41 protein-coding genes are annotated in these 43,172 nt (G+C 43.0%); 32 read left to right on the top strand and 9 right to left on the bottom strand.

Annotation, left to right across the window (positions count from 1 at the left end):
• On the bottom strand, window positions 1-1,427 hold a 1,427-nt coding region (locus B4K11_RS12785), incomplete at its 3' end, for a protein adenylyltransferase SelO family protein (protein WP_292952136.1).
• A 325-nt stretch (window positions 1,428-1,752) separates the two neighbouring features.
• Between B4K11_RS12785 and B4K11_RS12790 the strand changes: the two genes are divergently transcribed.
• The 12 genes from B4K11_RS12790 (at window position 1,753) to B4K11_RS12845 (ending at window position 14,635) form a co-directional block, all read left to right on the top strand.
• Window positions 1,753-4,281, top strand: coding sequence for a sensor domain-containing protein (locus tag B4K11_RS12790; protein ID WP_292952133.1), 2,529 nt, complete (start codon window positions 1,753-1,755; stop codon window positions 4,279-4,281).
• A 216-nt stretch (window positions 4,282-4,497) separates the two neighbouring features.
• A complete protein-coding gene (locus tag B4K11_RS12795; RefSeq protein WP_292952130.1) occupies window positions 4,498-5,505 on the top strand; it encodes an AAA family ATPase in 1,008 nt (335 codons plus the stop codon).
• A 63-nt stretch (window positions 5,506-5,568) separates the two neighbouring features.
• Window positions 5,569-6,549, top strand: coding sequence for a DUF58 domain-containing protein (locus B4K11_RS12800; RefSeq protein ID WP_292952127.1), 981 nt, complete (start codon window positions 5,569-5,571; stop codon window positions 6,547-6,549).
• The gene (locus B4K11_RS12805; RefSeq protein ID WP_292952124.1) at window positions 6,549-7,019 is read left to right on the top strand and encodes a DUF4381 domain-containing protein; all 471 of its coding nucleotides are present in this window, start codon (window positions 6,549-6,551) and stop codon (window positions 7,017-7,019) included. Before B4K11_RS12800 ends, B4K11_RS12805 begins: the two co-directional genes overlap by 1 nt.
• Window positions 7,012-7,995 carry a vWA domain-containing protein gene (locus tag B4K11_RS12810; protein ID WP_292952121.1) on the top strand — a complete coding sequence of 328 codons (984 nt, stop codon included), beginning with the start codon at window positions 7,012-7,014 and terminating at the stop codon, window positions 7,993-7,995. The genes B4K11_RS12805 and B4K11_RS12810 overlap by 8 nt, the downstream gene beginning before the upstream one ends.
• Entirely contained in the window at window positions 7,996-9,996 is a 2,001-nt protein-coding gene (locus B4K11_RS12815; protein WP_292952118.1) for a VWA domain-containing protein, read from the top strand.
• Window positions 9,993-11,777: a BatD family protein gene (locus B4K11_RS12820; protein WP_292959423.1), complete on the top strand. Its 1,785-nt coding sequence runs from the start codon at window positions 9,993-9,995 to the stop codon at window positions 11,775-11,777. Before B4K11_RS12815 ends, B4K11_RS12820 begins: the two co-directional genes overlap by 4 nt.
• 173 nt (window positions 11,778-11,950) lie before the next feature.
• Window positions 11,951-13,492, top strand: a complete 1,542-nt coding sequence (locus B4K11_RS12825) for a methyl-accepting chemotaxis protein (protein WP_292952112.1) — start codon at window positions 11,951-11,953, stop codon at window positions 13,490-13,492.
• A gap of 55 nt (window positions 13,493-13,547) precedes the next feature.
• On the top strand, window positions 13,548-13,937 hold the full coding sequence (locus B4K11_RS12830; RefSeq protein ID WP_292952109.1) for a DUF3391 domain-containing protein: 390 nt from the start codon (window positions 13,548-13,550) through the stop codon (window positions 13,935-13,937).
• Window positions 13,938-13,974: 37 nt separating this feature from the next.
• Entirely contained in the window at window positions 13,975-14,157 is a 183-nt protein-coding gene (locus B4K11_RS12835) for a hypothetical protein (RefSeq protein ID WP_292952106.1), read from the top strand.
• 53 nt (window positions 14,158-14,210) lie between these two features.
• Complete coding sequence (locus tag B4K11_RS12840; protein ID WP_292952103.1) at window positions 14,211-14,432, top strand: HD-GYP domain-containing protein; 222 nt, start codon at window positions 14,211-14,213, stop codon at window positions 14,430-14,432.
• 29 nt (window positions 14,433-14,461) lie between these two features.
• Window positions 14,462-14,635: a hypothetical protein gene (locus B4K11_RS12845; protein WP_292952100.1), complete on the top strand. Its 174-nt coding sequence runs from the start codon at window positions 14,462-14,464 to the stop codon at window positions 14,633-14,635.
• Window positions 14,636-14,648: 13 nt separating this feature from the next.
• Here the strand turns inward: B4K11_RS12845 and B4K11_RS12850 are convergent, their stop codons facing one another.
• Together B4K11_RS12850 and B4K11_RS12855 are read right to left on the bottom strand one after the other, a co-directional pair.
• The gene (locus tag B4K11_RS12850; protein ID WP_292952097.1) at window positions 14,649-15,419 is read right to left on the bottom strand and encodes a sulfite exporter TauE/SafE family protein; all 771 of its coding nucleotides are present in this window, start codon (window positions 15,417-15,419) and stop codon (window positions 14,649-14,651) included.
• Window positions 15,420-15,657: 238 nt separating this feature from the next.
• The gene (locus B4K11_RS12855; RefSeq protein WP_292952094.1) at window positions 15,658-16,299 is read right to left on the bottom strand and encodes a class I SAM-dependent methyltransferase; all 642 of its coding nucleotides are present in this window, start codon (window positions 16,297-16,299) and stop codon (window positions 15,658-15,660) included.
• A 131-nt stretch (window positions 16,300-16,430) separates the two neighbouring features.
• Here B4K11_RS12855 and B4K11_RS12860 point away from each other — a divergent pair, with 131 nt between their 5' ends.
• A complete protein-coding gene (locus B4K11_RS12860) occupies window positions 16,431-17,318 on the top strand; it encodes a LysR family transcriptional regulator (RefSeq protein ID WP_292959424.1) in 888 nt (295 codons plus the stop codon).
• A 41-nt stretch (window positions 17,319-17,359) separates the two neighbouring features.
• On the opposite strand, the gene B4K11_RS12865 is transcribed toward B4K11_RS12860, so the two are convergent.
• The 4 genes from B4K11_RS12865 to B4K11_RS12880 form a co-directional block, all read right to left on the bottom strand.
• A complete protein-coding gene (locus B4K11_RS12865) occupies window positions 17,360-17,761 on the bottom strand; it encodes a hypothetical protein (RefSeq protein WP_292952085.1) in 402 nt (133 codons plus the stop codon).
• Window positions 17,762-17,809: 48 nt separating this feature from the next.
• Window positions 17,810-18,151: a PBPRA1643 family SWIM/SEC-C metal-binding motif protein gene (locus tag B4K11_RS12870; protein WP_292952082.1), complete on the bottom strand. Its 342-nt coding sequence runs from the start codon at window positions 18,149-18,151 to the stop codon at window positions 17,810-17,812.
• Window positions 18,152-18,304: 153 nt separating this feature from the next.
• A complete protein-coding gene (phnN, locus tag B4K11_RS12875) occupies window positions 18,305-18,865 on the bottom strand; it encodes a phosphonate metabolism protein/1,5-bisphosphokinase (PRPP-forming) PhnN (RefSeq protein ID WP_292952079.1) in 561 nt (186 codons plus the stop codon).
• 224 nt (window positions 18,866-19,089) lie between these two features.
• Window positions 19,090-19,311: a DUF1127 domain-containing protein gene (locus B4K11_RS12880; protein ID WP_292952076.1), complete on the bottom strand. Its 222-nt coding sequence runs from the start codon at window positions 19,309-19,311 to the stop codon at window positions 19,090-19,092.
• 137 nt (window positions 19,312-19,448) lie between these two features.
• Between B4K11_RS12880 and B4K11_RS12885 the strand changes: the two genes are divergently transcribed.
• The 4 genes from B4K11_RS12885 (at window position 19,449) to B4K11_RS12900 (ending at window position 25,487) form a co-directional block, all read left to right on the top strand.
• Window positions 19,449-20,390, top strand: coding sequence for a LysR substrate-binding domain-containing protein (locus B4K11_RS12885; RefSeq protein WP_292952073.1), 942 nt, complete (start codon window positions 19,449-19,451; stop codon window positions 20,388-20,390).
• A gap of 295 nt (window positions 20,391-20,685) precedes the next feature.
• Window positions 20,686-24,150 carry an ATP-binding protein gene (locus B4K11_RS12890; RefSeq protein WP_292952070.1) on the top strand — a complete coding sequence of 1,155 codons (3,465 nt, stop codon included), beginning with the start codon at window positions 20,686-20,688 and terminating at the stop codon, window positions 24,148-24,150.
• Window positions 24,147-25,058 (top strand): response regulator transcription factor, encoded by a 912-nt coding sequence (locus B4K11_RS12895; protein WP_292952067.1) that lies wholly within the window; start codon window positions 24,147-24,149, stop codon window positions 25,056-25,058. The genes B4K11_RS12890 and B4K11_RS12895 overlap by 4 nt, the downstream gene beginning before the upstream one ends.
• Before the next feature lie 57 nt (window positions 25,059-25,115).
• Window positions 25,116-25,487, top strand: a complete 372-nt coding sequence (locus B4K11_RS12900) for a Fis family transcriptional regulator (RefSeq protein WP_292952064.1) — start codon at window positions 25,116-25,118, stop codon at window positions 25,485-25,487.
• A 24-nt stretch (window positions 25,488-25,511) separates the two neighbouring features.
• Here B4K11_RS12900 and B4K11_RS12905 read toward each other — a convergent pair whose 3' ends face one another.
• The gene (locus B4K11_RS12905) at window positions 25,512-26,936 is read right to left on the bottom strand and encodes a DEAD/DEAH box helicase (RefSeq protein ID WP_292959425.1); all 1,425 of its coding nucleotides are present in this window, start codon (window positions 26,934-26,936) and stop codon (window positions 25,512-25,514) included.
• A gap of 504 nt (window positions 26,937-27,440) precedes the next feature.
• Between B4K11_RS12905 and urtA the strand changes: the two genes are divergently transcribed.
• The 15 genes from urtA to B4K11_RS12980 all read left to right on the top strand — a co-directional run bounded on the left by urtA (window position 27,441) and on the right by B4K11_RS12980 (window position 41,299).
• Complete coding sequence (urtA, locus tag B4K11_RS12910) at window positions 27,441-28,721, top strand: urea ABC transporter substrate-binding protein (RefSeq protein ID WP_292952058.1); 1,281 nt, start codon at window positions 27,441-27,443, stop codon at window positions 28,719-28,721.
• Window positions 28,722-28,944: 223 nt separating this feature from the next.
• Window positions 28,945-30,621, top strand: a complete 1,677-nt coding sequence (urtB, locus tag B4K11_RS12915; RefSeq protein ID WP_414689237.1) for an urea ABC transporter permease subunit UrtB — start codon at window positions 28,945-28,947, stop codon at window positions 30,619-30,621.
• Window positions 30,618-31,778, top strand: a complete 1,161-nt coding sequence (gene urtC / locus B4K11_RS12920; RefSeq protein ID WP_292952055.1) for an urea ABC transporter permease subunit UrtC — start codon at window positions 30,618-30,620, stop codon at window positions 31,776-31,778. Before urtB ends, urtC begins: the two co-directional genes overlap by 4 nt.
• A complete protein-coding gene (urtD, locus tag B4K11_RS12925; protein ID WP_292952052.1) occupies window positions 31,775-32,608 on the top strand; it encodes an urea ABC transporter ATP-binding protein UrtD in 834 nt (277 codons plus the stop codon). The genes urtC and urtD overlap by 4 nt, the downstream gene beginning before the upstream one ends.
• The gene (gene urtE, locus B4K11_RS12930; protein WP_292952049.1) at window positions 32,605-33,300 is read left to right on the top strand and encodes an urea ABC transporter ATP-binding subunit UrtE; all 696 of its coding nucleotides are present in this window, start codon (window positions 32,605-32,607) and stop codon (window positions 33,298-33,300) included. The genes urtD and urtE overlap by 4 nt, the downstream gene beginning before the upstream one ends.
• Before the next feature lie 119 nt (window positions 33,301-33,419).
• Window positions 33,420-34,346, top strand: a complete 927-nt coding sequence (locus B4K11_RS12935) for an urease accessory protein UreD (protein WP_292952047.1) — start codon at window positions 33,420-33,422, stop codon at window positions 34,344-34,346.
• Window positions 34,347-34,478: 132 nt separating this feature from the next.
• Window positions 34,479-34,781, top strand: coding sequence for an urease subunit gamma (locus B4K11_RS12940; RefSeq protein WP_292952044.1), 303 nt, complete (start codon window positions 34,479-34,481; stop codon window positions 34,779-34,781).
• A 28-nt stretch (window positions 34,782-34,809) separates the two neighbouring features.
• A complete protein-coding gene (locus B4K11_RS12945; RefSeq protein WP_292952041.1) occupies window positions 34,810-35,133 on the top strand; it encodes an urease subunit beta in 324 nt (107 codons plus the stop codon).
• Entirely contained in the window at window positions 35,133-36,854 is a 1,722-nt protein-coding gene (gene ureC, locus B4K11_RS12950) for an urease subunit alpha (RefSeq protein ID WP_292952038.1), read from the top strand. Before B4K11_RS12945 ends, ureC begins: the two co-directional genes overlap by 1 nt.
• A 44-nt stretch (window positions 36,855-36,898) precedes the next feature.
• Window positions 36,899-37,342, top strand: coding sequence for an urease accessory protein UreE (locus tag B4K11_RS12955; protein ID WP_292952035.1), 444 nt, complete (start codon window positions 36,899-36,901; stop codon window positions 37,340-37,342).
• The gene (locus tag B4K11_RS12960; protein ID WP_414689236.1) at window positions 37,323-38,081 is read left to right on the top strand and encodes an urease accessory protein UreF; all 759 of its coding nucleotides are present in this window, start codon (window positions 37,323-37,325) and stop codon (window positions 38,079-38,081) included. The genes B4K11_RS12955 and B4K11_RS12960 overlap by 20 nt, the downstream gene beginning before the upstream one ends.
• A gap of 49 nt (window positions 38,082-38,130) precedes the next feature.
• A complete protein-coding gene (ureG, locus tag B4K11_RS12965) occupies window positions 38,131-38,778 on the top strand; it encodes an urease accessory protein UreG (protein ID WP_292952032.1) in 648 nt (215 codons plus the stop codon).
• A gap of 91 nt (window positions 38,779-38,869) precedes the next feature.
• A complete protein-coding gene (locus tag B4K11_RS12970; RefSeq protein WP_292952029.1) occupies window positions 38,870-39,067 on the top strand; it encodes a hypothetical protein in 198 nt (65 codons plus the stop codon).
• Between the two features lie 550 nt (window positions 39,068-39,617).
• Window positions 39,618-40,445 carry a fatty acid desaturase gene (locus B4K11_RS12975; protein WP_292950659.1) on the top strand — a complete coding sequence of 276 codons (828 nt, stop codon included), beginning with the start codon at window positions 39,618-39,620 and terminating at the stop codon, window positions 40,443-40,445.
• Between the two features lie 212 nt (window positions 40,446-40,657).
• Window positions 40,658-41,299 carry an FMN-binding negative transcriptional regulator gene (locus B4K11_RS12980; protein ID WP_292950661.1) on the top strand — a complete coding sequence of 214 codons (642 nt, stop codon included), beginning with the start codon at window positions 40,658-40,660 and terminating at the stop codon, window positions 41,297-41,299.
• Window positions 41,300-41,349: 50 nt separating this feature from the next.
• On the opposite strand, the gene B4K11_RS12985 is transcribed toward B4K11_RS12980, so the two are convergent.
• Window positions 41,350-42,651 carry a DEAD/DEAH box helicase gene (locus B4K11_RS12985; protein ID WP_292950663.1) on the bottom strand — a complete coding sequence of 434 codons (1,302 nt, stop codon included), beginning with the start codon at window positions 42,649-42,651 and terminating at the stop codon, window positions 41,350-41,352.
• Between the last annotated feature and the right edge of the window lie 521 nt (window positions 42,652-43,172).

Consider the following 43,172-nt stretch of genomic DNA (forward strand, 5'->3'; position numbering starts at 1 on the left):
TTTTGTTCTGTGTTTTGTTCTGCGTTTTGTGCTGTATTGTCTGACTCATAGAAGCTCTTTTCTAGTGAGTCCATGCTTTTAGGTAGGTTGGATAGTTCACGGAAGAAGAGGGTGTAATCAACCGATGTTTGCATCATAAGGGTTATCAGTTCTTTAAACAGCGTTGGTTCAAAGGTGCTGAGTCCAAGTTTGGATGTCCACATCTTCTCCATTTCTGTCTGCATTAAGTCGGCAAAGCCATTACGAATAGCATCTAGTTGTTCCAGCGCTTTAGGGTGCTGTTCTAATAACGGACGCAGTGCTACCCAAAACATATGAAAGTTACGTTCTGCCGCTGCGGGTTGGTTAAGAAATGAGAAGTGCTGCCCGCCACCGGTCCAAGGTTGAAACTGTGGATCAAAACGGTCACAGAATCCGAATGGGCCGTAGTCGATGGTGAACCCACCGGCTGCGCAGTTATCGCTGTTGAAGTTACCTTGGCAATAACCCACACGAATCCAACTAGCGACAAGTGATGTCAGTCGGTTACGAAATTCGCTCGCGAGTAGCAGGACTTTCTCTTCAAGAGGAAGGCTGTTGTCGATAACCTGGTTATACTCACGATCGATCAAGTGTAAAACGATCATCTCAAGCTCTTCCATCGCTTTTGGGTGTTCTTGCTTACGCGCGCGACGGCCAAAGAGTTCTAACTGACCCACGCGAAGGAAAGACGGTGCGACTCTTGTTGATATAGCGACAGGGTCATAAACCATAATGTCTGGATCATGTGAGCGTGATCCTTCAGAGTACCAAGGTCTTCTAACTTTCTCTGTTTTTGAAACGTACAAGCTTAAAGAGCGGGAAGTAGGTACGCCAAGGGCATGCATATGTTCCTGTGCCAGAAATTCACGAACACTGGAGCGTAAAACTGCCCGCCCATCAGCACCACGGCAATAAGGTGTTCTACCGCCGCCTTTTAACTGCATCTCCCAGCGTTTATCGTTGATAACGGCTTCAAGTACGGAGACTGCGCGTCCGTCACCGTATCCGTTACCTGTACCAAAAGGGCACTGCTGGTAGTACTCATTACCATAGATCGAGAGAGCATACCCAGTGGCCCAGCCTACGTTACGCATAGGCGAGGGTACTTGTGAGATATCACCAGAAAACATCCGTATAAAGTCGTTTGACTGTGCCATGCTGTCGGCGAAACCCAGTTCATTAAAGAAATTTTTGCTGTGTGTGATGTATTCTGGATCACTGATTTGGGTCGGCTTAACCGGAACATAGTGCCCTGAATAGACTTGCCGTGGCGAGTGGTCTTCGCCGTTATCTGTAGCATCAGGATCTGGATTGAGTGTATCCATGAGAGAGTAATCTGCCAACGTGGCGAGATCGTCCAGTGTTGTGACGGTTGTCTCTGTTTCTTTTGTTGGTCGATCGATCATTGTAGTTCCTCATGAATCGGGTTTAGCGCTGGGTCATATACTAGCGGCTTATCATGGCAGGTTTCGTAACGTTAGACAGTAAGATGTGGGCCTTTATTAGAGTATATTATTTATGGTGATGGTTTGGTTCTGAGTTTACTGAAAGTTAGTAATTATCTACATACCTACATACATACAGGGATAAACCTTTGGTTAAATTTTAAGTGTGCCGCTAATCTGGAATGATACTGTGTTTTCACAGTGTTACTTACTTAAATAATGATTTCGCTCATGATTATTGATACGAGCAATTGCTAATATAAACAAAATTTTTGTAGTGGTTTTTATGAAACAGACCGATATCCCGCTTTACGTTAAAGACCTGTCAGAAGCGACATCTTCTAAGATCGGACAAGATTATTTTGATGCCCTTGTTACTTTTCTTGGATCTGTGCTGAAGAAGAAATATGTGCTGATTGGGGAATTAACCAATGACTCTACAGCTATACGTACAAGGTCCGTTTTTAGCTCAGGAAATATCATTGAAAATGTTACTTATGAGCTTGAAGATACCCCCTGCGAGAGTGTGGTAACTAAAAATGCCTGTGTTTTCCGTGAAGGGATTCAAAATCTCTACCCTAGAGATAGTATGTTACAAGAGATGGAAGTTGACAGTTATGTTGGTGCACCTCTGTTTAATTCTGAGGGTGACGCATTTGGCTTGATTGTCATTCTTGATACAAAACCAATTTCTGATGAGTCTTTTATACAAGTTTATTTTGATCTTGTTGTTGGACGTATCTCCGCGGAATTAGAACGTGCAACAGCTATGGAGCGTTTACAAGAGCAGGAAGAGAGGTTTAGGGATCTAGTTTACTGTTCTTCGGATCTTATTTGGGAAATAAATGAAGAGTTTAAATACACCTATTCAACCAGCACGGTCGACGGCATATTAGGTTACGCTCCGCAGGAACTTATCGGTAAAACCCCTTTTGATATTATGCCCGAGAAAGAAGCCGAGAGAGTGATGGAGGCGTTTGCTCCTATTGCAGAGGCGAAAGAAGCTTTCTCCGGTTTAGAAAATATAAATATTCATAAGAACGACTCGGTGATCTATATCGAGTCGAGTGGAGTTCCTATTTTTGATGCTAATAACCAATTTAGGGGTTACCGAGGGGTTGATCGAGATATAACGGAGAGAAAGAAGAAAGAGATCGATCTTAAATTAGCGGCTACGGTTTTAAATACTGCCTCTGAAGCTGTGATGGTGACTGATGTCAGCAATAAAATCATCAAAGTGAATGAAGCATTTACCCATATTACCGGATACAGCCCTGAAGATGCTTTAGGTCAGACTCCTTCGATACTTAAGTCTGGCCATCATGGTTCCGATTTCTATATTGAAATGCGTCGGGGTTTAAGAGAGTGCGATAGATGGGAAGGTGAGATTTGGAATCGGAAAAAGTCGGGTGAAGTTTACCCTGAGTGGTTAACTATCTCACCGATGACGGGCCCTCAAGGAGAGCCGCAAGGTTATGTTTGTCTTTTTAGTGATATTACAAAAAGAAAACAAGCTGAAGAGCAGATTCAATATCAAGCCAACTACGATGCTTTAACCGGATTAGCCAATAGGCATCTATTATTGGAACGCTTTTCTACCGCGTTAGATTACGCCAGTCGTGCGGGTGATAAAGTTTCTTTATTTTTTATCGATCTAGATCGCTTCAAGCAAGTTAATGATAGTTTGGGCCACTCTTTTGGTGATCGCTTGATTGCTGAAGCTGCCAAACGTCTTCATGGGTGTATTCGAAAGACCGATACGGCTGCTCGGTTAGGCGGTGATGAGTTTGCGATTGTCTGCTCTGGGATGCCAGGGGTCGCGAATATTGATTCTGCATTGACTAAAATACTGAAGGTTATGTCGGAGCCTTATTATATAGATAGGCAAAAAATTGTACTTTCGGCGAGTATCGGTGTGACCATCTTCCCTAATGATGGTGTATCTATTGAAGAGCTAACTCGCAATGCAGACAGTGCAATGTATAAGGCTAAGGAGAAGGGGGGTAACACTTATCAGTTTTTCACGGAAGAGATGCATGCTGAATCTCTTCGACGCCATATTATGGAAGGCTACCTAAGAAGTGCATTGGAGAATCAGGAGTTCGTCTTAAATTATCAACCAATTGTCGAAACGGTGAGTAAAAAAATAGTTGGTTGTGAGGCTTTAATTCGTTGGCATAGCCCTGAATTAGGGTTAGTAAACCCTGTTGATTTTATTCCTTTAGCGGAAGAAACGGGGTTGATAATTCCTATTGGAGAGTGGGTACTACAGGAAGCATGCAAGCAGACCGCTCTGTTTATTAAGCAAGTACCGGACAACTTTTTTATATCCGTCAATGTTTCAAGCTATCAGTTTAGAAATGTTGATATGTGTGCGGTCGTTAAGAAGACGCTCAGTCAGGTAAGTCTATCCCCCTCTGTTTTAGCTCTTGAGATCACTGAGAGTTTAATGATGAACGAGGATGTTGCTGTTAGAGAGCAGTTACAAGAGCTTCGGAATTACGGGGTATCAATATCGATCGATGATTTTGGTACAGGTTATTCATCCTTAAGTTATTTGCATAAATACCCTCTATCTACCTTGAAAATTGACAAGGAATTTATCCAAGAGCTTGCTACCAATGAATCTAAAAGCCTGTTAGTAGATGCCATAATATCAATGTCTAAAAGTCTTGGATTGAAAGTGATTGCTGAAGGTATCGAAGAGGAGGCGCAGGTTGAGATTCTGCGAGATAAAGGCTGTGAGTACTTACAGGGCTATCTGTTTAGTCGGCCGATTGAACTAACTGAGTTTAAAGCGCTATTGAAAGCTTGAGTACGTTAATGCTATCTCTTAAAGACGCTGCATTACCTTTTTTTAGGTTTCCCTAAATTAATTTTCATCATATGTATTCATCCTTCTGAGTTTGGGCTCTGTTCCTATTTTTAATCTGAGTTTTAGAGAACAGTTGAAAAAAACAGTTCTGACCTAATATATCCCTGATAAGCCTTTGAATTAGCATATGTAAACCAGATTCGGGAGTAATTAAGGATGACGGCAGAAGTAACTGCTCAGGTTGATGCTGCTACAGCACTGCAAACAAAATTAGTGAGTCTTTCTGAGGCGCTAAAAAAACGTGTTGTTGCTCAGGATGAGCTGATCGAATACTTACTGATTGCCCTGTTAACTGATGGTCATGTTTTACTGGAAGGGCCTCCAGGTTTAGCCAAAACCCGAACGGTTCAAGCATTAAGTGATCTATTAGAGGGTGTATTTCACCGCGCACAATTTACACCTGATCTGTTACCGAGTGATATTACGGGTACTGAGATCTATAACACCCAGAAAGGTGAATTTACCTTTAGGCCTGGGCCTCTGTTTTGTAACTTATTACTTGCGGATGAGATCAATCGTGCCCCCGCAAAGGTTCAGTCTGCTTTACTAGAAGCGATGGCTGAACGTCAGGTGACAGTGGCCGGTAAAACCTATCCTTTAGCTAAGTTCTTTATGGTGATGGCAACGCAGAACCCATTAGAGCAGGAGGGAACCTACCCACTACCTGAAGCTCAACTAGACCGTTTTATGCTGCATATTCGGGTTGATTATCCGCAGCATGATCAAGAGAAAGATATTCTTCGCTTGGTTCGTGATGAACATACCTCTAGCCTTGATGGGGAAACATCTACAGCAGATATCGCACTGACGGAAGAGGAACTTTTTGCTGCACGCTCGGCCATTATGCAGACCTATATGGCGCCTAATCTTGAAGATTATTTAATCGCCTTGATCATGGCGACACGTCACCCAGAACGCTATGGCGACGATTTGAAAGACAGTCTTGTTTTTGGTGCCAGTCCGCGTGCAACCATTGCGTTAGATCGCGCAGTTCGAGCAAAAGCTTGGCTAGCCGGTCGCGACTTTGTGACGCCGGATGATATTCAAGAGATCGCCCCAAGCGTTTTACGCCATCGTATCGGATTAAGTTATGTGGCCGAGGCGAAAGGGATGGATAAAGATCAGATGATTGCAGAACTGATCTCACGTGTAGCTGTTCCATAGTTGAATGGTCCTCATGTGCTCCAAATAAATTCGATAACACGTTGATTTTAGGCCGTTATTTATATGTTCTATGGCGATAGTAGTCCCAGACCTATACCTGCAGCGCGCAACCTAATTACATTGGATGAGCTTGTCAGCTTACGCCTTTGGCCGCCTGCACGCGGTAATAAGCGTGAACGGATGGCCATACGAGAAGGGCATCATTTAAGTCATATCCGTGGTCGCGGTATGGAATATGATGATGTGCGAGAGTATCAGCCTGGTGATGATATTCGCCATCTTGATTGGCGTTTAATGGCGCGTACTGGAGAAGCACATACAAAACTCTACCGTGAGGAACGAGAACGCCCCGTTTTTGTTTTAACGGATCTACGTTCTCCTATGCATTTTGCAACGCGAGGCCATTTTAAATCGGTTCTAGCTGCTTATGCTTCAGCGATGGTGATGTGGACGACGTTAGCGAATGGTGACCGTGTAGGGGGGAGTATTTTACAGCCCCATACTGAAGTGTTGTGCAAACCAAGTAATAACCGTCAGAAGGTTATGCAGATGATTGCTGCGCTTTATGCAGGGTTCAATGCGCAAGGGGCAGATGGCTCTCAATCACATGGTTCCCAATCTAAGAGCTCTGGTATCGATAAAAGTACAGCGGTGCTATCCCAAATACCTACTTTAGCTGATCAGCTTATTCAGGTGGAATCTTTACTGAGCAGTGGAACGATCGTTTATATATTTAGTGATTTTCACGATGTTGATGAAATATTGCAGCAGCACTTAATGCGCTTAGCGCAGCGCTGTGAACTGAAATTAGTCCTTATCTCTGACCCATTAGAGAGTCAGCTTCCAGAAGGGCATACCTATCGTTTTAGTGGTCATGGCCGTGAGGTTGCGGTTGATGGAAATCGCAAACAACAAGAAACTTATAAATCGGCCTTTAAAGAGCGTTTAGATCTGTTAGAGCAGCTGCATAATCTGCGAGGTGTGGAGTTTGCTCACTGGGAAAGTCATCACCACCCTCTATTTTCTATAGCGAACAAAAACTGATGGATTATAGTCAAATTCCTTTACGTGAAATGCAGATGCCTGATGCGATTGGCTGGTGGCCTCTAGCGCCAGGCTGGTGGTTATTGCTGTTGCTCGTTGTGTGCGGCATTGCGGCTTTGTTTTTTTATATACGCAAAAAACTTAAAGACCCTAAGCGGTTTGCTTTAAGGGAATTTAAAATTATTGTTGAGCGTTTTCACTCATCAGAAGACAAGGCTGCTCTGTTGATGGAGTGTAATGGTTTGCTGAAGCGTTTGGCGATCACGCTCTATCCGCGCAAAAAAGTCGCACATCTGTCAGGCCATGAGTGGCTAGCGTTTTTAGCGGGCTCTTCGGCTGTTTCTAGGGCTGAGTTACCGGAAATTATTCAAGCAGGGCCCTATCAGCAAAATGTAGATTTCGATGCGGATGAGTTAATGCTTTTCTGTAAGCGATGGTTAAAAACCGTCAAAGGTGGTGCGAATGTTTGAGTTTGCATGGCCTTGGTTGTGGTTGTTAGCGCCTTTACCTCTATTGGTAAGATTGTATGCGCCAGCTACCTCTACACCTCAATCTAACGCATTGAATGTCCCTTTTATTGAGCAGATGGAACGGGCTGTGGGTGCTGAATCCACACGCGTTGGAACGCCACATATAAGCGGGTTTATTTTAGCGCTTATTATCTGGCTGTTGTTTCTTGGGGCTGCCGCTAAACCGCAATGGTTAGGGGAGCCTGTGCCGCAACAGCTAGAAGGGCGAGATCTCGTTTTGGCGGTAGACCTTTCTGAAAGTATGTTTGAGAAAGATTTCCAGCTTCAAGGGCGATTGATTAATCGTTTAGATGCCACACGCATTGTCGCGGGAGACTTTATCGAGCGTCGGCAGGGTGATCGGGTTGGTTTAATTCTTTTTGGTGAACAAGCTTATGTCCAAGCGCCTTTAACCCACGACCGTAAAACCGTAAAAGCGCTTTTAAATGAAGCTGAGGTCGGTTTAGCCGGTAAATCTACTGCGATAGGTGATGCAATTGGTCTTGCGGTGAAGCGCTTTAATACAATGAAGAGCAAGCAGCGAATTTTAATCTTACTGACAGATGGTGCTAATACCGCGGGTGTTTTAACACCGAAAGAGGCTGCTGAACTTGCAAAGTCCGAAGGTTTGAAAATCTATACCATTGGAGTGGGACGTGAAGAGGAACGTGGTTTATTAGATTCTTTGTTTGCTGGCCGCCCGCCTGCAATTGATGAGAAAACATTAACCGCGATAGCTGAGCTGACAGGTGGGCAGTACTTTCGAGCCCAAGATATCCAGCAGTTAGCGGAAGTATACGAACTGCTGGATGAGCTAGAACCGGTTGAGCAAGATACTGACTTTTATCGCCCTGTTGAGTCGTTGTTCCTTTGGCCGTTGCTTTTAGGAATCTTTTTTAGCTTTCTGTTGATCGGTTTTCAGCGGAGGAACGTCTAAATGTTCGGCAATTTTCATTTTCTAACACCAGGATGGCTTCTACTTTTCCCATGCTTTTTGCTGTTGGCGAGTATTTTATATAGGCGCCAGCTGAATCGCTCCCATTGGGGAGAGGTGTGTGACCCAGAACTACTACCGTTCTTAGAGCAAAAGAATAATGAGCAACGTCGTTCTATTTGGTTGCCTATTGCACTGTTAATAGCCGGTTTGCTTCTTTCTATTGCAGCTGCCCAGCCTGTTTGGAAGCAACAACCTCAACCGGTATTTAAACAGGGGGATGCAGTTGTTATCGCACTGGATCTGTCTGCTTCTATGAATGCGACAGATATCAAACCTAGCCGAATTCAACGTGCACATTTTAAAATTAAAGACCTGTTAGCGCGCTTGCCTGATACCCAAATTGCACTGCTTGTATATGCGGCTGGTTCCTTCAGTGTCACGCCGTTAACCGAAGATGCCGATACGATTTTGGCTCAGCTTTCAGCGATGACGCCAGACATTATGCCGTTGCAGGGCAGTCGGGCAGATCGGGCATTAGTACGAGCGGATCGCCTCTTAATGCAAGCAGGTATTACCCAAGGAAATATTCTGTTTGTTAGTGATGAGATATCTCCTGCACAGATTGCCAAGGATGCGACCCGTCTTCGGATTGCAGGTCGACAGCTATCGATACTTGCTATAGGTACCGAAGAGGGGGCGCCTATTCCCACTAATGCCGGTTTGATCAAGGATTCTCAGGGCCAAGTAGTGATTGCAACGACTGAGATGGGTTTAATGCAGGAGGCCGCTAATCTCGGTGGAGGATATGCCGCTCTGATTACAGCAGATGATAGTGATATTGATTATCTAGTGTCTCGCTTTCAGGAAAATGAAGTGACACCTGCTGTGTTAGATGAAAAAGTTCAGCGCTGGATTGCTGAAGGGCCTTTGTTTATTTTAGCTGCGTTGCCCTTTCTCTTAGTGATCTTCCGCAGAGGTTTTGTAACTTTACTTATTCCGATGATCTTTATGCTAGGTGTGGCTAAATCAAATGATGCAGAAGCGGGTATTTGGGACGATCTATGGAAAACATCTGATCAGCAGGCACGTGAACTATATGAGCAGGGTGATATTACTCAAGCCGCTGAAAAGTTTAGCGATCCACGGTGGAAACAACGGTCTCACTATGAAAATGGTGATTATGAACAAGCACTGTCTGCCATAGAAACACCAGAAAGTGCAGCAGATTGGTACAACCGAGGGAATGTCTTAACCCGTCAGGGGGCGCTTGAAAAAGCGCTAGAAGCTTATGATAAGGCGTTATCACGACAGCCTGATTTTGAGGATGCAAAGTTTAACCGTGACTTAGTGCAAGAAACGTTGGATCAGCAACAATCTGAGAAAGACCAAGAGGGTAAAGGCTCGGATCAAAAGGGCGACAAGCAAAAAGGCTCAGATCAGGATAAGTCGAAGAATTCCGAGCAGCAAAACTCTCAGCATAGTGACGCTCAAGAAAATGGTTCCGAAGGTCAGGATGCTCAAAACAGCAATTCCCAAAGCAGTAACTCTCAAGAGAACAGCTCCCAAGAAGAGCAATCAGGTAAAGACGGTTCAAACGATCAAAACAGCCCAAGTGAAGATTCGAAGTCGAAGGGGGAGTCGTCCCTAGATTCATCTAAGGATGATACTAAGCGAACGCAATCTAATAGCTCGTCTCAGGATATGCAGAATGAATCCCAAAAGTCATCTAATCGTGAGCAGGACAAGCAGATGGCTGAGGCGCTGAAGCAGCAGCTTAATCAGCAACTCGATAAAAAGGCTGATGCGGACCCATCCAAACCGACATTGGCGCGCTCTGATGGCGAAGAGCATCAACCCCTTGATGAGGAGGCAGAGGCCAGACAGCAGATGCTTAATCGTATTGAAGATGATCCTGCAGGATTATGGCGAAGGAAATTTCACTATCAATACCGTCAGCAGTTACAAGGTCAAGGACAAAACACAGAGGAGAAAGCGTGGTGAGTATATTTAGGTTAAGTACTCATAGGTTAGGGGCTTTTAGATTAAGTGCTCTGGTGTTTTTATTATCAATAAGCGGGCTATTGCATGCGGGTATTAGCAGTCAAATTGATAGGCAAGTGATCTCACAAGGTGAAACTTTTCGTTTGATGTTGAGTATCACCAAGAATGATGCGAGCCAAATAGATCTTTCGCCCCTTGATGATAATTTTGAGGTGGTCAGCCGTAGTCATCAGTCGAGCACTAGAATCATTAATGGTTCTATTGAGAGCAGTACAAAGCTGGTTCTCACTTTAGCGCCAAAGAAAGCAGGTATTTTAAGTATTCCTGTGCTAAACCTAGCGGGTGAAAAGAGTGAACCGCTACAAATTGAGGTTAAAAAAGTAGAACAGCCCTCTGCTGTTGATGGTGGTGTAGAGCTCTTATCAACTTTGTCGGATGAGTCACCGAATGTTCAGCAACCCGTTATCTATCAAATGAATCTAGTGTTGGGGCAGCGCATTTTTAATGCAGCCTTTCAGGAACCAAAGATAAAGCAGGGCAAAGCGCTAATAGAGGCGCTAGGTGAGCAGAAGCAGTACCGTCAGACCCTCAATGGTCGTGAAATGCTAGTGGTAGAGCAATCGTGGATGATCACGCCTCAGCAAAGTGGTGTTTTAGAGATAGAGGGTGCGCAGCTAAGTGCTGAAGTACCGAGCCGTCAATCCGGCCGGGACCCTTATCGTAGGTATAATGATCCTCGTGCTATGCGCCGTATATTTGTTTCGGCGGATAGCTACACTCTAGAGGTCGCCTCAATTCCAGCTGAATTTTCAGGAGAACAATGGTTAACGGCGAGTGAGCTTAAATTGACCAGTCATTTGAGCTCAGAGAAATGGAAGCAGGGTGAGCCTGTGACGCGTACTATCACTTTGCAAGCAGAAGGGATGAGTGAAGCTCAACTCCCGACAATTAAACTGGCTGATGTTGACGGTTTGAAACAATATGCGGCAAAGCCTGTAAAAGAACAGTTCTATATTGATAACCAGCTTGCTTCGAAGATGGAGATAGAACTTACCCTGATACCTAGTAAGTCTGGTGTGTTAGATCTGCCTGAGTTTCGCCTACCTTGGTGGGACAATACTACAAATAGCCAAAAAGTAGCCATCATACCTGCGCAATCGGTGGAGGTACTGCCCACTGAAGGTGCAAATTTAGCGCATCTAAATAGTGATTCTTCCTCTAGCAATGATCAGGATTTACCGCCAGTTTTGAAGGGGAATGTTGAAAAGGAAAGATCTACACAGGAGCCAGATATAGCAAGCTTCAATAAGACAACGGACACTGCTGATCGTTATGCTGAAGCGAAAGGGGTCTCTTGGTTATGGTTTATGTTAGGTTGTCTCGTTAGTTTAGTCATTGGCGTGATTATCTCTGTGGTGGTTATGAAAAAGCGAATAGGGATGGTGACTGTATCGGATTCAGGGAGAGGTCTGAAACACTCATCTTTTTCTATTAATGCGCTGAAGAAGGCGTGTACAAACAATGATCCACAGATAGCGAGAGCAGAATTATTAAAATGGTTGCAGCACTCCGATCCTTCAATAAAACATTTGAATAATTTAGATGGTGTGGTTCCAGCCGAATTATTAGATCAAATTACTCAGTTAAATCGTTGTAATTTCTCTTCAGAAACAATTACTTGGAGTGGTAAAGAACTTTTAAGTATTGTTTCTCATATGAAGGAAATCAGTCCTAGTAGTTCTAAATCAGAGGATGTTTTAGAGCCTCTGTATACTAATTGATTATATGTTGCTTTGTTATGTAAGGGTTTTTTATTGTACGCTGGGTGATTGTTTTATATGACAGTGGCGCAGATCAATATTTTTTTGTGCAGTGCGATAATAGAATCTTCAAAAGTACCCCTGCTTACTGTATGGTCTAAACAGGACAGTCGGTTGGTTATTATGGATGGGTTATGGACAGCACAGGCAATGAGAAGAAATATTCGGCAGATGTTAGATTAATTTCGACAACGAATCTAAAGGGTGAAATTACGTATGCGAATGCGGAGTTTTGCCAAGTTGCAGGTTACAGTGTCGATGAATTAGTTGGCAGACCTCATAGTGTTGTTCGCCATAAAGATATGCCCGCTGCTGCTTTTGCAGATTTATGGGAGCATGCGAATAACGATAAACCCTGGATGGGGATGGTTAAAAATGCCTGTAAGAATGGTGATTATTACTGGGTTCAAGCCTATGTAACCCCACTGTTTGATAAGGATGGCATTAAAATCGGCTATCAATCGGTCAGAACTAGACCAACGGAAGAACAAATAGCGCTTGCTGAATCTAGCTATGCCCGTTTACAACGCAAATCTGTTTCTATTAAGCCTAAAAGTTTATCGATACGAATTTTATTAACATCTCTGTTTTTTTGCATTGCCATACTGGCTTCTACATTTCTACCAATCAATGATCTATTAAAAACTGCCTTAATCGCTTTTTTTTGCGTAGGGATGATTATTGTTAATCAATCTCAGCTTTTATCTCTTAAACGTATTAAAGAATACAGCAGTGGAATTTATGATAATTCCCTTGCGCAGTATGTTATGACAAATAACATGAGTGAGGTTGGCGCGGCTGAACTCTCGAATTATATGATGCAATCTCGGTTGCGGACGGTCATAGGTCGTGTAGAAGATAGCATCGATATGCTGAATCATTTCATGTCGCAAACACACAGCTCTATGCAGCAAACCTCTGCCGGTATCGAGCAGCAAAACTTAGAAAGCGACATGCTTGCCAGTGCTGCAACACAGATGTCAGCAACCGCACATGAGATAGCTGAGAATACCTCACAAACCTCTCAAGCAACCCAGAGTACGGCAGCTCTTGCTAATAATGGTAAAGAGATTGTTTCGGGCATGATTAATGGTATTCATGACTTAGTTCAAGAAGTCGAAAATGCGAGCCAATCATCTGAAGAATTGAATATAAAAGCAACTGCTGTTGAGCAGGTTGTTAACATTATTAATGGCATTGCTGAGCAAACCAATCTATTAGCACTTAATGCTGCAATTGAAGCTGCACGAGCTGGCGATCAAGGGCGAGGTTTTTCTGTTGTTGCAGATGAAGTTCGAGTTTTAGCTCAAAGAACACAAGAATCAACGGGTGAAATTCGAGCCACGATTGACGCGATCCAGAAACAAGTAGCAACAACAGTCGACATGATGACCCGTTGTAATGAGCATGCCCACTTAAATATTGAAAGAGCTGAGAATGCAGGCCGTTCTTTCGATGATGTGAATCTTGCAATGAATAACATCACTGATCAAAGCTCTCAAGTGGCAGCGGCTTCAGAACAGCAAAGCGCTGTTGCAGAAGAGGTTTCACGTAATGTTGAGAATATCAGAGCTGTGGCTGAAGGGAACAGTGATATCTCTAAGCAGATGATGCAGTCCTCTGAAGAACTTTCATCTCTGATTGTTGAGCTTAAATCTATGTTGAAGGCGATCTAATTTGTCTTGATCTAGACTAAAAACATCTTACGCATAAAATTGAGCGGTTAGATGAATGTGTTTAGGCAGGGAGTTTAAACCTATATTGAAGAAAGAGATTGCTTCAAGTGAGTTGACGACAGGTATGTATGTTGAGCTCGGGGATGGTTGGTTAAATCATCCTTTCCTTAGACGCTCTTTTCTTGTTAAAACCGCGAAAAATGTAAAGGAAATACAAGGCTACTTGAAAACAGTTGTTGATTTTAGTCGTAGCGAAGTCCAGCTAGAAAAGAAATCAATAGAAACAAAATCAATAGAAATAAGCGCATCTGAATGTCCTGAAGAGTTAAGTGATGAGCGATATTCTGTCATAGAACAGCAGTCTGAGACTCCTACTGATTGGGCAGAAAACATGTTCATCGCTAGCTTTAGCCTCCGATATATACAGCGATATTCCTGCGGCTGAAAAAGCGCGAGAGAACTTTCTTCATAGTAGTGATCTAATGGGTTCACTGTTATCTCAGGAGCCAGCAAGAGAACTGATAAACGAGACGGGAAAGTCCATCCAAGAGCTAGCAGAATCTATTATCACGGATGATGAAGTTGCGAGTAAGCCCCTATCAATTACCTCCATGTTTTTCACACTCATACTCACAGCGTTAATGTGGGGATTAAATCGCTTTTAATCGCTAAAAAGTTTTGAATACAAATGACACTCAGCTTCTAAAGAAGCTGGGCGTTGGTTTTTTTTCTGCATGATATCGGCAAGTCTGAAATTGATCCGGGTATTCTAAATAAACCGGGTAAGTTGAATGATGAAGAGATGCGGATCATGAGAACGCATCCGCAACGGGGCGTGGATCTATTACGTGCAGCGGATTCATTAACGAATACAGCGCAGGTTATAACCCAGCAGGATCATGAAAAGGTCGATGTGGCTCTGGTTATCCTTATAAATTAAAGGGAAGTCAGGTTCATGAACTCGCCCAGATGTGCGCATTAGGTGATATTTATGATGCGCTAACCGCTGAGCGCTCTTACAAAAAGGGTATGAGTATCTTTGATGCATTGCTGCTTATGACAAAGCAGATGAACCATCACTTTGAAGAAGAGCTTTTTAATCGTTTTATCTTATTGTTTACTGAAGAAGCGCAGAAAGCATAAAGTGCTTTATTAACTAGCTGTAAATGTCATAAAAGAAGTAAGCCGTAATTCCACAGCTGGCTAAGATAACAAAAAGACGTACAGCTTGTTGTGGCAGCTTTCTAGAAACGTGAGCGGCTATATAACCGCCCCCTAGTGAACCTACTAGCACTACAACGCCTGAATACCAATCGATTGCTCCATCAATCACAAACACCACGATCGCAATTAAAGAAACAACCGAAGAGATGAGCAGCTTAAGCCCGTTCATCGTATTAATATTAGTGTGACCGGCCAGCGCTAAATAACTTAGCGTGATAATGCCTAGTCCTGCATTAAAGAAACCTCCATAGACCGAAACCCCAAGTAACACGACTGCTAATAACAGAGCGCCTAGGGAGGATGCATGGCGGTGCACGGAGCTCAGTTTCTTTATTGCATCATTTAATTGCCCCCCAAATATGAAGAGTAGGGTCGCAAAAAGGAGTAGCCAAGGAACCGCTTCTAGAAAAAGTGCTTCTGGGGTTTGCAGTAGCAACCATGCACCACCAATACCGCCAATAAGGCTAATTATTATAATTTTAAACAGCTCGTGCTTGTGCTTAAGGATATCTTTTCGAAAAGCATAAGCCCCGCTCATATAGCCGGCACAGGATGAAAATGTATTAGTGGCGTTGGCGCTAATCGGTGGCACACCTGCAAATAGGAGCGCTGGAAAGGTGATGAAGCTTCCTCCGCCGGCTATGGAGTTGAGAACTCCTCCAAACACACCGGCTGTAAATAAAATAAAGAGTTCGAAAAGCATATGGAGACCGATTGCTCATAATAGGTGTCGTGCAATTTTAATGCGCAGACAATGGGTAATTACAGAGTATTGTGACATCTCATGAGTAATCATTAACCCGTATTTTTACGTAGAGCCGAGATTTTCTCGGTCGTTAAAATGTCGGCCGCTTAAGATATCGGCCGCTTAAGATATCGGTCGCTTAAGAATAGTGGCTATAAGGTAGCTGCTTTAAGCTAAGGGCTTTCCTTGAATGATTTTAGGATTGAGTGCTTTTAAGTGGTTTTTGAGAAATAACAAAAAGAGTCATTTTGTTATTCTCTGTGATCCACTCGTATTTTGTGGTGAACCCGGCTTCAGTCAGATAAGCCATCAATGTTGTTTGCTTAAATACATGCAGTTTTGGTAATAGCCTTAATGAGTGACCTAGAGGTGCAATATATTTAAACCAAGGCATAGAATCCGCGATACAGGCAGTATTGCTGATAAAGAGTCCTCCGGGTTTAAGTTTCGTGAATGCATGAGCGATTGCTGATTGTGGTTCATTCATTAAATGTAGAACGCTCATGGCAATAATGGCATCTAAGCTATTGTTTTGAATAGGATGCTCTTCTAAGGCAGACTGTAGGAAATCGAGTTGGGGGATCGGAGTATCGCGCAGCTTTCCTTGTGCGATAGCGATCATTTTCTCAGAAAAGTCTATAGCCTGATAACTAGCAACTAAAGGCGCAAGTTTAAGGGCTGTGCTGCCTGTTCCACAGCCAAATTCAAAAACATTCATATCCGGATTAAGCTCGCCTCGAATTTTATCTAATTTAAATTCATAGGCTTCTACGTCTGCGACTGGTTTATTGGCATAGCTTTTTGCTATTCGATTCCAAAAAACTGTTGAGTAAGTCATGGCGATGTTTCGTTTATCAAGAATGAAAACAAACTATACCAATACAAATATTAAGCTAAAATAGTTAAAATTGTATTTTTGATATGCATATTTGTATAGGTGTGGGCATAGGTATAGGTTTAGGTGTTTGTATGGGGTGGCGGTCGATAGATTTTGATTGGAATAGAGCGCGTGCTTTTTTAGTGACTGCAGAGGAGGGTTCCCTGTCTGCGGCAGCCAGAGCATTAGGAATGACGCAACCAACGTTAGGGCGGCAAGTCTCAGCTCTCGAGGCCGAATTAGGTGTAGCGTTGTTTGAGCGAGGAAATCGAGGGCTCGAATTGACACCCAGTGGTCTTGAATTGTTGGAATATGTGCGCAAGATGGGGGATGCGGCAAGCGGTTTCTCATTGTCAGCTAAAGGTCATTCAGACTCTATTGAAGGGGATATCTGTATCTCTGCGACAGAGGCGATGGCGGTTTATCAACTCCCTGCGGTTATACGTGAGCTTAGGTGTGCTTACCCTGGTATTAACGTTGAGGTTATCGCCACGAACAGCACCAGCGATCTAAAGCGTCGTGAAGCTGATATTGCCATACGTGCATTTCAACCTACTCAACCTGAGCTGATTGCCCGTAAACTTTGTGCTGTTAAAGCCCACCTTTATGCATGCCCGGATTATCTATCCTCTATTGGAGGCGTTTCAGTTGTTGAGGATTTAGAGGTTGCCCAAATTATCGGGTTTGATACTGAACACTCCTTAATGAAGGAATTGAATAAGCAAGGTTGTGAACTGAGCATTGAGAATTTTCGTGTGCTGACTGAGAATCACATTGTTCACTGGGAGATGGTTAAGCAAGGTGTGGGAATCGGTATTATGGTGGAGCAGGTGGGTGATGCTGAGTCTAATGTGGTCAGAGTGCTACCTGATTTAGAACCATATAATGGTGGGCTGTGGTTAGTCGCGCATCGTGAGTTGAGAACTAATCGTCGAGTCAGGGCGGTGTTTGATTTTCTAGTCGATGCGTTGGCTGAGTAGGTGGAGAAAGTTCGTTTTCTCGTATTGATAATAGAGTGATCTTAATCCTCTGTTTCAACTAAGATCTGTCTCGCTAGTTTCTCAATTTTTTCGAGGCCTACATCTGCTTTCTCTAGAAAGGTGTGATCGAATTGAGCTGGATTGGACCAATAGCGACCTTTGATGTCGCAGCGTTTAGCTAATTTTGTTAATCCTATATCTGATAAGCGGAAACTAAGTTTAGTCCATATGGTAGAGAGCCTTGCTTCTTCTTGGTGGTCTTGCAGTCCAGTTTCGTTTAAATGTCTGACATAAACGGTGGTTTCACGTGATGCAACGATCACTGATCTTAAGGCGTCGGTAGATTCCTTTTTGCGGTTGGCTCCAGCCCGCCGCAAGTTAGTGAGCCATTGGCCTAAATGCCTAAAGAGCTCTCTAAGGCCAATCTCAGTGATCGCTACCATGTATCGATTCTCCGTATTCCATTACAGTGAAGAGTAAAATTTAGAGGATTAACCGCAACATTTTTTGTACTTTTTACCGCTTCCGCAACTACAAGGTTCATTACGCGCAGGCGTCTTTTCTAGTTTAACGGTTCCTGCCGTTTGAAGTAGCGCGGTTAATTCACTAATCGATTCAACGGCCTTATTATCAGTATCAACGGTGATAACTGCATATAAGTTGGCTTCGGTAAGCATTTTTTCAACTTCTTGCTTACGTTCTTCCGATGTCACTGTCAGTGTTAGAGGGTATTTTTTGCTCCCCTTTTTTTGTGCCGCATTTGTCGAGTAACCCTCTTTAACATGGTTTTGACGTGCGTCTTGGCGACCTTTGAAGAAAAACTTATCAGACATTTCAGAACCTTTTAAAGCGAGTAGTTTAAAGCGTAAATAGGGGATGATCGCTGCCTAAGTTAAGTAGCAGTGATTTTCAGGGGGAGTGTAACACGTTGGAACTAGCTGTTGAGGTTCACCTTGATGTCACTTTGCTTCTTAGGCGCTATCTGTTTATGCAGTTGTGCGACCGTGGGTGATAATATCCATTAATGTCTCAATTCCTTGCTCAAGCGCGCCGCTGTTATCTATAAAGAGTGTGCTATCCGGCATTTGGTGTAAAAGCTCTGCATGACGTTGAAGGCGTTTATCTATCTCTTTAGCGGATTCTCGGCCTCGATTTTCAAGGCGGTGGCGAAGTTGGTCGCTATCAATCGTTATCATGATGGGAGTAATGGCGCTGAAGTTATTGAGAGCTTTTGGTAGATACTCCCTAGAACCGTTCATGATGACATTCAAGCCGTGGTTCACCCATACTTCCACCTCTTTACCAATTCCGTACAGGTGGCCATGTGACGCCCAATGCATACAGAACATTCCAGTGTCACGCCTTAGCTCGAATTCTGATTCTGTCAGGTGAATATGGTTTTCACCACCGGCATCTGCGGCGCGGGTAATATAGCGGTGTGCAATAAAGGCTTTATGGCTATGTTCAAGCCGATGGCGGCAGCCCTGTAATAGAGAGTCTTTGCCCGAGCCTGAAGCCCCCATCAAATAGTACAAATGTCCGCTCATTAGTTTTTATCATCCACTGAAAATTCAAGCTTTTCATTTTAGCGTTAATAGATCGCGCTATAAGAGAAAGCATGAATAGATATGCTTGGCGCACTATTTTATAACATGCTTCCTCATGATAGGAAGGAGGTCGATATTTTTAAAAGGTTTAATTGACAATCTCTGTTGGGTGACTGCTTATAAGCGTAAAGTGCTTGTAAACGTATAGGTAAGCGTACTTAAGATTACTTGAGCCAAAATGGCTTAGCGGCTTCATGCTTGGCTTGTTTATTTGTTTTTCCTATATCCATTAATTGTTCAGGGGAGAGTTGAGCTAACTCTCTTCTTGAAATGTAGTTTTGTCGCCATAAATGTACCTTCTGCTTAACTTTATCAGTTAAGTTATAGATGCTCTGAAAGGCGAGCTGTAAAGGTGAATTATTTTTCAGTAAAAGAGTAAGTTGCATAGTTACGCCCCAATTTAGTTACGTTTTCATCATTTTGTCGCCAATTTTTCTATATTTTGGTGTTTTTCTTGCTATGCTGACAAACGATATATTTTTAAGATCAATTAAGAAAAACTTAACCATTAGGCGGTGCAATTATGGAAAGGCTCCCACCTCTTAACGCACTGCGTGTCTTTCAGATTGCGGCTGAGCAGGAAAGCTTTAAGCATGCATCTGAAAAGCTGCATGTCACACAAGCAGCCATTAGCCAGCAGATAAAACTGTTAGAAAAGTTTTTTGGTGAAAAGCTGTTTGTCCGCTTGAATCGCGAAGTTAAATTAACACCTTCCGCTGAGAGGTTATTACCTTATGTGCAGAAGGCCTTTCTGTTGCTAGAGGAGGGAAGTAAGAGTTTTGAGCAGGATCCATTTCCCCACCAATTAAAAATAACTTCGGTTCCTTCTTTTGCTGCACGTTGGTTAATCCCTCGGCTGGGTGATTTTCAAGCGTTACATCCTGATTTGACTAGTTTTGTTTCGACATCCTGCGATCTACATGATTTCTCCGATGATTCGCAAGATATAGCAATTCGTTTTAGTTCAGGTGGGTTTCCTGGATTAGAGGAAGAGGTGATCTGTAAAGATTATATAATGCCTCTATGCCATCCTATGCTTTTAGATAAAGTGACATCTATGAGATCAGGTTTGGCAACAGAGTTACAAGAGCTTCCCCTATTAATCGATGAATCACCCGAGTTAGCGAGTGTTAGTCAGGCGTTTAAAGAGCTCTTTGGTCCGAAGAGTTCCATCGCTTTGCAGGTTGTTGATGCCAACCTGCTCATGGATGCTGCGCTAAATGGCCAAGGAATTGCCCCTATACGTTATAGTCTTGCATTTGAATTGATACAGCGTGGCCAATTGGTTTGCCCTTTAAATGTGTATTGGGATTCACCTTACACATACTTCCTTGTAGCGCCTGAACAACATTTTAGCCGCCCTAAGGTCGCTGCATTTACCCACTGGCTTAAAGGTCAAATTGCGATTATTGAAGAGCAATGGTCGGAGTTTTCTAGTCAGACTAAGCTACGTAACATCAGTTAGCTTAAGTCTTTGCATCAAGTACACCACATTATTCATCTTGTTATATAGTCCCCTTACTCTTTATGGCATGAACACTGCACTGAATAAATGCAATTAATTTTGCTGAGCGGTTGTTTTGATTTTTTTCAATAAAATCAACAGTATTTAATCTGATTGAGCTAAACGGCTTTAACCTCTCTATAGGTTGAGTGCACCGTTATGTTCCTTTTGTGCGCCTTTCTGGTGCGGATTGCGTGTGCGTATTAAGAATAAGCATGTATAGGAATGGATCGTGTTACCAGGGTGAGTGTAAACAATGAGTGCTTCTCAACGTATCTTAAAAGAACGCCGACACTACAATAAGTGGGTTGCAAACCAAACTTTAGAAGACTATGCGTTGCGATTTACCGCTGTGAACGGGCGTCATATGAGTATCGCTAAAGTAGGTATCACTGCACTAGGTGCGACCTCCTTTTTAGCGCTTGAAGGTTTAGCCGCAGTGGCAACACTGAGTTATGGTTTTACAAACACTCTTTGGGCCATGTTGGCCGTTTGTTTAGTACTATTTTTCACTGGATTTCCAATTGCTTACCATTGCGCTAAGCATGGCTTGGATATAGATCTGCTGACAAGGGGGGCTGGCTTTGGTTATCTTGGTTCAACCATTACGTCTCTTATCTACGCCTCTTTTACGTTCATTTTCTTTGCTATTGAAGCCGCTATTTTGGCATCGGCTTTCCATCTATTATTGGGTATTCCTCTTTTCATTGGTTATATCATTTGTGCTGTTGCCGTTATTCCTATTGTGACTCATGGTATTACCGCAATAAGTAAATTTCAGGTAAGTACACAGTTTGTTTGGTTGTTACTGCAGTGTTCTGCGTTGGCTGTAGTTTTAGTTTATGAATATGACAATTTAGCGGGCTGGACTAACTTTGTGTCCCCGCAGGCGCCAGCAGGTGGTGAATTTAATTTGGTACTGTTTGGTTCTGCGGTATCTATATTAATTGCGTTAGTCGCACAAATTGGAGAGCAGGCGGATTATTTGCGGTTTATGCCGCCTAAAACTGAACAGAATAAAAAGCGGTGGTGGTTTTGGTTGGTATTGTCTGGGCCCGGATGGGTTTGGGTGGGGCTGATCAAAATGTTGCTAGGCTCCTTTTTGGCCTACCTCGCTTTTACTCAGTTGATGCCGTTTGAACAAGCGACTAATCCAACGTATATGTATCAACGCGTTTTTATGCAGTTAACTGAATCACCTGCATTCGCCTTAATATTGGCTGCGATTATGGTCATTCTGTGCCAGATGAAAATTAATGTAACTAACGCTTATGCAGGTTCTATTGCGTGGTCTAATTTTTTCTCTAGATTGACGCATAGCCATCCAGGGCGTGTTGTCTGGTTGGTATTTAATGTGTCTATAGCGCTATTGTTAATGGAGCTTGGAATCTATCAGGCTTTGGAAGCAATATTGGGAAGCTTCGCTATTTTAGCTTTGGCTTGGCTAGGTTCTTTATCTGCTGATCTATTAATTAATAAACCCTTGGGTTTAAGCCCTAAATTCATTGAATTTAAACGTGCACACCTTTATGACATTAATCCTGTTGGTTTAGGCTCAATGTTGATCTCGACTGTACTTGGTATTTTGGCCTACCTAGGGGTAATGGGGGAAAGTGCCCAATACTTGTGCCACTTTGTTACATTACTGAGTTGTTTTATTTGTGTACCCGTGATCGCGTTACTAACAAAAGGGCGCTATTACATAGCAAGAGCGGCGTCAGATTTAAGCCCCTATTATCATGATTGTGACAATTCAACTCCATGCTCAAAACCTTCGGTAACCTGTGGTATTTGTGAAAATGATTTTGAGCAAGAAGATATGAGTTATTGCCCTGCTTACCAGCAGCCAATCTGTTCTTTATGTTGCTCTTTAGATGTTCGCTGTCTTGATGGGTGCAAACCTAAGTCTGGAATATCGAGGCATTTTTTAAAGTTTTTATACGGTTTTCTTTCCAAAGGTTTTGTCCGTGGTCTTTATTCAAGGTTTGGCCGGTTTGTCGCTTTAGTTATAAGTGTTAATGGGCTGCTAGGTGCACTTTTACTGTTGATTTATACTCAAATGCAGCCAGCGAATATGTCAGAAGTTCTGTTGCTGGAAAAAACATTTATATCGCTTTTCGTTACGCTGTTTATTGCCTCAGGAATTGTTATTTGGGTTTTTCTTTTGGCCCATGAGAGTCGAATTACTGCGCAGAAAGAGTCAAATAGGCAAAGTTTAAAGTTGATACGTGAGATTGATGCTCATGAGCAAACAGACCAAGAGTTACAGCAAGCAAAGGAATATGCGGAACGGGCCAATGAAGCTAAAAGCCGATATCTCACAGGCATCAGTCATGAACTTCGAACGCCATTGCAATCTATTTTGGGCTACGCGCAATTACTCGGCGATAAGGAAAGCATGGCCGATGAACACAAACGAGGATTAAACATTATCCATCGTAGTGGTCAGTATTTAACGGATCTTATCGAAGGTCTGTTAGACATCTCTAAAATAGAAGCGGGTCGCTTAGACCTATATCGTAATCAGGTTCGGTTACCTGAGTTGATTGACCAGTTATCACAAATGTTCACCGTACAAGCGAATCAAAAGCACTTGGTTTTAAATTGCCGGATTCATAATCCATTACCTGATGTTGTTATCGCTGATGAGAAAAGGTTGCGTCAAATCTTGATAAACCTCTTATCTAATGCGGTTAAGTATACTCCTTCAGGCACGATTGATTTTGAGATATTTTATCGTAATCAGGTGGCAGAGTTTCGAATTACTGATACGGGCCCGGGTATAGAAAAATCACAATTAGAACGTATTTTTGATCCATTTGAACGTGTCAGAAATAGAGACACTGCCAATCTCCCCGGTACGGGTTTGGGGCTAACCATTGTGAAACTATTAACCGAAATCATGGGGGGAGATTTACAGGTTGAGAGTGAATTAGGCAGTGGTTCAGAATTTAAAGTGAGTCTTTTACTTCCTTGGGTCGACGTTAGCACCATTGAAGAACCAAAGTTAAAAAGGGTCATAGGGTACGAGGGGCTGCAGCGGACAGTATGTATCGTTGATGATGATCCTGTGTTACGTGGTTTGTTGTCTGACCTATTAATACCTATCGGATTTAATACTGTTGAAGCGCATGATGCTCCAAGATGCCTGGAACTCGTTGAGCAAGTTCATATAGATCTCTTTTTAATGGATATTTCGATGCCTGGAATGAGTGGGCTGGAATTAGTCCATAAGCTTCGAGAGCAGGGGAATGTAAAACCCGTCATTATGTTGTCAGCAGATGCCCATGAGTATAATAGGAAGGATGACTATCAAGCTGATTATGATGACTATTTAGTAAAACCTGTAAGTAATCATCAGCTTTTCGACAAAATTTCACAGTACTTAGAGCTGGAATGGATCTATCGGAATGAGATGAAAGGAGGGTTAAGTCAGCAGGGGCATTTAAGTAATGGTGTTCCGTCTATTCCTGTAATTGAGGCTAGTTCCTCTAATATGACTCCAAATCAATCCTTAGATTCCACGTTACCTAAGCACGCTCTTCTATTGGAATTAAAAGCCTATGCGCAAATGGGATACCAAAAAGGGGTAAATGCGACCTTAAAACAGATTTTAAATGAGAACCTCTTGGATGAAAGCTCTTTCAGACAATTGGAACAATTGAGCCAAGGGTTTCAGTTTGAAAAATTAGCGCTACATATTGAGGCATATTCTGTATGAATACGGTTTTGGGTAAAGAGATTGTTTTAGTGGTTGATGACTCACCTGATGCCCTTAGTTTGATTAATGATGCGCTTGAAGATGCGGGTATGGATGTATTGGTCGCGTTGGAAGGTAGGCAGGCTTTAACCATTGCCAAGCGTATAAGACCTGACATTATTTTATTAGATGCCATCATGCCCAATATGGATGGTTTTGAAACTTGTCATGCACTTAAATCTGATCCTGCTTTAGCAACCATTCCAGTTATTTTCATGACGGGGTTAACAGATACTGAGGATGTGGTTAAAGGTTTAGAGGTGGGTGGAGTTGATTATCTTACAAAACCGATTAACCCAAGTGAACTGCTTGCACGTATGAAAGTGCATCTCTCTAATGCACGTCAAGCTGTCAGTGTTGAGTCTGCTCTTGATAGTAGTGGTCAGCACTTAATTACTGTCAGTGCTGAAGGTCAGCTTTTATGGGGGACACCTCAAGCGTATGCGTTACTGGCAAAGGCCGAGATTGATCCTGAAACTCAAAAAACATTTCTTGCGCCTCAAATACATGCTTGGTTGTCTAGCTCGGGATTCATGCAAGATTCAAATTTAAAGCTTGTTCATCTCGATTATCCAATTGAATTGAAATTGGTAGATAAGCAGATGAATGGTGAGTATCTTATTCGCTTAATCGATGGCAATCGCTTATCGGGTGCTGCTTTGTTAAAAGTAAAGTTAGCGATAACAGATAGAGAATCTGAAGTGCTGCATTGGATTGCCAACGGAAAAACAAATCGTGAAATTGCAGAGATTCTAGAAATGAGCCCTCGTACCGTAAATAAACACCTAGAGCAGATTTTTCCTAAGCTTGGAGTCGAGAATAGGACCGCAGCAGCAGGGGTTGCGTTAAGAGTCATTACCTCTGATTGAATAACCATTCGGCTCGGTGCTCTTCAATTGGATTCATAAAAGGTTGATGAAAAGTTAATGCGAAAAAGTGATAAGAAGATTGAAAATAAATTGCGAGAACAGCTGACAAAAGTATGTGATAAAGCGTTAGCAGAGATAGAGGGTTTCGAGTGGTTAACGCATGATGTGAACTATGCGAATTTCCCTGATTCTTTAAGAGTTATCTGTATTTTTAAATGTCGCGAAGATATAGAACAAATGATCAAATCTGGTCTAGACCTAGAGCTTTATTCTTGTGTTAAAGCCCAGTTGGCTGCTGTACAAATAGATCTTAAAAAGGTGTCAGCTCATACGGTATTTGATTCTGAAGAGATGTGTGATTTAGAGCATGGAGGGCAGTGGGCTGAACGGATTAAACAGCGTCATCTAGGCCAACGTAAACTTCATTAGTGTACGTTGGCCACAACAAACTAATTAGCTTGGTTTTGAGGCAGGTCGTTTACGGACACGTCTTACCGGCTTGCTTGCTGGTGATTGGTTTTGGCTTTGGCTTGTTTTCTTAGTTCGAGAACCATTTCCACCTGAAGCTGCTCGGCTACCACCACCTGATTTACTTGCTGAACGGTGAGATTTGTTTTTGCCTTGAGGCTTATGCCCACGGGCATTATCTCCAGAGCGCTGGCCATCTTTATGACCAGAGCGTTGGTTTCTCTGTTTGGTCTTAATCTTACCCGGTTTACGGCTCAAGTCAGATGCTGGCAGTGTATGTACCGGCGTAAAACCTTCTAACTCCACTCGTTCAATAATTTTCCCGGTTAGGTATTCCACCGCCGCTAAATGTTCAAACTCATCAGCACAGACGAGAGAAACGGCTTCTCCGGTGGCGCCTGCACGACCAGTACGGCCAATGCGGTGTACATAATCTTCAGGGATGTTAGGTAGGTCAAAATTCACAACGTAAGGCAGCTGATCAATGTCGATACCGCGTGCTGCAATATCTGTCGCCACGAGTACTTTCACTGCACCGCTTTTAAAATCAGCTAACGCTTTAGTTCGTGCGCCTTGGCTTTTATTGCCATGAATAGCTGCCGCTGTAATCTTTGCCGCAGTAAGCTGTTTAGCGAGTCGATTGGCACCATGCTTAGTACGTGAGAATACAAGTACCTGTTCCCAGCTATTATCTTTAATTAGCTTGATCAATGCCGCTGGCTTTTGGCCCTTATCAACGGGAGATATCCATTGTTTAACCGTGGTTGCAGTTGAGTTAACTGGGGTGACTGAAATTTCTACTGGGTTATTAACTAAGCCTTTAGCTAATGTGCGAATCTGCGGCGAAAATGTGGCAGAAAAAAGTAGGTTCTGACGCTGCTTAGGCAGTACCTTGAGAATTTTCTTAATGTCATGAATAAAGCCCATATCTAACATACGATCGGCTTCATCGAGAACAAGTACTTCAAGTTGTGAAAATTTAACAACGCGCTGGTTGTATAGATCAAGCAAACGACCTGGCGTGGCTACTAGAATATCAACGCCACCACGCAGTTTGGCAATTTGTGGGTTGATTTTCACTCCACCAAATACCACAGCTGAGCGTAGAGGTAGATTTGTAGAATAGTCACTTACACTTTCAGCGACTTGAGCGGCAAGTTCACGGGTCGGTGTAAGGATAAGAGCTCTAACTTGTCCGCCTTTTGATGGCGTACCGCCACTCAGACGTTCAAGTAGTGGTAGCGTAAAGCCCGCTGTTTTACCTGTGCCTGTTTGTGCTGCGGCCATTAAATCCTTGCCTTGGATAACGGCAGGAATTGCTTCTGCTTGGATCGGAGACGGTGTGTCGTAGCCTTTAGCGGTAATAGCGTCCAATATTGGGCGAGATAAGCCCAGATCAGCGAAACTCATGTGTTGTTCTCTATGTGGTGTATTTAGAAATACGATTAAAGCGCACACTTAGTTTAGCTAAGGTACCGCTTATGAAGTACGTAATATCGATGTGAGGGAGGCCTGCACTCAGATTTAAGTCACGTAGGTAAATTTAGTTCCCTGAAGGCCTCTGTAAGAAATAGAGATTGCGCTTTGCACAACGCCAACAGGTCTACCTAGAGAATCATGAGAGTATCTATGGCTATTTGACTCGTTCGCCTAATCTTCGGAACGGGCCGATTGTATCATCGTTAACCTTAGAGGCCTAATAAGGATTACTTAAAACCAAATATTAGCGTCTAAATTTTCATAATTATTAAGTAATTGGATACGCGTGTACGTCAAATGACGTATATGACTGCGTCAATCACCGAATACCTGTCCCCCTTGAAATCTAATAGCCTTATTGCAACGCATGAACAAAGTAATTTGGTTCCAATAAGTTTGTTCCGGCGATTCATTCAAATAAGGGGAAGGGCAGTTATGAAACTTAAAAGTATCGCGGCAGGTGTTGCACTCTCATTAGGTGCTTCAGTTATCAGCATCAGTGCAATGGCAGCTGAAACAATAAAAGTAGGTGTTCTACATTCACTATCTGGAACAATGGCGATCAGTGAAACAACGCTTAAAGATACTGTCCTTATGATGGTTGAAGAACAGAATAAAAAAGGTGGACTACTAGGTAAACAGTTAGAAGCGGTTGTTGTTGACCCCGCGTCAAATTGGCCATTATTTGCTGAAAAAACACGAGAGCTACTTACCAAAGAAGAAGTGGATGTCATTTTTGGCTGCTGGACATCAGTATCACGTAAATCTGCGCTTCCTGTTTTAGAAGAGCTTAATGGTTTGATGTTCTACCCAGTGCAGTATGAAGGTGAAGAGTCATCTAAAAACGTTTTCTATACAGGCGCAGCGCCAAACCAGCAGGCGATTCCTGCAGTTGATTACTTAGCGAACGATCTAGAAGTTGAGCGTTGGGTTCTTGCCGGTACTGATTATGTTTACCCACGTACCACTAACAAGATTCTTGAAGCTTACCTTAAATCAAAAGGTGTAGCTGCTGAAGATATCATGATCAACTATACGCCTTTTGGTCATTCTGATTGGCAGTCAATTGTTTCAGATATTAAAAAGTTTGGTAGTGAAGGTAAGAAGACTGCCGTTGTTTCTACAATCAACGGTGATGCAAACGTTCCTTTCTATAAAGAACTGGGTAACCAAGGTATCTCTTCTGAAGATATTCCAGTTGTTGCATTCTCTGTAGGTGAAGAAGAACTGTCAGGTCTAGATACTAAGCCACTTGTTGGTCATCTTGCTGCTTGGAACTATTTCCAGAGTGTTGAAAATGACGCTAACTCTGCATTTATCAAACAGTGGAAAGCTCATACTAGTGAAGAGCGTGTAACGAATGACCCAATGGAAGCCACTTATATTGGTTTTAACATGTGGGCTAATGCAGTAACTAAAGCGGGTACTACAGAGGTTGACGCTGTAGAACAGGCGATGATTGGACAGAAAACGCCTAACTTAACTGGCGGTGTTGCTGTGATGAATAAAAACCACCACTTGAGCAAGCCAGTTTTGATTGGTGAGATTCAAGATAACGGTCAGTTTGAGGTTGTTTGGGAAACCGATGGTGTTGTTGCAGGTGATGCGTGGTCTGATTTCTTACCAGGTTCTAAGAGCCTTGTTTCTGACTGGACGTCACCAACCAAGTGCGGCAACTACAATACTGAAACTAAAGAGTGTATCGCTGCTAAATAAGTTAAGTGGTTACTGGCTGGGCGACCCAATTTTAAGGTCGCTCAGTTAATCCTTAAGCAATATATATTTGTTGTCTAAATTATAAGTAAATCCAACGCGGAGTTACTCACATAGTGTGTGGCTTGCTTCAGAGAAGTGAGCCACCTTTCTTTATTCCTGATTCGTTGGCGAATTGAAGCATCTTCATTCATATATACCCAGCGGTCTACACAGGAGAATTCACGTGAGACGTTTGTTAGCCATACTGTGCTGCTATGTTGTCGCGTCTATGGTTTCAGTTCAGGCCAACGAGCCTGTTGCTGCTATCAACGATAACAACGTTACACCTACGGTGCCGGCCTCGACCGAAATTACTCAGACTGAAGCTGATACGGTCTCAGTCGAAGGCCTTTTAGTAACCTTAACTAAGGTGAAACTGAGTAAGGCGCTACCGGTACTTAAACAGCTTGAAAAAGTCGGTGGAGCTCAGATCTTGCCAATGTTTGAGAGCATGCTCGCCGGTGATCTTTACTTCGTTAAGTCGAGTAAAGAGGTCGTAGCAGTCACAAAAGTAAATGGTGAAATTACGGCTCAAGCGATCTTAACTCAGCAGAGTTTAGGACAGCTGGATTCTTCACTTGTAAAAAAGATTCGTGTTAATAACAAACTACGTGGTTATTTAAGACAAGCGATTGCTCGTCTTCAGATCTCTAATAGCGATCCGGCAATACGCTTAGATGCGGTGAAAGCGTTACTTAAAAACCTAAGTGATGAGACCGTTGCGACGTTAACATCGGTGCGCCCGAATGAGGGTGATGAAGATGTCCTTTCGATGATTGATCTTGCATTAGCACTGAATCAATCTAATTCCGCTATAGCCCATGAACGATTGGCGGCTGTAAAAGTCCTTGCTGATAGTTTAGAAAACGAGGCACGTAACAAATTAACCAAACTAGCTGATAATGACAGTGATGCAAAAGTTAAGGCGGCTGCGAGTAAGGCGCTCAAAAGTATAAATCAGCGTATTGAATTTTATGGCTTCATAGATCAACTTTTTTTCGGCTTGAGCTTAGGCTCTGTGCTCCTTCTGGCGGCGATAGGTCTTGCGATTACTTTTGGTGTGATGGGGGTTATTAACATGGCCCACGGTGAGATGATCATGCTAGGAGCTTACACCACTTATGTTGTGCAGCTGATGATGCCTAATGCAATCGAATACTCCTTATGGGTTGCGATTCCGATGGCTTTTCTTGTTTCTGGTTTAGTAGGCGTTCTTATTGAACGAGGTGTAATTCGACACCTTCACGGGCGACCTTTAGAAACCTTGCTGGCTACATTTGGTATTAGTTTGATTCTTCAGCAACTAGTAAGAACCGTCTTTTCCCCGTTGAATCGTCAAGTAGCTTCTCCTGAATGGATCAGTGGCTCGTTAGAAATTAATCCTATTTTAAGTTTAACGTTGAACCGACTTTATATTTTAGCATTCGCACTTCTTGTGTTTGGTTTACTACTAATCGTTTTACGCAAAACCTCTTTAGGACTAAATGTACGTGCGGTGTCGCAGAACCGTGACATGGCTAAAGCAATGGGTATTAAAACCGATTGGGTTGATGCCATGACTTTTGGTTTGGGCTCGGGTATCGCGGGTATCGCGGGTGTTGCTTTAAGTCAGTTGACGAACGTGGGGCCTAACCTCGGCCAGGCATATATTATTGATTCCTTTATGGTTGTTGTTTTTGGTGGGGTCGGCAACCTTTGGGGAACTTTAGTTGCTGCGTTTTCTTTGGGGATCGCTAACAAATTCCTTGAACCTGTTACCGGGGCTGTGCTGGCGAGTATTATTGTTCTTGTCTTTATTATCTTATTTATACAGAAACGTCCTAAGGGCTTATTCCCACAGAAAGGGAGGGCTGCAGAATGAACCAGTTAATGCGTTTTAGCCGTTTACATGGCGACAGTAAAGTAGCGCCATTTGTTGCCATTTTGGTATTGGTGACGCTTCTTGCATCGATGGGTAATTTGTTGATGCCTCAAGACTCTATCTTTTATGTCAGTACTTATACGATCACGTTGTTAGGTAAGTACTTATGTTATGCAATGTTGGCGTTAGCTGTTGATGTGATTTGGGGTTACTGCGGAATATTAAGCCTAGGTCATGGTGCCTTCTTCGCACTGGGTGGCTATGCGATGGGCATGTACTTAATGCGCCAAATTGGAGATCGAGGCGTATATGGCAATCCAGATCTACCAGACTTTATGGTGTTCCTAAACTGGTCAGAACTTCCTTGGTTTTGGCAAGGGATGGATCAGTTTTGGTTTGCGATGATTATGGTATTACTGGTGCCTGGGATTTTAGCTTATGTTTTTGGTTGGTTAGCCTTTCGCTCTCGCGTAACAGGCGTCTACCTTTCAATCATGACTCAGGCACTCACTTATGCATTGATGCTCGCTTTTTTCCGTAATGAAATGGGGTTTGGTGGCAACAATGGTTTGACTGATTTTAAGGATATTGTTGGTTTTGATCTGCAAGCAGATACTACACGCGTTACCTTATTTGCCATCACTGCTTTGTTGTTGGCCGTGATACTCGTTGTCAGTCATAAGATTTTGCAATCACGTACAGGTAAGGTGATTGTCGCTATTCGCGATGGTGAAAGCCGCGCACGTTTTATCGGTTATCGAACAGAACGTTTTAAAGTTTGGCTCTTTGTATACTCCGCGCTGATAGCCGGTATCGCTGGGGCTCTTTATGTTCCTCAAGTTGGCATTATTAACCCAGGTGAATTCTCTCCGTTAAATTCAATCGAGATGGTGATTTGGGTGGCTGTTGGAGGCCGTGGCACTCTGATAGGGGCCATAGTCGGTGCATTGTTAGTGAACTATGCGAAAACAAAATTCACAGCGATTATGCCGGATGGTTGGTTGTTCGCATTAGGAGCGCTCTTTGTTTTTGTAACCCTGTATCTACCGCAAGGACTGATGGGGTTGTATAAAAACATTATGGATAAGCGATGTGGGGGGAGCAGTGGTGATAAACCAAATGATGACGAACCTGCCTTGAAAGGAGGTGACGCATGAGTACGTTAACTGATGTACGTGAAGTCATGCGAAGAGACCAAGTATGGTCGTTTTTAAAAAATGAACAGAAACAGGTCGATGTATCGCATGATGTGATTCTATATGTGGAAGGTCTTGATTTAAGCTTTGATGGGTTCAAAGCCTTAAATGATCTTAACCTTTATGTAAATGATGGCGAACTTAGGTGTTTAATCGGTGCTAACGGCGCGGGCAAAACAACCTTGATGGATGTTATTACGGGTAAGACTACGCCCGATTCTGGCAGTGTTTATTTTGGACAAAGTATCAACCTTTTAAAACATGATGAGGCGGCTATCGCTGAGTTGGGTATCGGCCGTAAATTTCAGAAACCAACAGTGTTTGAAGCGCATAGTGTGTTTGACAATTTGGAGCTTTCTCTTAAGCAGCAAAAAAGTGTCGTACCTATGTTGTTTGCTCGTTTGACTCCGACAGAGATCGATAGGATTGATGAAGTGCTTAATATTATCGGTCTAAAAGAGCAGTGTTTTATGCAAGCGGGTGCGCTTTCTCATGGTCAGAAACAGTGGTTAGAGATAGGTATGCTGTTGGTAGCAGAGCCAAGACTACTGTTGATTGATGAACCTGTAGCAGGTATGACGGCTCAAGAAACTGAGCGTACAGCAGAGCTATTAACATCACTTGCTGGTGAACGTACGGTTATTGTCGTTGAACATGATATGGAGTTTGTTCGCAGCATTGCCCGAACGGTGACTGTTTTACACCAAGGATCAGTATTGGCTGAAGGCACTATGGATCAAGTTCAGAATAACCCTGATGTGATAGAAGTTTACTTGGGAGAAGCACCATGATCGATATATCAAAAGTTAATCAACGTTATGGTGGTACGCAGATACTTTGGGATCTGGATCTAGAGATAAAACCAGGTTCCTGTACCTGCATCATGGGACGAAATGGTGTAGGAAAAACAACACTGCTCAAATGCCTCATGGGTTTACTCCCTGTAGAAAGCGGTGAAATTTTGTTGGAAGGTGAGCCATTGCATACCAAAACTGCAGAATTTCGAGCGCCGGCGGGGATCGGTTATGTACCGCAGGGGAGAGATATTTTTCCAACATTAACGGTTGAAGAAAATTTGCGTATTGGATTACCTATTCGAAAAGATAAATCCAAACAGATACCGGAGAAAATATTCGAACTATTCCCTGTTCTAAAGGAGATGCTGCATCGTCGCGGGGGAGATCTTTCAGGTGGTCAGCAACAGCAGTTAGCAATTGGTCGTGCTTTGGTTATTGATCCGAAGGTTCTGATCTTAGATGAACCTAATGAAGGAATTCAGCCGAACATCGTGCAGCAAATCGGGGATGTAATCTTAAAGTTGAATCAGGAAGAGGGTCTTACGGTTATTCTGGTTGAGCAAAAGCTGGGTTTTGCCCGCAGAGTAGGTAAAGAGTTTCGTTTAATGGAGAAGGGCAGAGTTGTTGCGAGTGATCAGATGGCTAACTTAAGTGAAGATTTGATTAAGCAATATTTAGCCGTCTGAGGTGGTATTAAATATATTTTAATTAAAGGCCTTCTATGTTGCTAAGGAATTTAATAAGTTGGTGACTAGGAGGCTTGGTTGTCCAAGTCAATTAATTGATGGTAACTAGTAGGATTGGGATGAACAATCGGGTAACGCCTTTACCGCAAACAGGACCTATGAATACGGTCAAACAAGCGAAATGGGAAGCTGAATTAAGTTTAGGTCTTTCTAAAACGCTGAGGGGTTCAGTGCTAAAGCAGTGTCGCCATAAAGGCCCTCTTTATGTGCAAAAAGCGTTTTACCCAGAAGGAAAAAATTTAGCGCATATTTATCTGTTGCATCCTCCAGGTGGAATGGTATCTGGAGATGATCTTAAGATTAATGTCGATATGGAAAATGATGCGCAATCATTGATAACTACCCCAGGCGCAGGGCGGGTTTATAAAGCTAGAGCTGACAGAACACTCCAGACCCAGCACATTCAACTGCGATTAGGCCCTGACAGTACTTTAGAGTGGCTCCCCTTAGAAAATATTATCTATCCCGGTGCAAATACCCAACTCAATACAGATATTCATCTAGAGAAAAATGCCTCAGTTATTGCATGGGAGATTAGTTGCTTGGGTTTGACTGCCAGCAATCAGCCATTCACTTCGGGTTCCCTCAGGCAGCGACTGCAAGTGTTTAAAGAAGGGCGCTTAACGTTGAGAGAGGCGCTTGTACTTAAACCAGACGAACATAATTTCATGTTGAGTAAAGCGGGTTTGGCTAATTGCTCCGTCAATGCCTTAATGATAGCGGGGCCATTTGATGTGGCTGAGCAGGAAAAGTCAGAGATTCTAGTTAAAGATTTACAAACGATTTGTGGTTTTTTAAATAGCCAATACAAAGAGATAGAACAAACTGTACTAGCGGCGATTAGCCTAAACGGCGAATTTATACAAATTCGCTATCTGGGCAATTGTTCAGAGCAAGCAAGACTTCTTTTTATAGAATGCTGGGAAAAAATAAGGCCCCAGCTTATTGAGCGTAGTGCCTGTGAACCAAGAATTTGGGCTACCTAGTTTTATGATGCCTTCACAATAGATATAGAGCTCTCATCGGTGAATGAGGTTAAAGCAAATTATTTCAGCTAGTTAGATTTTAAAATAAACATAATTGAATCGCTTTTTAAAGCGCTAGCTAAGAGGTGAATTATGGAATTGTTACCAAGAGAGAAAGATAAATTACTGGTTTTTACCGCCGCGTTATTAGCAGAAAGGCGTTTGAATCGTGGTTTGAAGCTGAACTATCCAGAAGCGATGGCGTTTATCTCTATGGAGATTATCGAAGGCGCACGCGACGGTAAAACAGTTGCTGAGCTGATGAGCTACGGCAAAAACCTTCTCTCTGCAGAGCAGGTAATGGACGGCGTGCCTGAGCTTATTCATGAGGTACAAGTTGAGGCTACATTTCCTGATGGTACTAAGCTTGTCACTGTACACAACCCAATTAACTAGTCCCTGATATTGCTAAGAGGATAAGCCAATGATTCCAGGTGAAATACAAGCAGCAGAAGGGGTAATCGAACTCAATGCAGGTCGAAAAATTCATACTCTAAGAGTAGAAAATAGCGGTGACCGCCCTATTCAAGTGGGCTCTCATTACCATTTTTACGAAGTTAATCCTGCACTGGTTTTTGATCGTGATTCGACCAAAGGGTATAGGCTTAATATTGCATCAGGAACCGCGGTACGTTTTGAGCCCGGTCAAGGCCGTGAGGTTGAGCTGGTGGAGTATGCGGGTAGCAAAACCATCTATGGGTTTCGTGGTGATGTGATGGGACCTGTTGATACAGAGGGAGAAGGCTAATGAGTGATTCTTCGAATAAAACAATGGATCGCACAAGTTATGCTCAAATGTTTGGGCCCACTACAGGTGATAAGGTCCGTTTAGGTGATACCGAACTTTGGATTCAAGTAGAAAAAGATTTTACGACCTACGGTGATGAGGTGAAGTTCGGCGGTGGTAAGGTCATTCGTGATGGTATGGGGCAAAGTCAATTAACCAATGATGTCGCTATGGATTTGGTGATTACTAATGCGCTTATTTTGGATCATTGGGGAATTGTTAAGGCGGATATTGGTGTCAAAGAAGGGCGTATTGCCAAAATAGGTAAGGCTGGGAACCCTGATATACAAGACAATGTAGATATCGTGATTGGCCCCGGTACAGAGATTATTGCCGGTGAAGGTTCTATTATTACCGCTGGTGGTATAGATGCTCACATTCACTTTATCTGTCCGCAGCAGATTGATGAAGCGCTTATGTCAGGTGTTACGACCATGATTGGTGGAGGAACTGGCCCGGCGACAGGCACTAATGCAACAACTTGTACACCTGGCCCTTGGAATATAGGCAAAATGTTGCAAGCTACCGATAATATGCCGATGAATCTGGGCTTTTTAGGTAAAGGAAATGCGAGTTTGCCGCAAGCTCTAGAAGAACAGTTAGAAGCGGGTGTGTGCGGTTTAAAATTACATGAGGACTGGGGAACAACACCTGCATCGATCGATAACTGCTTAACTGTGGCAGAAAAGTATGACGTACAAGTAGCAATTCATACCGATACATTAAACGAATCAGGTTTCGTAGATGACACCATTGGCGCATTTAAAGATCGCGTCATTCATACTTACCATACGGAAGGAGCCGGTGGTGGGCATGCACCCGATATTATTCGAGCTTGCTCATATCCTAATGTGATGCCGTCTTCAACAAACCCTACACGTCCATTCACAGTGAATACCGTTGATGAGCATTTGGATATGTTGATGGTATGTCATCACTTGGACAGCAATATACCTGAAGATGTTGCTTTTGCTGATTCTCGAATTCGTAAAGAGACAATTGCTGCCGAGGATATCTTTCACGATCGTGGTGCTTTTAGCATGATCTCATCCGACTCTCAGGCGATGGGACGTGTAGGAGAGGTCGTCACGCGCACATGGCAAACGGCTCATAAAATGAAGATCCAATTTGGTTTGCTCGCAGAAGACCTTGAAATTGGAACGGATAACTTTCGAGCGAAGCGTTATATCTCTAAATACACAATCAATCCTGCAATCACGCATGGTATCTCACATGAAGTGGGCTCTATCGAGGCGGGTAAACTAGCTGATTTAGTGCTTTGGAAACCTGCTTTCTTTGGTGTTAAGCCTTCGATGATCATCAAGGGAGGCATGATAGCCGCTGCACCAATGGGTGACCCTAATGCATCCATTCCAACACCACAGCCCGTGCACTACAGACCTATGTTTGGTTCATGCGGTTCGGCCCCGGCTAAAACGAGTGTCACTTTTGTGAGTCAGGCGGCATTGGACAACAATGTTGCTGAAAATTTAGGCTTACAGCGCCGGTTATCGGCTTGTCGAAATACTCGTAATATCAGTAAATCAGATATGGTACTCAATGACTGGATGCCAGATATCACTGTGGACCCGCAAACCTATGAAGTGCGGGCGGATGGTGAAATGCTGACTTGCGAACCAGCCGATAAATTGCCACTAGCGCAGTTGTATACCTTATTTTAATTGGTGCTCTATTTTGATCGGTGCTCTAGGAGATTAAAATTCTCATGTTAGAAGTTTATGAACGTTTAGGTACACACTGTCACGAAGAATCCGATTGTACGGTGCTTTTAACCCATGAACAGCGCGATCGGGGGCGGTTAAAGTTAGTGAGTGATCGAGGTGAAGAGGTGCGTGTTTTTCTGGAGAGAGGGAAACCGTTGCAAGTGGGTGAATTTCTAAAAAGTAGTTGTGGCCGTTTTATCAAAGTTTTAGGTGCTGTTGAATCTGTTGCATTAGCATCAAGCGATGATTGGCATAGGTTCTCACGAGCCTGCTACCACTTAGGGAATCGCCATACAAAAATCGAAGTCGGTGAGCGTTGGTTACGGATTAAACCTGATCATGTTCTTGAAGAGATGCTTGTTCAGTTGGGGCTTGTTGTGAGTCATGAGGAATCCGTGTTTGTGCCAGAATCAGGAGCATATAGCCATGGTCACTCACACGATTGACGGAAGGGACCAAGTGGCCGTTGCAGATGAGGGGGCACCGGTAAGCATTGAGCTTAAAGTAAATGATCGAGCTTTGTTTCGTTTAATGCAGCTCAGTAGTGCTGGCTTACCTGTAGGTGGTTACTCTTTTTCTCAAGGTTTGGAATACGCAATAGACTGTGGGTGGGTCTGTAAACAGGATGATGTACATGAATGGTTAGAGATGCAGTTACTGCATTCGATTGCTCAAGTTGATTTGCCTGCGCTGCGTTTACTTATGATTGAGGCCATGAAGCAGAACTGGACTGAAGTGATCCGTCTTAATGATCTTGTGCTTGCTTGTCGAGAGACAAAAGAGCTAAGGCTAACGGATACAGCGATGGGGGAAGCCCTCGTGCGTTTGCTTAATAGTTTGGATATCCCTCAGCCATTTGCTCATGGGCGTGGTACCACACCCGATCAGATTAGTTTTGTGAGTCTATTCGCAATAGCAGCTTCTCATTGGGAGATAGATAGTCAAACTGCAGCATTGGGTTTTGCATGGTCGTGGTTAGAAAACCAAGTGGCGGCTGCGACCAAACTTGTGCCGCTAGGTCAAACCCAATCACAGATTCTATTGGGTGAGCTTCAGCCTGTATTGAGCCACGCGTTGATGCGTGCGCAACACATTGATGAAGAACAGATTGGCGCAGGTCTGCCCGCTTTAGCGATCGCAAGTGCCCTGCATGAACAGCAATATTCACGTCTATTTCGCTCATAGATGTCAGTTTGACACGGCTTTAGCGAGATAAAATTGAGGTAAGTAAAAAATGAGTAAACCAAAGCAAACGTTGCGCGTTGGTGTCGGTGGGCCTGTAGGCTCCGGTAAAACAGCACTTTTAAGGTCCCTCTGTGCTGCTATGAAAGATTATTACGATATCGCGGTGGTTACTAATGATATCTATACACAAGAGGACGCAAAGTTTCTGACAGAGCATGAAGCGCTGAGTGCAGATCGAATTATAGGGGTAGAAACGGGCGGTTGCCCTCATACGGCTATACGTGAAGATGCTTCCATGAACTTAGCTGCGATTGATCAACTGGTTGAGCGTCATGGTGACCTTGATGTTGTATTTGTAGAGAGTGGTGGCGACAATCTGAGTGCAACATTTAGCCCAGAGCTATCCGACCTGACTATCTACGTGATTGATGTTTCTGCAGGAGATAAAATCCCTCGTAAAGGAGGTCCCGGTATCACTAAATCAGATCTGTTGATTATAAATAAAATAGATTTAGCGCCTTTGGTTGGAGCCTCACTTGATGTGATGGATGTTGATGCAAAAAGAATGCGTGTTGAACGTCCGTTTGTTTTTGCTAATTTGAAACAAGCTAAAGGGCTGGACGATATCATTCAGTTTATTATCAGTGAAGGTATGTTGGCGGCTAAAGCCATCCCACCTGCGCAAGCGGTTGTGTAAATAGAAGAAAAACTGCAATTTTAAACTGTAGCTTTAAAATTTAAGCGGTTAACTCGACAGATATTCTCGAACGTAGCTAAAGGAAATTTACATGAAGATGTATACGAAAGCGGCGAATATGGTGGCAATTATGTCTCTATCTTTACCTGCACTTGCTCATTCCGAACACTCTAATGCGCTCAATGGAATTATTCATTTCATGACAGAGCCTGATCATCTCGCGCTTTCTGGTTTGGTGGCTGCGGTTGTAATTTTTGCAGTACGTAAAATGACTAAAAATCGCGTTTAGTTCTGATAATTAATCGGTTTTATTTTAATACCTGCTCGTTAACTTGGGCAGGTATTTTTGTTTGTTAATGGATCAAGCAAGCATTAAGAATGATTTTATAACGAACTTACTGTACCAGCGTGTAGAGTGCTTCAGTGGTTATTCGCGAGGGGGGTTGAGTGTTAAATACGATAGAGGAGAGTTTTCTTATATTGAGCTGATGACTATTTTCACCTGAGGGCGACTTGCATATATGAAGATGTACCTAATATCTATTCCCTTTATGAAAGTAAGTCTACTGAAAGGAACGTATAAAACAGTTAGTCATAATGTTGATCGAGGGCAGTAAATACCGACTAATAGCTGCTTCAACAACCTATTTGCTTATATACAGAGCCATACTTTTACTTTATCTTAACTCCGCATTTTTACACTCTTAGTCGATCTCAGACTTAAGAGAGTAGATATACTATCTGTTGTGTTGTTTTCAGGTAGCATGATCGCCTATAGCAAGATAATAATTTTACTAACATGCTCTTGTAGAGAAGGGTATGCGTTACTGGAAAAGTGTGTGACTAAAATATCAGAAAAACGAAAAGGCTTGAGCGGTTTTAGATATAAAGAAGATCGCTGGCCTGTCTGTATCGTTCTTGCCTTAACTGTTCTTGATTTTGTTTTGTACTTTACCGTGAGTAACGTAGGCCTCTTGATTGGATATTATCTTTTGATGATCATTCCTAAGGGGGTTATTTGTGCATGGAACCATCATCATCAGCATCTATTTACGTTTAGACAGGCTTATCTTAATCGTGGGTTAGAGTTTGTTTATGCTTTGCATACAGGGGTTACTACGCACCTCTGGCGTCTTCATCATGTGTTAGGTCATCATCTAAATTTTCTTGACCAGAAAGAAGATGAAAGCCGTTGGAAGCGCAAAGATGGTACTCAAATGGGGATGATTGAATATACGCTAGATGTTGCACTGACAGCTTACCCAAGGGGTTATCAAGTCGGCAAAAAACACCCTAAGCAACTGCCGACATTCTTACTTTATACAGCTTTAACTTTTGCTGCTGTAGCTGTACTTGTTTGGTTCAATCCCGTTGCCGGTCTACTACTGTTTGTACTGCCGATGATCACTAGCCTTTTATTTACGGCTTATGTGACTTACGAGCACCATTCAGGTCTTGATACACAAAATGAGTTTGAAGCCTCTTACAATAATTTGGATCCATTGTTTAACCGTTTAACAGGTAATTTGGGTTACCATACGGCACATCATCATAAACAAGGCGTACATTGGTCAAAATTGCCCGCTTTGCATGCTAAGATTGAAGATAAAATCCCTGAATACCTCTATCAGAAATCGATTCTAACGCGCGTCTTTTTAGGCGGCTAAACTGTTTCGTTTCTTCTGCTATATGTAGCTTATAGTGGGTAATCTTATTGATTCGATGAGCCCGTAGATAGCTTGTTGGAGAAATAGGGTTATCCCTTTGTTGTTCGTGAAGGGATCTTCTAGCTGTTTGATTGCTGTCATGATATTTCCTGCTCTATCTCTCGTTTGTATTCATCCTTTTCTAGTGCCCCATAAGTAATTAAGGAGCAGCCATGTTTATCCCTAAAAAGTTTAGGCAAGAGAACACAGAAGAGCTTATTGCTATGATGCAGAAGTATTCTTTTGCAACCTTGATAACTCAGTCTGAAGAGGAGATTGAAGCAACTCATCTACCCGTCATTATTTCTGGTGAGACAGACAAGTTATTTATTAAGGCCCATATAGCTAAGGCCAACCCGCTGTGGAAGTCAGTTAAGGATGGCGCTGATGTTTTAGTTATCTTTAACGGCCCTAACTGCTATATATCACCTAATCATTACCCGACAAAAAAAGAGACAGGCAAGGCCGTACCAACTTGGAATTATGTGGTTGTGCACGCGAAAGGTCATGTTTCTTTTATTCATGATAACGAATGGGTATACGGGCTTATTGATAGTCTAACAACGGTCCATGAAAGGAATTCGGACCAGCCTTGGTCAATCACTGATGCACCGGAGCCTTATATTCAGAAAATGCTTCCTGCGGTTGTGGGTGTTCAAATAGATGTGGCCTCAATAACAGGTCAGTGGAAACTGAGCCAGAATCAGCCTGAAGTCAATCAGCGTGGAGTTGTGAATGGCTTGGGTAATTCGCAAGAGAATAACCTGAGTGAGATAGCCTCTCTGATAAGTAGAAATCTGCTGAAAGGCGAATAGTTACTAGGCACTGTCTATAGTGTAAAGGGGCGCCACGCCCCTTAATGGAGTTAGCCCCAAATATCCCTGTTTTGCCTATCCCCATCTTTGGAGTGTTTACTTTTTTTAGTCGTTTTGTTTTTGTGCTTTTCCGTTTTTGGCCTTGGCTTAGGTGAAGGTGCTTTGCTTTTACGTACATAGTTCAAAATTGAGATAGGTACGACCTTTCTTACTGGAAAACCCTCGACCTCTTTGCGGTCAATTAGGTGGTCTAATCGGCTTTCAATGGCGCATAAGTTTTTAAAATCACCCCAAGAAACCAGTGATATCGCTTCGCCAGTAGCGCCTGCTCGACCGGTTCGACCTATGCGGTGAATATACTCTTCAGGTTTAAAGGGTAGGTCATAATTGACTACGCGGCTTAATTCACCAATGTCGATCCCGCGAGCAGCAACACCTGTTGCGACAAGGTATTTAAGCTTCCCAGATTTGAAATCTGCAAGGATTTTTTCTCGCATAGCTTGGCTCTTATCACCATGTATGGCATTAGCTTTAATATCTCTTTTGGCCAACTGGTCGACGAGCTTGGCTGCTCCATGTTTCTTTTCGATGAATATGAGTGCCTGGTCCCAGTTATACTCTTTGATTAGATGGCTGAGTAGTGCAGATTTAGTATCTTTGTCGACGGTTATTAACCACTGTTTGATGCTTTCGGCCGAGGTTGCTTTCGGTGAGGTAGATATTTCAACAGCGGGCTTACCGATTTTGCTATCGGTAAATTCATTAGCAATGGCGCGAACAGTGTCATTCATCGTCGCGGAGAAGAGTAAATTTTGTCTGTTTTCAGGCAGGCGTTCTATGATTTTGTAGATATCGTCTACAAAACCCATATCTACCATTCTGTCAGCTTCATCTAGGACAAGCACTTCAAGCTCATCGAAATGTAATGCGCGTTGATGGGCGAGATCTAGAAGGCGCCCTGGCGTGGCGACTAAAATATCGACCCCTTCGATTAACCGTTCCTTTTGATGTTGAATATCGACCCCACCATATACAGCTAAGGAGCAGAGTTTAAGGTGCTGGCTGTACTCTTTTACATGAGCAGCAACTTGTACTGCCAATTCACGTGTAGGCGTAATAATCAGTGCGCGTATGCGTTTGCCACGTAATTTTCGTTCTTTGTTGAATGACTCAAGGATAGGCAGTGTAAATGCTGCAGTTTTGCCTGTGCCTGTTTGAGCTGTAGCAATGAGGTCTTTCCCCGAAAGAATGATGGGAATGGCCTGATTCTGAATGGGGGTGGGGGATGTGAAACCTAGTTGCTCAGTTGCTTTTACAATGGAATCACATAGGCCAAGGCTTGAGAATGTCATAGAGGCTCTTTTGGAGTGTAAGTAGGTATTCGGAGATTATAGCAGTATCACACTAATTTCTTTGAATAGAATTAGCTGAGTCTTCCGATTCAGCGGCTGCCTATAACTGAGTAAACTGTGGCTTTAACGACTAACTAGTACGGTTACAGTATATAAATTTTGTTATTTTCAGTGTTTTATTGCGGGCATGTGAGTTTCTCCCGGTTATTTGGGAATATTTCCCGCAAGAAGGTTCGGATAGTTAGGTAGGAAGTTCTATTATTTTCTGTTTGTCTATATGTTAATGTCCACGTCTGATGTAAGTAAGTTATTAATTTCGTGAAAGTTTTTAATGGAATGGACGTTAAATGAAAGCTACAAAGTATTGGTTACCATTAGTCGCAGGTGCCGCATGTAGTAGTGCTGTTTTCGCTGCTGATGTAACGACACTAGAAGGTGTAACAGTGATCGGTAATACGCCGATTCATGGTGTAGGCATTGAAAAGAACCGTATAGCTGCAGCCGTACAGTCAGCAAACAGT

The organism is Neptuniibacter sp. UBA6509 (assembly GCA_002435145.1).
In the GTDB taxonomy this organism is placed as follows: domain Bacteria; phylum Pseudomonadota; class Gammaproteobacteria; order Pseudomonadales; family Balneatricaceae; genus Neptuniibacter.

Coding starts and splice junctions, on each gene's coding strand:
- B4K11_RS12865 (WP_292952085.1), bottom strand. CDS start 17,761: ATGGTAGCGATCACTGAGATTGGCCTTAGAGAGCTCTTTAGGCATTTA.
- B4K11_RS12805 (WP_292952124.1), top strand. CDS start 6,549: ATGGATTATAGTCAAATTCCTTTACGTGAAATGCAGATGCCTGATGCG.
- ureC (WP_292952038.1), top strand. CDS start 35,133: ATGAGTGATTCTTCGAATAAAACAATGGATCGCACAAGTTATGCTCAA.
- B4K11_RS12825 (WP_292952112.1), top strand. CDS start 11,951: ATGGACAGCACAGGCAATGAGAAGAAATATTCGGCAGATGTTAGATTA.
- urtA (WP_292952058.1), top strand. CDS start 27,441: ATGAAACTTAAAAGTATCGCGGCAGGTGTTGCACTCTCATTAGGTGCT.
- B4K11_RS12835 (WP_292952106.1), top strand. CDS start 13,975: ATGGGTTCACTGTTATCTCAGGAGCCAGCAAGAGAACTGATAAACGAG.
- B4K11_RS12855 (WP_292952094.1), bottom strand. CDS start 16,299: ATGACTTACTCAACAGTTTTTTGGAATCGAATAGCAAAAAGCTATGCC.
- B4K11_RS12815 (WP_292952118.1), top strand. CDS start 7,996: ATGTTCGGCAATTTTCATTTTCTAACACCAGGATGGCTTCTACTTTTC.
- B4K11_RS12905 (WP_292959425.1), bottom strand. CDS start 26,936: ATGAGTTTCGCTGATCTGGGCTTATCTCGCCCAATATTGGACGCTATT.
- B4K11_RS12870 (WP_292952082.1), bottom strand. CDS start 18,151: ATGTCTGATAAGTTTTTCTTCAAAGGTCGCCAAGACGCACGTCAAAAC.
- B4K11_RS12935 (WP_292952047.1), top strand. CDS start 33,420: ATGAACAATCGGGTAACGCCTTTACCGCAAACAGGACCTATGAATACG.
- B4K11_RS12970 (WP_292952029.1), top strand. CDS start 38,870: ATGAAGATGTATACGAAAGCGGCGAATATGGTGGCAATTATGTCTCTA.
- B4K11_RS12850 (WP_292952097.1), bottom strand. CDS start 15,419: ATGCTTTTCGAACTCTTTATTTTATTTACAGCCGGTGTGTTTGGAGGA.
- urtC (WP_292952055.1), top strand. CDS start 30,618: ATGAACCAGTTAATGCGTTTTAGCCGTTTACATGGCGACAGTAAAGTA.
- B4K11_RS12800 (WP_292952127.1), top strand. CDS start 5,569: ATGTTCTATGGCGATAGTAGTCCCAGACCTATACCTGCAGCGCGCAAC.
- ureG (WP_292952032.1), top strand. CDS start 38,131: ATGAGTAAACCAAAGCAAACGTTGCGCGTTGGTGTCGGTGGGCCTGTA.
- urtD (WP_292952052.1), top strand. CDS start 31,775: ATGAGTACGTTAACTGATGTACGTGAAGTCATGCGAAGAGACCAAGTA.
- B4K11_RS12960 (WP_414689236.1), top strand. CDS start 37,323: ATGGTCACTCACACGATTGACGGAAGGGACCAAGTGGCCGTTGCAGAT.
- B4K11_RS12790 (WP_292952133.1), top strand. CDS start 1,753: ATGAAACAGACCGATATCCCGCTTTACGTTAAAGACCTGTCAGAAGCG.
- B4K11_RS12810 (WP_292952121.1), top strand. CDS start 7,012: ATGTTTGAGTTTGCATGGCCTTGGTTGTGGTTGTTAGCGCCTTTACCT.
- B4K11_RS12860 (WP_292959424.1), top strand. CDS start 16,431: ATGGGGTGGCGGTCGATAGATTTTGATTGGAATAGAGCGCGTGCTTTT.
- B4K11_RS12980 (WP_292950661.1), top strand. CDS start 40,658: ATGTTTATCCCTAAAAAGTTTAGGCAAGAGAACACAGAAGAGCTTATT.
- B4K11_RS12880 (WP_292952076.1), bottom strand. CDS start 19,311: ATGCAACTTACTCTTTTACTGAAAAATAATTCACCTTTACAGCTCGCC.
- B4K11_RS12900 (WP_292952064.1), top strand. CDS start 25,116: ATGCGAAAAAGTGATAAGAAGATTGAAAATAAATTGCGAGAACAGCTG.
- B4K11_RS12845 (WP_292952100.1), top strand. CDS start 14,462: ATGTGCGCATTAGGTGATATTTATGATGCGCTAACCGCTGAGCGCTCT.
- B4K11_RS12945 (WP_292952041.1), top strand. CDS start 34,810: ATGATTCCAGGTGAAATACAAGCAGCAGAAGGGGTAATCGAACTCAAT.
- B4K11_RS12830 (WP_292952109.1), top strand. CDS start 13,548: ATGTGTTTAGGCAGGGAGTTTAAACCTATATTGAAGAAAGAGATTGCT.
- B4K11_RS12890 (WP_292952070.1), top strand. CDS start 20,686: ATGAGTGCTTCTCAACGTATCTTAAAAGAACGCCGACACTACAATAAG.
- phnN (WP_292952079.1), bottom strand. CDS start 18,865: ATGAGCGGACATTTGTACTATTTGATGGGGGCTTCAGGCTCGGGCAAA.
- B4K11_RS12795 (WP_292952130.1), top strand. CDS start 4,498: ATGACGGCAGAAGTAACTGCTCAGGTTGATGCTGCTACAGCACTGCAA.
- B4K11_RS12885 (WP_292952073.1), top strand. CDS start 19,449: ATGGAAAGGCTCCCACCTCTTAACGCACTGCGTGTCTTTCAGATTGCG.
- B4K11_RS12895 (WP_292952067.1), top strand. CDS start 24,147: ATGAATACGGTTTTGGGTAAAGAGATTGTTTTAGTGGTTGATGACTCA.
- B4K11_RS12955 (WP_292952035.1), top strand. CDS start 36,899: ATGTTAGAAGTTTATGAACGTTTAGGTACACACTGTCACGAAGAATCC.
- B4K11_RS12985 (WP_292950663.1), bottom strand. CDS start 42,651: ATGACATTCTCAAGCCTTGGCCTATGTGATTCCATTGTAAAAGCAACT.
- B4K11_RS12940 (WP_292952044.1), top strand. CDS start 34,479: ATGGAATTGTTACCAAGAGAGAAAGATAAATTACTGGTTTTTACCGCC.
- urtE (WP_292952049.1), top strand. CDS start 32,605: ATGATCGATATATCAAAAGTTAATCAACGTTATGGTGGTACGCAGATA.